54 protein-coding genes, 1 riboswitch and 1 other annotated feature (2 of these 56 only partly in view) are annotated in these 57,671 nt (G+C 39.5%); of the genes, 48 read left to right on the forward strand and 6 right to left on the reverse strand.

The annotated features are described in order from the left end of the window. The 31 genes from pyrH to JYB65_RS02160 all read left to right on the forward strand — a co-directional run. On the forward strand, positions 1-351 hold the 3' end of the coding sequence (gene pyrH / locus JYB65_RS02010; protein WP_206580900.1) for a UMP kinase. The gene continues 354 nt to the left of window position 1, outside the view; 351 of the gene's 705 nt are visible here — the last part of the coding sequence; the start codon falls outside the window, past its left edge; its stop codon occupies positions 349-351. A gap of 23 nt (positions 352-374) precedes the next feature. Beyond that, positions 375-932 (forward strand): ribosome recycling factor, encoded by a 558-nt coding sequence (gene frr / locus JYB65_RS02015; RefSeq protein WP_209010472.1) that lies wholly within the window; start codon positions 375-377, stop codon positions 930-932. A gap of 135 nt (positions 933-1,067) precedes the next feature. After that, entirely contained in the window at positions 1,068-1,790 is a 723-nt protein-coding gene (locus JYB65_RS02020; protein ID WP_206580901.1) for an undecaprenyl pyrophosphate synthase, read from the forward strand. Between the two features lie 3 nt (positions 1,791-1,793). Beyond that, entirely contained in the window at positions 1,794-2,573 is a 780-nt protein-coding gene (locus JYB65_RS02025; RefSeq protein ID WP_206580902.1) for a phosphatidate cytidylyltransferase, read from the forward strand. Positions 2,574-2,582: 9 nt separating this feature from the next. Next, positions 2,583-3,725 (forward strand): 1-deoxy-D-xylulose-5-phosphate reductoisomerase, encoded by a 1,143-nt coding sequence (locus JYB65_RS02030; protein WP_206580903.1) that lies wholly within the window; start codon positions 2,583-2,585, stop codon positions 3,723-3,725. Between the two features lie 71 nt (positions 3,726-3,796). After that, complete coding sequence (gene rseP, locus JYB65_RS02035; RefSeq protein WP_206580904.1) at positions 3,797-4,801, forward strand: RIP metalloprotease RseP; 1,005 nt, start codon at positions 3,797-3,799, stop codon at positions 4,799-4,801. Between the two features lie 15 nt (positions 4,802-4,816). Further along, positions 4,817-5,875 (forward strand): flavodoxin-dependent (E)-4-hydroxy-3-methylbut-2-enyl-diphosphate synthase, encoded by a 1,059-nt coding sequence (ispG, locus tag JYB65_RS02040; protein ID WP_206580905.1) that lies wholly within the window; start codon positions 4,817-4,819, stop codon positions 5,873-5,875. A 7-nt stretch (positions 5,876-5,882) separates the two neighbouring features. Next, on the forward strand, positions 5,883-6,308 hold the full coding sequence (locus JYB65_RS02045; protein ID WP_206580906.1) for an acyl-CoA thioesterase: 426 nt from the start codon (positions 5,883-5,885) through the stop codon (positions 6,306-6,308). 102 nt (positions 6,309-6,410) lie between these two features. Continuing rightward, positions 6,411-10,118: a PolC-type DNA polymerase III gene (locus JYB65_RS02050; protein WP_245156556.1), complete on the forward strand. Its 3,708-nt coding sequence runs from the start codon at positions 6,411-6,413 to the stop codon at positions 10,116-10,118. A 78-nt stretch (positions 10,119-10,196) separates the two neighbouring features. Continuing rightward, positions 10,197-11,507: a phenylacetate--CoA ligase family protein gene (locus tag JYB65_RS02055; protein ID WP_206580908.1), complete on the forward strand. Its 1,311-nt coding sequence runs from the start codon at positions 10,197-10,199 to the stop codon at positions 11,505-11,507. A 4-nt stretch (positions 11,508-11,511) separates the two neighbouring features. Continuing rightward, the gene (locus JYB65_RS02060) at positions 11,512-11,928 is read left to right on the forward strand and encodes an ACT domain-containing protein (protein ID WP_206580909.1); all 417 of its coding nucleotides are present in this window, start codon (positions 11,512-11,514) and stop codon (positions 11,926-11,928) included. A gap of 89 nt (positions 11,929-12,017) precedes the next feature. Next, positions 12,018-12,237: a binding site (T-box leader), on the forward strand. 109 nt (positions 12,238-12,346) lie between these two features. Then, entirely contained in the window at positions 12,347-13,645 is a 1,299-nt protein-coding gene (locus tag JYB65_RS02065; RefSeq protein ID WP_206580910.1) for a phenylacetate--CoA ligase family protein, read from the forward strand. A 23-nt stretch (positions 13,646-13,668) separates the two neighbouring features. Next, entirely contained in the window at positions 13,669-14,052 is a 384-nt protein-coding gene (locus JYB65_RS02070) for an ACT domain-containing protein (protein ID WP_206580911.1), read from the forward strand. A 137-nt stretch (positions 14,053-14,189) separates the two neighbouring features. Further along, positions 14,190-14,669 carry a ribosome maturation factor RimP gene (rimP, locus tag JYB65_RS02075; protein WP_206580912.1) on the forward strand — a complete coding sequence of 160 codons (480 nt, stop codon included), beginning with the start codon at positions 14,190-14,192 and terminating at the stop codon, positions 14,667-14,669. Positions 14,670-14,687: 18 nt separating this feature from the next. Next, the gene (gene nusA / locus JYB65_RS02080) at positions 14,688-15,791 is read left to right on the forward strand and encodes a transcription termination factor NusA (RefSeq protein ID WP_206580913.1); all 1,104 of its coding nucleotides are present in this window, start codon (positions 14,688-14,690) and stop codon (positions 15,789-15,791) included. 8 nt (positions 15,792-15,799) lie between these two features. Next, complete coding sequence (gene rnpM / locus JYB65_RS02085; protein ID WP_425331116.1) at positions 15,800-16,084, forward strand: RNase P modulator RnpM; 285 nt, start codon at positions 15,800-15,802, stop codon at positions 16,082-16,084. After that, the gene (locus tag JYB65_RS02090; RefSeq protein ID WP_206580915.1) at positions 16,068-16,382 is read left to right on the forward strand and encodes a L7Ae/L30e/S12e/Gadd45 family ribosomal protein; all 315 of its coding nucleotides are present in this window, start codon (positions 16,068-16,070) and stop codon (positions 16,380-16,382) included. The genes rnpM and JYB65_RS02090 overlap by 17 nt, the downstream gene beginning before the upstream one ends. A gap of 14 nt (positions 16,383-16,396) precedes the next feature. Next, entirely contained in the window at positions 16,397-19,483 is a 3,087-nt protein-coding gene (infB, locus tag JYB65_RS15055; protein ID WP_206580916.1) for a translation initiation factor IF-2, read from the forward strand. 30 nt (positions 19,484-19,513) lie between these two features. Then, positions 19,514-19,936 (forward strand): 30S ribosome-binding factor RbfA, encoded by a 423-nt coding sequence (gene rbfA, locus JYB65_RS02100; protein WP_206580917.1) that lies wholly within the window; start codon positions 19,514-19,516, stop codon positions 19,934-19,936. After that, complete coding sequence (locus tag JYB65_RS02105; protein WP_206580918.1) at positions 19,893-20,894, forward strand: DHH family phosphoesterase; 1,002 nt, start codon at positions 19,893-19,895, stop codon at positions 20,892-20,894. The genes rbfA and JYB65_RS02105 overlap by 44 nt, the downstream gene beginning before the upstream one ends. Before the next feature lie 3 nt (positions 20,895-20,897). Continuing rightward, positions 20,898-21,941: a tRNA pseudouridine(55) synthase TruB gene (gene truB, locus JYB65_RS02110; protein ID WP_206580919.1), complete on the forward strand. Its 1,044-nt coding sequence runs from the start codon at positions 20,898-20,900 to the stop codon at positions 21,939-21,941. Between the two features lie 3 nt (positions 21,942-21,944). Further along, positions 21,945-22,883: a bifunctional riboflavin kinase/FAD synthetase gene (locus tag JYB65_RS02115; protein ID WP_206580920.1), complete on the forward strand. Its 939-nt coding sequence runs from the start codon at positions 21,945-21,947 to the stop codon at positions 22,881-22,883. Between the two features lie 154 nt (positions 22,884-23,037). After that, the gene (gene rpsO / locus JYB65_RS02120) at positions 23,038-23,304 is read left to right on the forward strand and encodes a 30S ribosomal protein S15 (RefSeq protein ID WP_206580921.1); all 267 of its coding nucleotides are present in this window, start codon (positions 23,038-23,040) and stop codon (positions 23,302-23,304) included. A 123-nt stretch (positions 23,305-23,427) separates the two neighbouring features. Next, a complete protein-coding gene (locus JYB65_RS02125) occupies positions 23,428-25,527 on the forward strand; it encodes a polyribonucleotide nucleotidyltransferase (protein WP_206580922.1) in 2,100 nt (699 codons plus the stop codon). A gap of 523 nt (positions 25,528-26,050) precedes the next feature. Further along, positions 26,051-27,946 (forward strand): histidine kinase, encoded by a 1,896-nt coding sequence (locus JYB65_RS02130; RefSeq protein WP_206580923.1) that lies wholly within the window; start codon positions 26,051-26,053, stop codon positions 27,944-27,946. Beyond that, positions 27,933-28,574, forward strand: coding sequence for a response regulator (locus tag JYB65_RS02135; protein WP_245156557.1), 642 nt, complete (start codon positions 27,933-27,935; stop codon positions 28,572-28,574). Before JYB65_RS02130 ends, JYB65_RS02135 begins: the two co-directional genes overlap by 14 nt. Before the next feature lie 129 nt (positions 28,575-28,703). After that, on the forward strand, positions 28,704-29,918 hold the full coding sequence (locus JYB65_RS02140; protein ID WP_206580924.1) for an ammonium transporter: 1,215 nt from the start codon (positions 28,704-28,706) through the stop codon (positions 29,916-29,918). A 238-nt stretch (positions 29,919-30,156) separates the two neighbouring features. After that, the gene (argC, locus tag JYB65_RS02145; RefSeq protein WP_206580925.1) at positions 30,157-31,098 is read left to right on the forward strand and encodes an N-acetyl-gamma-glutamyl-phosphate reductase; all 942 of its coding nucleotides are present in this window, start codon (positions 30,157-30,159) and stop codon (positions 31,096-31,098) included. Between the two features lie 20 nt (positions 31,099-31,118). Further along, on the forward strand, positions 31,119-31,979 hold the full coding sequence (argB, locus tag JYB65_RS02150) for an acetylglutamate kinase (protein WP_206580926.1): 861 nt from the start codon (positions 31,119-31,121) through the stop codon (positions 31,977-31,979). Positions 31,980-32,000: 21 nt separating this feature from the next. Continuing rightward, complete coding sequence (locus tag JYB65_RS02155; protein ID WP_206580927.1) at positions 32,001-33,173, forward strand: aspartate aminotransferase family protein; 1,173 nt, start codon at positions 32,001-32,003, stop codon at positions 33,171-33,173. A gap of 43 nt (positions 33,174-33,216) precedes the next feature. Continuing rightward, positions 33,217-33,561 carry a Smr/MutS family protein gene (locus tag JYB65_RS02160; RefSeq protein ID WP_206580928.1) on the forward strand — a complete coding sequence of 115 codons (345 nt, stop codon included), beginning with the start codon at positions 33,217-33,219 and terminating at the stop codon, positions 33,559-33,561. A gap of 188 nt (positions 33,562-33,749) precedes the next feature. On the opposite strand, the gene JYB65_RS02165 is transcribed toward JYB65_RS02160, so the two are convergent. Beyond that, on the reverse strand, positions 33,750-34,124 hold the full coding sequence (locus JYB65_RS02165; RefSeq protein ID WP_206580929.1) for a pyridoxamine 5'-phosphate oxidase family protein: 375 nt from the start codon (positions 34,122-34,124) through the stop codon (positions 33,750-33,752). A gap of 210 nt (positions 34,125-34,334) precedes the next feature. Here JYB65_RS02165 and JYB65_RS02170 point away from each other — a divergent pair, with 210 nt between their 5' ends. Continuing rightward, positions 34,335-34,847: an Rrf2 family transcriptional regulator gene (locus tag JYB65_RS02170; RefSeq protein WP_206580931.1), complete on the forward strand. Its 513-nt coding sequence runs from the start codon at positions 34,335-34,337 to the stop codon at positions 34,845-34,847. A 241-nt stretch (positions 34,848-35,088) separates the two neighbouring features. Here the strand turns inward: JYB65_RS02170 and JYB65_RS02175 are convergent, their stop codons facing one another. Further along, on the reverse strand, positions 35,089-36,723 hold the full coding sequence (locus tag JYB65_RS02175; RefSeq protein ID WP_206580933.1) for a glycosyl hydrolase family 18 protein: 1,635 nt from the start codon (positions 36,721-36,723) through the stop codon (positions 35,089-35,091). Positions 36,724-36,938: 215 nt separating this feature from the next. Between JYB65_RS02175 and JYB65_RS02180 the strand changes: the two genes are divergently transcribed. After that, a complete protein-coding gene (locus JYB65_RS02180) occupies positions 36,939-38,990 on the forward strand; it encodes an LTA synthase family protein (protein WP_206580940.1) in 2,052 nt (683 codons plus the stop codon). 104 nt (positions 38,991-39,094) lie between these two features. Here the strand turns inward: JYB65_RS02180 and JYB65_RS02185 are convergent, their stop codons facing one another. Continuing rightward, entirely contained in the window at positions 39,095-39,736 is a 642-nt protein-coding gene (locus tag JYB65_RS02185) for a thiamine diphosphokinase (protein WP_206580954.1), read from the reverse strand. 290 nt (positions 39,737-40,026) lie between these two features. Between JYB65_RS02185 and JYB65_RS02190 the strand changes: the two genes are divergently transcribed. The 14 genes from JYB65_RS02190 to ribH all read left to right on the forward strand — a co-directional run bounded on the left by JYB65_RS02190 (position 40,027) and on the right by ribH (position 53,823). Continuing rightward, positions 40,027-40,305, forward strand: a complete 279-nt coding sequence (locus JYB65_RS02190; RefSeq protein ID WP_206580956.1) for a NifU family protein — start codon at positions 40,027-40,029, stop codon at positions 40,303-40,305. 180 nt (positions 40,306-40,485) lie between these two features. Then, positions 40,486-41,958: a 4-hydroxybutyryl-CoA dehydratase/vinylacetyl-CoA-Delta-isomerase gene (gene abfD, locus JYB65_RS02195; protein WP_155758543.1), complete on the forward strand. Its 1,473-nt coding sequence runs from the start codon at positions 40,486-40,488 to the stop codon at positions 41,956-41,958. A gap of 160 nt (positions 41,959-42,118) precedes the next feature. Further along, positions 42,119-42,382, forward strand: a complete 264-nt coding sequence (locus tag JYB65_RS02200) for a hypothetical protein (RefSeq protein ID WP_206580958.1) — start codon at positions 42,119-42,121, stop codon at positions 42,380-42,382. Positions 42,383-42,412: 30 nt separating this feature from the next. Next, the gene (locus tag JYB65_RS02205) at positions 42,413-43,729 is read left to right on the forward strand and encodes an acetyl-CoA hydrolase/transferase family protein (RefSeq protein WP_206580961.1); all 1,317 of its coding nucleotides are present in this window, start codon (positions 42,413-42,415) and stop codon (positions 43,727-43,729) included. 57 nt (positions 43,730-43,786) lie between these two features. Beyond that, a complete protein-coding gene (locus JYB65_RS02210; RefSeq protein ID WP_206580963.1) occupies positions 43,787-44,905 on the forward strand; it encodes a 4-hydroxybutyrate dehydrogenase in 1,119 nt (372 codons plus the stop codon). Positions 44,906-45,001: 96 nt separating this feature from the next. Then, positions 45,002-45,172 carry a hypothetical protein gene (locus JYB65_RS02215; protein ID WP_206580965.1) on the forward strand — a complete coding sequence of 57 codons (171 nt, stop codon included), beginning with the start codon at positions 45,002-45,004 and terminating at the stop codon, positions 45,170-45,172. A 112-nt stretch (positions 45,173-45,284) separates the two neighbouring features. Next, a complete protein-coding gene (locus JYB65_RS02220; RefSeq protein WP_206580967.1) occupies positions 45,285-46,703 on the forward strand; it encodes an APC family permease in 1,419 nt (472 codons plus the stop codon). A gap of 10 nt (positions 46,704-46,713) precedes the next feature. Continuing rightward, entirely contained in the window at positions 46,714-48,732 is a 2,019-nt protein-coding gene (locus JYB65_RS02225; RefSeq protein ID WP_206580969.1) for an ATP-binding protein, read from the forward strand. Positions 48,733-48,848: 116 nt separating this feature from the next. Then, the gene (locus JYB65_RS02230) at positions 48,849-48,998 is read left to right on the forward strand and encodes a hypothetical protein (RefSeq protein WP_206580971.1); all 150 of its coding nucleotides are present in this window, start codon (positions 48,849-48,851) and stop codon (positions 48,996-48,998) included. 65 nt (positions 48,999-49,063) lie between these two features. Continuing rightward, a complete protein-coding gene (locus JYB65_RS02235; protein WP_206580973.1) occupies positions 49,064-49,891 on the forward strand; it encodes a DUF975 family protein in 828 nt (275 codons plus the stop codon). Between the two features lie 55 nt (positions 49,892-49,946). Then, a riboswitch (FMN riboswitch) is annotated at positions 49,947-50,060 on the forward strand. 279 nt (positions 50,061-50,339) lie between these two features. After that, complete coding sequence (ribD, locus tag JYB65_RS02240) at positions 50,340-51,434, forward strand: bifunctional diaminohydroxyphosphoribosylaminopyrimidine deaminase/5-amino-6-(5-phosphoribosylamino)uracil reductase RibD (protein ID WP_206580981.1); 1,095 nt, start codon at positions 50,340-50,342, stop codon at positions 51,432-51,434. Further along, positions 51,435-52,085, forward strand: a complete 651-nt coding sequence (locus JYB65_RS02245; protein ID WP_206580983.1) for a riboflavin synthase — start codon at positions 51,435-51,437, stop codon at positions 52,083-52,085. 14 nt (positions 52,086-52,099) lie between these two features. Continuing rightward, entirely contained in the window at positions 52,100-53,302 is a 1,203-nt protein-coding gene (locus tag JYB65_RS02250; RefSeq protein WP_206580985.1) for a bifunctional 3,4-dihydroxy-2-butanone-4-phosphate synthase/GTP cyclohydrolase II, read from the forward strand. A 59-nt stretch (positions 53,303-53,361) separates the two neighbouring features. Further along, the gene (gene ribH, locus JYB65_RS02255; RefSeq protein ID WP_206581749.1) at positions 53,362-53,823 is read left to right on the forward strand and encodes a 6,7-dimethyl-8-ribityllumazine synthase; all 462 of its coding nucleotides are present in this window, start codon (positions 53,362-53,364) and stop codon (positions 53,821-53,823) included. 106 nt (positions 53,824-53,929) lie between these two features. Here ribH and JYB65_RS02260 read toward each other — a convergent pair whose 3' ends face one another. The 3 genes from JYB65_RS02260 to JYB65_RS02270 form a co-directional block, all read right to left on the reverse strand. Continuing rightward, positions 53,930-54,490, reverse strand: a complete 561-nt coding sequence (locus JYB65_RS02260; protein ID WP_206580987.1) for a flavin reductase family protein — start codon at positions 54,488-54,490, stop codon at positions 53,930-53,932. Positions 54,491-54,622: 132 nt separating this feature from the next. After that, positions 54,623-55,825: an amidohydrolase gene (locus JYB65_RS02265; protein ID WP_206580989.1), complete on the reverse strand. Its 1,203-nt coding sequence runs from the start codon at positions 55,823-55,825 to the stop codon at positions 54,623-54,625. Between the two features lie 98 nt (positions 55,826-55,923). Then, entirely contained in the window at positions 55,924-56,097 is a 174-nt protein-coding gene (locus JYB65_RS02270) for a hypothetical protein (RefSeq protein ID WP_206580990.1), read from the reverse strand. Between the two features lie 474 nt (positions 56,098-56,571). Between JYB65_RS02270 and JYB65_RS15185 the strand changes: the two genes are divergently transcribed. After that, positions 56,572-57,671, forward strand: the 5' portion of a protein-coding gene (locus JYB65_RS15185) for a YibE/F family protein (protein ID WP_206580999.1). The gene runs 46 nt beyond the window's last position; the window shows 1,100 of its 1,146 coding nt (coding positions 1-1,100); its start codon is at positions 56,572-56,574; the stop codon falls past the right edge of the window.

Consider the following 57,671-nt stretch of genomic DNA (forward strand, 5'->3'; position numbering starts at 1 on the left):
CACTTAGAGGCCGGGAAGGTGGTTATTTTCGGAACAGGAACAGGAAGTCCATTTTTTTCAACAGATACAACTTCTGCACTCCGGGCAGCGGAGATTGATGCAGATGTGATTCTTTTGGCAAAGAAAGTAGACGCAGTATATTCTGCGGATCCTGAAGTGGATCCGAATGCAATCAAGTATGACCAATTAGCCCATAAAGAAGTAATAGAAAAACAGCTTGGTGTGATGGACATAACGGCTGCTACTCTGTGCATGGAAAATAATATTGCCATTCATGTATTTGGAGTTTCTGAAAAGGGAAATATGTTAAAGGCCATTAATGGTGAAAAAATAGGAACGATCGTTCGGTAAAAATTTAGGAGGAGTAAGAATTTATGAGTATTAATGTGCAGGAAGTCCTTGAAACAAAAATGACAAAGACCCTCTCCGTTTTAAAGGAAGAATTAAACACAGTCAGAGCAGGAAGAGCAAATCCAGCCTTATTGGATAAGGTTACGGTGGATTATTATGGAAGCCCAACACCGCTTAAAAACCTATCGAATATTTCTGCTCCGGAACCACGAACTTTATTGATTGCACCTTTTGATCCAAAAATAATATCCGATATTGAGAAGGCTCTCAATATGGCGAATATTGGAATCACTCCTTCCAATGATGGGAAAATGATTCGATTAACCATACCGCCGCTTACAGAGGAAAGAAGAAAAGAAATCACGAAAGCTGTAAAGAAATATGGAGAGGATGCGAAGGTTGCTGTTCGAAATGAAAGAAGAGATGCCAATGATGAGCTTAAAAAGCAGGAAAAGGCCGGAGAAATTACAGAAGATGACCTAAAAAAATCATTGGATCAAATCCAGAAGAAGATTGATAAGACAATTAAAGATATTGATGATATTGTAGCCGCAAAGGAAAAAGAAATATTAGAAGTATAGTGTGAATAGCCTTGCTTGGTTTTTGGAAAGATTGATAGCACATAGACTTTAAATTGAGGTTGGCTTAATAAGGATTCTATTGGCGGATGTGGCTGCAAGCAGTCATATCCGTTTTTAAGAGTGAGGTTTTGTACCATGTTAGACGAGAGAAATATCCCAAAGCATGTGGCTATCATTATGGACGGCAACGGCAGATGGGCACAAAAAAATAATACGACAAGGCTTGCGGGACATAATGCAGGCATGAGAGCCATGAAGGAAATTGTAAAGAGCTCTTCTGCATGGGGTGTGGAACATTTGACCGTATATGCATTTTCGACGGAAAACTGGAAGCGTTCTGTGGAAGAGGTAAGCGGCATATTTAAATTGATTGTTATATATGTTGATAAGGAACTGAAAGAACTTCATAAAAATAACGTAAAAGTTAACATCTTGGGAGATTATTCTAAACTTCCGAAGGAATCTGTTGAACGATTGGAAAAGGCGCTGGGTACCACTAAAAACAATACCGGTCTCCAGTTTAATATAGCATTAAATTACGGCAGCCGCGATGAAATTACAAAAGCGGTCCGCTTAATCAGTGAAAAAGTAAAAAATGGAGAATTTACACCAGAACAGATAACAGAAGAAATGATTGGACAGCATTTATATACCGGCGGTTTATTTCATAATATTCCGGATCCGGATTTGATCATCCGAACAAGCGGCGAAAGAAGATTGTCCAATTATTTGCTCTGGCAGTCTGCGTATAGTGAATTCGCATTCCCGGATGTATTATGGCCGGATTTTTCACCGGCAGAATACATGAAAATAATGGAAGAATATCAAAGCAGAGACAGGCGCTTTGGTGGGAGGTAACCTTTGAAAACAAGAATATTATCTGGACTGATCATGACCCCGCTCTTGATTGTAGTCGTGCTGGGAGGCAAGGTTCTGGCTCTTGCTTGTTTTGCTATCGGAATCATGGGTGTGCGAGAGTTCTATAACGGTTTTAAGTCGTTGAACATGAAACCGTCTTATTCCGTAGCGTATATCAGCACCATCGCACTTTACGCTATCAATCTGTTGATTGGTGGAAGTGATTGGTATATGCTGTGGTTTTTCGGTTCCATACTGCTTAGTCTATTATATCTGTTTAAGATTGAGGAAAGAAATTTGGAAGATGCAATGGCAACGATAACGGGTATCGTTTATGTCGTATTTTTTTCCTTTCATGTTGCCCTCGTGGAGCAGACAGCGGAATACAGTATACTGGTATGGCTGATCTTTTTAACCGCTTTCGGTACCGATGTGATGGCCTATTTTACAGGCTATGCTTTCGGAAAACATAAGCTCTGTCCGACCATCAGCCCTAAAAAAACCATTGAAGGCGCCATCGGAGGTACGCTTGGAAGCGTTATCCTGTGTGGTGTTTTCGGGCACTTCTTTGCCCCGGATGTATTTATTCATTGCATGGTAATTGGTGTTCTGGGCGGCATTGTTTCTCAATTTGGGGATTTGACAGCCTCCATTTTTAAGAGAAAGATGGGCATTAAAGACTATGGTAATTTAATACCGGGACATGGGGGTATTTTAGATCGATTTGACAGCGTGTTATTTACCGCTCCAATCATTTACTACTATATCACCCTCGTATTATAGGAAAATAGAATGAAAAAAATTGCACTCTTAGGCAGTACCGGATCGATCGGTACGCAAGCACTTGATATTATTGAAAACAACCGTGATCGCTTTCAGGTGACGGTGCTTTCTTGTGCAAAGAATACAGAGCTTCTATCGAAGCAAATTAAAAAATTTAATCCGTTGATTGTTGTTGTAGATAAAGAAGAAGATGCACGTGAGCTGGCACAAATACATAAAAGCATTGAAATCTTACATGGTCCGGAAGGGCTTGTGGAAGCTGCAGCCTCCTCGTACGATATCCTGTTGAATTCTCTGGTTGGAATGAGAGGCTTGGTGCCGACTTATCATGCGATTTGTCAAGGAAGAGATATCGCACTGGCGAATAAAGAGACGCTCGTTGCCGGAGGAGAACTCGTGATGACAAAAGTTGCTGAAAAAGGAATTCGGCTGCTTCCGGTTGATAGTGAGCACAGTGCAATATTTCAAGCATTAGAAGGGAATAAAAGGGAACAACTTAAAAAAATTTATTTAACCGCTTCCGGCGGGCCTTTTCGGGGTTATACTTTACAACAGCTGGAACATGTTACGCTGGAACAGGCTTTAAAACATCCGAATTGGAACATGGGAAGCAAAATCACGATTGATTCCGCATCTATGATGAATAAGGGGCTGGAAGTAATCGAGGCGAAATGGTTATTTGACGTACCGGTCGATAAAATTCAAGTCGCTGTTCATCCTCAGAGTGTGGTTCATTCCATGGTAGAATATGTGGATCATTCTATTATAGCGCAGCTTGGCAATCCGGATATGCGTGTCCCAATCAGCTATGCGTTGGGGTATCCGGATCGATTAGAAAATGCTTTTGAACCGTTAGATTTATTTGGAATGGGTGCCCATTTAACATTTGAAAAACCTGATTTAACGGTGTTCAAAACGATTCAATTGGCGTATGAATCAGTAGAGAAGGGCGGTTCTTATCCGGTGATACTCAATGGAGCCAATGAAGCATTAGTTGAACTATTTTTAAATAAAAAGATTAAATTTATAGATATACAGAATAATATAGAAAGAATACTCCATTCCCATGTTCCAAGTTATAATTTAAAATTAGAGGATATCTTGGAAGCCGATCAGCTGGCTAGACGGTTGGTGAAGGAGCTTGTTGGATAAATGATATAAAGTAACTTGTTATAAACAAAATTTAAAAGGGGATTGAGTTACTTCGAAAGGGGCAAAGTTAGATGACGATTATATATGCTTTAATCATGTTTTGCATACTGGTGATGGTACATGAAGGCGGACACTTTATTGCTGCCAAATCGGTTGGTGTAAAGGTAAATGAATTTGCTGTCGGTATGGGACCTATCTTATTGAAAAAAGTGAAAGGAGAAACACGGTATTCCATAAGACTGTTCCCGATAGGCGGTTTTTGTGCCATGGAAGGGGAGGACGACGACTCGGATGATGAACGCTCTTTCGGCCGTAAACCGTTGTGGGCAAAAGCCATTATTATTGTTGCGGGTGCTTTTATGAATCTATTGCTTGCCGTCGTAATCTTGGCGTGCAGCATTTATTACATCGGGATACCGACTACCGTTATCGGCGAATTCAGTGAGATCAGCCCTGCAAGAGAAGCAGGCCTATCGGTCGGAGATAAAATTGTAGCGATTGAACAATATAAAATTAAAGACTGGAACGATATCACTACTGCTATTTCAAGCCAAACAGACGATACGGTATCGATTACTGTTGAGCGAGATAATAAGGCGTTGACCTATACGATGCAGTTGGCAGCGGAAGAAGCGACCGGAAGAAAAATTGTTGGTATTACACCGGATGTTTCACGAAGTGTAGGAAGTGCCATTGTAACCGGAGGAAAGGCTACTTGGCATATGACCGTCAGCATGGTAGACGTAATCGGTCAGCTTGTTACCGGAGAGGTATCTGCAAAAGAATTGACAGGACCTATTGGGATCACGGTGGCGGTAAGCGATTCGGTGAAGTACGGCTTCATCTATGTCGCTAACTTGGCTGCATTGATTAGTTTAAACCTAGCCATTGTGAATATGCTGCCATTCCCGGCTTTAGACGGAGGAAGACTGGTATTTTTAATTATAAGGAAAGTGACCGGAAGAGCTATAACGGATGAAATAGAGGGCCGTATCCATTTCGTGGGAATTATGCTCTTATTCGGCTTGATGATCTATGTAACATGGCAGGATATCGGGCGATTTATTTTAAAATAGTGTTGGAGTGGAATCATGAGCAAAAGTGTTCGATGTGGTAATGTAATAATTGGCGGGGGCGCACCTCTTTCTATACAATCGATGACGAATGTAGACACGAGAAATGTAGAGGGAGTGGTGACTCAGATTAAGCAATTGGAAGAAGCCGGATGTGACATTGTACGTTTAGCTGTTCCGGACATGGAGGCGGCGGAAGCTTTCAGCAAAATAAAAAAACAAGTGGTGGTACCATTGGTTGCCGATATCCATTTTGATCATCGATTGGCGATCGCCGCCATGAAGAATGGGGCGGATAAAGTACGAATTAATCCGGGAAATATCGGGCGCATCGATCGAGTGAAAGCCGTGGTTGAAACGGCAAAGGAACGAGGTATTCCAATCCGGGTCGGCGTTAATTCAGGATCCCTTGAGAAAGATATCGTTCAACAATATGGAGGAGTTACTGCGGCAGGGCTGGCAGAGAGCACGCTTCGAAATGTGAAGCTTTTAGAGGAGCTTGATTTTGAGGATATTGTGATTTCCCTAAAGGCTTCGGATGTAAGGCTGAATTATGAAGCGCATAAACTTGTATTTGAAAATACAAACCATCCATTACATATCGGAATCACCGAAGCAGGAACCGTAAATAGCGGCAAACTGAAATCTGCGGTTGGAATAGGGGCGTTGCTTCTTGCCGGTATTGGTGATACCATGCGGATTTCACTGACAGGGGATCCGGTTCGGGAAGTTCATTTTGCAAAAGAACTTCTAAAAACCATAGGGATAAGACCTTCCGGTGTAAACCTGGTTTCCTGCCCGACCTGCGGACGTACGAGAGTGGATTTGGAGGGAATCGCTTTGCAAATTGAGAAAGCTTTGGAGGACGTGGAGAAGCAGCGGGAGTTGAAAAGTCTTCCTCGAATTACGGTAGCGGTGATGGGATGTGCCGTGAACGGACCTGGAGAAGCGAAAGAAGCGGATTTTGGTGTGGCCTGCGGCGAAGGGAAAGGTGTACTCTTTGCGAAAGGCAAAATTGTGAAAACCGTTTCGGAAAACGAGATTGTGAATGAACTTCTTCAATTAATCAAGGAGTAAATGACATATGAAAACCTACAAGACAACACATATGGTGAAGTTAGAGGATTTAAATCATCACCGGAATTTATATGCCGGCAGAGCAATTGAATGGATGGTAGAAGCTTCTTTTATTTCCGCATCTCTTGAATATGGGGACGGACATGGGCTTTTATATAAAAATACGCATCAATTCAGCTTTGAAAAGTCAGTTGAACCCGGAGAAATCATTAGCTTTTGCGGGACAGTCGTACGGGCAGGAAAGAAGAGCCTTACTGTTCGAGTCGGATTGATTTCAGAGAAGACGGGAGAATTAAAGGCAGAAGGTTATACCACCTTTGTTTCGGTAAAACCGCATACCAATGAGTCGGTTGAACACGGACTTTTATTGGACGAAACAGAAGACTTAAATGAATTAACGTGGAGAGAAAAAGCAAATTTTTTTTTTGAATAAGGAAATTACATAATGATTAATCTAGTTGAAAGTACAATAAATTGGAGTAAATTAGGAAAACACCCAAGAGAGCATTATAAGTTCTCTTTAGGAAGAGCTCAAATGTCAAAAGAGAGTGCAACGCTTTCTTTAGCGATTGAGCTCAATTTTGTTATACCCTTTGATGATATTCAGCGGATGAAGGCAATTATAATCAATCAAATTCAAGGGCTGAAAGAAGTTCAGTTTGATTTTAAATATACAGAAATGGTTCAGACTCCGAAGGAAATCGTACGGCTTTGCGTAGAGCATATGATTGATGAAGTCAATGGTGACTATGCCAGAAGTACCAAAACCATTTTTCCGGAAGAGTCCGTTTTACAAGACAACATCTTAACGATTTATGCGCTGGGTGGTATGGCGGTAAATGATTTGAATGAGCGAGTGGCTAACATTTTTGAACGGATTTTACAAAGAGATTTCAACATAGCGGCCGAAGTTAAATTTGAGAATCATGCGGATGCTTATAAAAAAATTGCGCAGCAAAAAAGAGCTTTTGCAGAGCTGGAAGAAAAGGAAGTCCATGCGACGCAGCAAAAAGCAGCAAGTATGGCTGCGAGCAGACCACAGCCTAATTTTTCCGCTGAAAATGGGGGAGAAAAGAAAAACTTTTCCGGCAACAGCGGAAACGGAGGCAATAAATGGAATCGAAGGCCCAAGGAGGAACCGGTACAGGGAAATCGCATTTTGGGAACAGAAATCAATGGTCGAGCGACGGCTCTTTCCAGTATTACAGCGGACAGCGGCCAGGTAACAATAGAAGGTATTGTCTTTAAAAAAGAAGCACGAACCATAAAAAATGAAAAAAAGCTGGTTAGCTTGCTGATCACAGATAAGAAAACCTCTCTTTGTATCAAAGCGTTTACTTCAGAAAATAAATGGAATGAGATCGATGAACATATCGGAAACGGGACGTTCGTGAAAATAAGAGGAAACGCAGAATGGGATACTTATGAAAATGTTGTCGTGGTGATGGCCCGTGATATTCAAAAAGGTGAAATTAAGAAACGGAAAGATACGTGTGAGAGAAAGCGTGTCGAACTGCATGCCCATTCCAAAATGAGTGCAATGGATGGCCTGAATGAAATCAAGGATATGGTTAAAACACATGGGGGCTGGGGCCATAAGGCAATGGCTATCACAGACCATGGTGTGGTTCAAGGGTTTCCGGAAGCTTCCCATGCCGTGGATAAATTCCCGAATATGAAAATCATCTATGGAATGGAAGGGTATGTTTTCGAGGATAAAGATTGTATCAATCCGGACGGGAGCATTGAATATAAAAAGAAACCGACCAATCATATTATCCTATTGGCACGAACACAAGAAGGCTTGAAGAATCTTTATAAGCTGGTTTCGATTTCTCATCTGAACTATTTCTATAAACGGCCTAGAATTCCGAAATCAGTATTAACTACCTATCGGGAAGGCTTGATCATCGGTTCGGCCTGTGAGGCAGGAGAAGTATTTCGAGCTGTTTTACAAAAAAAGAGTGAAAAAGAAATTGAAGAACTGGTTCAGTACTATGATTATTTGGAGATCCAACCCATCGTGAACAATCAGTTCCTAATTGATAAAGGCGTTGTTGCGGATAAAGAAGGTTTACGGGATTTAAACCGGACGATCGTGGCGTTAGGTGAAAAGTATGGAAAACCGGTTGTAGCAACAACAGATGCTCACTACGGGGAACCGGAGGAAGCTTTGTATCGAAATATCCTCATGGCAGGTCAAGGGTATAAGGACGAAGGAAACGAAGGACTGTACTTAAGAACGACAGCGGAAATGCTGGAGGAATTTGCTTATTTAGGCAAAGACATGGCGGAGAGAGTGGTTATCGATGCGACAAACCTCATTGCGGATATGATTGAAGAGGTAAGACCGGTACCGAAGGAGAAGTATCCGCCTAAAATTGAACATGCAGAGGAATTGCTTAGAAGTAAGTGCATGGAACGGGCATGGAGTATTTACGGAAATCCGTTGCCTAAAGAAATACAGGAACGGCTGGATGCCGAACTGGTACCGATTATCCGTGAAGGCTATGCGGTCATGTATATTGCAGCGGAGATGTTGGTGCAGAAATCCTTAAGCGACGGCTATCTGGTAGGTTCCAGAGGCTCGGTAGGATCTTCCTTTGCGGCCACCATGGCCGGTATTACAGAAGTAAATCCTCTGCCGCCGCATTACATATGTCCGAAGTGTAAGTACTTGGAATGGGGAGATGAAAACGAATACGACTGCGGCGTGGACATGCCTGACAAGGATTGTCCAACATGCGGTACGAAATTAAAGCAAGACGGCTTTACGATACCATTCCAGACCTTCTTGGGGTTTGAAGCGGATAAAGAACCCGATATCGATTTGAACTTTGCCGGAGAATATCAGCCCTATGCACACAAGTACGTGGATGAGATTTTCGGCAGCAAAAATGTATTTAAGGCAGGAACCATCGGCACGGTTGCTACAAAAACCGCCTATGGATTTGTGATGAAATATTTTGAGGAGCGGCAGATTCCAATCAATAAATTTGAAGTAGAACGACTTGCGGAATGCTGCACGGGTGTAAGAAGAACGACCGGACAGCATCCGGGAGGTATTATTATTGTTCCGGATGATCATGAAATTTATGAATTTTGTCCGGTTCAGCATCCGGCCAATGATACGACAAGCGACATCATTACGACTCATTTTGATTACCATTCCATCGACCAAAACCTGTTGAAGCTTGACATACTCGGTCACGACGTGCCGTCCATGATTCGTCACCTTCAGGACATGACGGGTCTGGACCCATTGACACAAGTGCCTTTAAAAGATGAACGGGTAAACAGCATTTTTAATGGAATCGAAGGCTTGGATATCAAAGATCCGGATTATCGTTTTGTACACGGCAGTTATGGCATACCGGAATTCGGGACGAAATTCACCAGACAGATGCTCGATGATACCAAACCGAGCCGATTTGCCGACTATGTTCGAATTTCCGGGTTCTCGCACGGAACCGACGTGTGGATTAATAATGCGCAGGAATTTATCCGAAGCGGAGAAGCGACTATAAAGGATGCGATTTCTACCAGAGATGACATTATGAATTATTTGATCCTAAAAGGCTTACCGAAAAAGAAAGCGTTTAATATCATGGAAAAGGTTCGAAAAGGAAAAGGGGTTACGGAGGAAGATGCGGAATTAATGCAGCAAAACAATGTGCCGGAATGGTATATTGAATCCTGCCGAAGAATCAAATACATGTTCCCCCGGGCCCATGCGGTGGCATATGTGATGATGTCCTACCGAATCGCGTACTTTAAAGTCTATTATCCGGTGGAATTCTATGCGACGTATTTCACCACCAAGGTAAGCGAATTTGATGCGGAGACTATTACAAAGGGTCCGAAAGCTGTACTAGATAAGATGGATGCCATTATTGCAAAGGGAAAGAATGCGACAAAGAAGGAAGAAGATGAGGTCATTGTTCTGGAAGTGGCGTATGAAATGTATGCCAGAGGGTATGAATTTGCTGCAGTGGAACTCGGAAAATCGCATGCAACAAAATTCTATGCAAAGGACAGCAAAGTGCTGCTTCCTCTGGTGGCATTGGGCGGCGTCGGAGAAAGTGCAGCCAGAATGATCGCTGAAGAATACGAGAAGAGACCGTTTGAGACCATTGAGGAAATTCGAGAAAGAGCGAGGGCCAATAAAACGGCGATAGAGGCGTTAAGGGAGCATGGCGTTTTATCGGGTTTGCCGGAGTCCGATCAATTAAGTTTATTTTAGACTGGAAAAATCGTATTGGATTCGATACAATGAAAAGTATACAGTAGTTTAGTAGGAAACGTAGGAGGAATTGTCAGAATGGCGCAGGATAGAATTTGGAGCAAAGAAGAAAGTTTTAATCGGGAGCAGTTTCAGACTGTTCAATTAGAAAGACTGAAAAAAACAGCAGAAAGAGTATATAATAATGTCCCTCATTATAAGAAAAAATTTGATGAAATCGGTGTATTGCCGGAAGATATAAAAAGCTTAGAGGATTTGAGTAAGCTGCCCTTCACAGTAAAAGCAGATTTTAGAGATACCTATCCGTGCGGATTGTTTTCCGTACCCAGAAAAGAATTGGTTCGGTTCCATGCGTCCTCCGGGACAACAGGAAAGCCGACAGTAGTCGGCTATACAAAACATGACATGGCTATGTGGCGCGAGATGATTGCCCGATTGGTAACGATGGCAGGTGTGACAGAAGAAGATACAGCGCAGATTTCTTTTGGCTACGGTTTATTTACGGGAGCTTTTGGATTGCATCAGGGTCTGGAAGAAGTAGGAGCTGCTGTTATTCCGATGTCCAGCGGAAATACAAAAAAGCAAATTATGATGATGCAGGATATGGAGACGACGGCTTTGATCAGTACTCCTTCTTACGCATTACATATGGCGGAAGTTGCGAAAGAAATGGGTGTTGATCCGGCAAAGGATTTGCATTTAAAATACGGACTTTTCGGGGGAGAAGGATCCACTGAGGCTATGAGAAACGAGCTCAACGAAGTATGGGGGATTTTTTCAACGGAAAACTATGGGATGAGTGAATTAATCGGACCCGGTGTTGCCGGAGAATGTCAGGCACTTCGAGGAATGCATATCAATGAAGATCATTTCCTGCCGGAAATCATCAATCCGGAGACAGGTGCGGTGCTTGGAGAAGGAGAAATCGGCGAATTGGTTATTACGACGATCAGCAAAGAAGGGCTGCCGATTATCCGATACAGAACAAAGGATATTACGTCTTTACACTATGATCAGTGTGACTGCGGAAGAACTACGGTTCGAATGTCAAAAATACAGGGACGGTCGGATGATATGCTGATTCTAGGCGGCGTCAATGTATTTCCGTCTCAGATTGAAGAGGTACTGATCAGTACACAAGGCATTGGGCCTCATTATCAAATTAAGGTATTTAAAAAAGGTTACTTGGATAAAATTGAAGTGGATGTGGAATTAGCGGATGCAGACTTCTTGGAATCCTTTGGCAAACTGGAAAGCTTAAATGCCGCTATTAAATCCAAGTTAAAAACGGTTTTAGGCATTGATGCGAAGGTAAACCTTGTTCAGCCTAGAACATTGGAGCGGTTTGAAGGTAAAGCAAAGAGAGTAATTGATATGAGGGAGGTTTAATAAAATGGCGATTAAACAATTATCTATTTTGATTCCAAATCAAAAAGGTGCGCTGGCAGAATTGACTGAAACTTTTTGTGAAGCGGATATTGATATCAGAGCTATTTCCGTATCGGATACGACTGAATATGGAATCTTGAGAACAGTAGTGGATGATTCGGCAAAGGCTATAAAATGTTTGGCTGATAAAGGCATTATTGCGAAAGAGAGCGAAATTTTAGCGATCAATCCGGAAGATAAAAGAGGAAGCTTAACGGCCATCTTTAAGCTGCTCGGTGAAAATGATATTAATATCGATTACATCTATTCTTTTGTTGTTAGAAAAAAGGAAGATCAGTATTTTGTGCTAAAGGTGGATGACATTCCAAAAGCGGAAAAGCTGTTGGAGGAGAATGATGTTGAGGTTATCAGAAGCTTATAAAAGGAAGCTGAAAACCTTATTTTAGCAGAGAAATGTAGTTGACATTCTTTGTTAAAAATAGTATTATGTAATTTAATAATATATAATGAATAAAGGCTATGACAGGGTAAAGTAAATGAATGTAGTCGCATACAGAGAGCTGGAGTTGCTGAGAGCCAGTTGCGAATCGTTGATTGAAGTTCCCCCTTGAGCCGGCATGCCGAACCAAGCAGTAAGTGTGCACGGGATCTCCCGTTATAGAGATAAGGATGTATGTCCTGAGTGGCCTTTGGGCAATAAGAGTGGTACCGCGGACTTTCCGTCTCTTAGGAGACGAAAAGTCCTTTTTTGATTTACGGGAAATATCGTTTCCTATAAATCGGTTAAAAATGGAAATATAGCAAATGCTTAAAATAAAATAAAAAAGGAGAAATATAAGATGATTTGGAATGAAACAGCAGAATGTATGGATTTGGAACAACGACGTGAACTGCAAGGATACAGGCTCAGAGATACGGTCGCTAGGGTCTATCAGAATGTAGAATTCTATAGAAAAAAGATGCAGGAATTGGGTATTGAACCCGGCGACATCAAAACGATAGATGATATTGTAAAACTTCCGTTTACAACAAAGAAAGACCTGAGAGACAACTACCCGTTCGGACTTTGTGCAGCACCGGAAAGCGAATTTGTTCGAATTCATGCGTCTTCCGGTACGACCGGCAAACCGACGGCCGTTCCTCATACCCGAAAAGATTTGGATATGTTTGCTGAAAATGTTGCCAGATCAATTTGCTGCACCGGAGGTACGTCAAAGGATGTGGTACAGGTGGCTTACGGGTATGGATTATTTACAGGAGGGCTCGGTCTTCATGACGGGGCAACCAGACTGGGAGCAGCTGTTATTCCTATTTCAGGAGGAAATACCAGAAACCAGCTGACGCTTATGAAGGATTTTAAATCCAGTATTTTAGCCTGTACTCCTTCTTATGCGATGTTCCTTGCGGAAGCATTGAAGGAAGCAGGTATTTCTCCAGAGGAGTTACATTTACGTATCGGTATCTTCGGGGCAGAGCCTTGGAGCGACGAAATGAGAAAGAAAATTGAAGAAGGACTAGGTTTAACGGCATATGATATCTATGGATTAAGTGAAATCATGGGGCCTGGTGTAGCGTGCAGCTGTCAATACCAGAATGGTTTACATATTGCAGAAGACCATTTCTTCCCTGAAATATTGGATCCGGATACGCTTCAGCCGGTTGCGGACGGCATGGTCGGTGAGATGACTTTCACTCATTTGACAAAAGAAGCGATGCCTCTGCTTCGTTACAGAACGCGAGATCTGTGCACATTAAACCACGAGCCTTGTGAATGTGGAAGAACGAATGTAAGAATGGGTAGAATTTTAGGCCGAAGCGATGATATGCTGATTATTCGTGGGGTAAACGTATTCCCATCTCAAATTGAGAGTGTTTTGTTAGAAGTTCCGGAAGTGTCCGCAAATTATGTCATCATCGTTGATCGTCAAGGCACATTAGATACTCTTGAAGTTCAGGTAGAGCTAGATGAAAAATATATTACGGATGAAATGGTTGAGCTGGATAAAATCGCCAAGAAAATTAAGCAAAAGCTTGACAGCGTACTACGTATCGGTGTTAAAATTACATTAGCAGAACATAAGACTATTCAGAGAAGCGAAGGGAAAGCTAAGAGAGTCATTGACAAAAGAAAGATATAGTGGTTCGAAAGGAGCTGAACGACATGATGATAAAGCAATTGACCGTATTTTTACAAAACGAGGCCGGAAGATTGGAAGAACTGACATCCATATTGGGCAAAAATGATATTAATATTTCAGCTATCAGCATCGCTGAATCAGCGGAATTTGGAATAGTGAGAATGATTGTAAACGATTGCGATAAAGCGGTTAAAGTTCTGAAGGAGAATGAATTCTCCGTAAAGACGGTGGACGTGATTGGGATAGAGACACCGGACACACCGGGATCTTTATGTGACACATTAAAGAAATTTGCTTCTGCGGGGATTAACGTTTCCTATATGTATGGATATTCAACCGGTGGGGTAGCTCATATCATCATGAAGGTGAGCGATCCGGATAAAGCATTATCGATTCTTAGCATGTAATGTTGAATTCTTTAACTGATAAAAGGCTTGCATTTGCAGGCCTTTTATGGTAGAATAAATTCATTGTTAAATTTAGACTTTTTTTGAGAAGAGTGGGCGATGCCCACTCTTCAACTTTTGTAGATGAAAGGAAAGAGATGGCGAAGGGTAAAATAAAGGATATAGTGGAGGAAATTTTAAGCCAATTTTTAGATGAAAATGGATTGGAACTTTACAATATTGAATATGTAAAAGAAGCAAAAGATTGGTTTTTGAGAGTATACATTGATAAACTTGAAGGATCTGAGGAAGAATATGTTTCGACAGATGATTGTGAACTAGTAAGCCGATTTTTAAGTGAAAAATTGGATGCACTCGATCCTATTGAGCAAAACTATTATCTTGAAATTTCATCACCCGGTATGGACCGGACATTACTCAAAGAAAAGGACTATGTTCGGTATGCCGGAAAACAAGTAGACGTAAATTTATATCAGGCAATAGATGGAAAGAAAGCTTTATCAGGAGAGCTTGTAGGCATTATCAATGACAATCTTGTAATAAAGGATGAAAAAGCAAATCAAATAGAGATACCGATGAATAAAGTGGCGAAGACAAAATTGACGGTAGTTTTTTAAAGGAGGTTATAGCAGAAAATGAACAGAGAATTTATTAAGGCGATTGAAGAGCTGGAAAAAGAAAAAGAAATATCGAAAGATATTTTAATTGAAGCGATTGAATCGGCTCTAGTATCGGCATATAAGAAAAATTACGGGACATCTCAGAATGTACGGGTAAACATTGATCGCGAAGAAGGTGATATCGATGTCTTTATGAGAAAAGACGTGGTGGAAGAAGTATGGGACGATTTAGTAGAAATATCTCTTGAAGATGCCCGTGAAATCGACCCAAGATATAACCTAGGGGATGCTATTGAATATCAGGTCACTCCCAAAGATTTCGGCAGAATCGCTGCACAAACAGCAAAGCAGGTTGTTGTACAGAGAATAAGAGAAGCGGAAAGAGGAATGATTTTTGATGATTACATCAATAGACAGGGTGAAATTATCAATGGTCAAATTCACAGAATCAGTAATGATACGATTTTTATCAATATGGGCAAGACGGAAGGGATTTTGGCTGTAACAGAACAGGTTTCCGGAGAAAACTATAGAATAAATGATCGTATTAAAGTTTATATCATGGATGTAAAAAAAACAACCAAAGGTCCCCAAGTGTATCTTTCAAGATCTCATCCGGGCCTCGTGAAAAGACTGTTTGAATTGGAAGTTCCTGAAATACAGGATGGTGTAGTTGAAATTAAGAGCATTTCAAGAGAAGCAGGTTCCAGAACAAAGATGGCTGTTTGTGCATTGGATGACAATGTGGACCCGGTAGGAGCTTGTGTAGGACCTAGGGGCACAAGAGTTCAGGTGATTGTAGATGAACTGTTCGGTGAAAAGATTGATATCATCAATTGGAGCGATGAACCGGAGAAACTGATCAGCAGTGCTCTAAGTCCAGCCAAAGTGGAAAAAGTCATTGTCAATGAAGAAGATAAAACAGCGATAGCCATCGTTCCTGATTATCAATTATCTCTTGCAATTGGTAAAGAAGGTCAGAACGTAAGACTGGCAGCAAAATTATGTGGATGGAAGATTGATATTAAGAGCCATTCCCAGTATTTTGCAGATGACAGCGAGTTTGTGGAATATGATTTGCAAGACGAAGCTGGGGAAGAATACGCTGACGAAGAATAAAGATGGGAGTGTATGCCTTGAAAACTAAGAAAATACCTATGAGACGGTGTGTCGGATGTATGGAATCAAAACCTAAAAACGAAATGATACGAATTGCTGGATATGAAGGTGAGGTTTCGATCGATTTAACGGGGAAAGCAAAAGGAAGGGGCATTTATTTATGCCCGGATAAAGAATGCTTTCAAAAGGCACAAAAGCGAAGAGCGATAGGAAGAAGCTTGGAGATGGATATTGCTCCTGAACAGTTAGAAAAATTGTTCGAGGAATTAAAAAAATATGAGAAGCAAAATTGATAGTTATTTAGGATTTGCTAAACGTTCTAGGAACTTGGTAATGGGATATAACACCTGTATTTTAACCATGAACAAAGGGAAGCTTAAGCTTCTGATTCTGGCAAGTGATGTTTCAGAAAATACGATGAAGAAACTCACCAGTATAGCCAATGAACGGAAAGTTGTGTATCGTATATATGGAACCTGTGATGAATTGTCCAAGGCTGCAGGGACTGTAGGAAGGGGAGTTTTTGGAATAACGGACGAAAATTTCGCAAATGTAATTTTAAAAGAGATTGACGAGGATCAATCTGTATAGAAGGAGGTGTTCTAATGACATTAAAGATTCATGAGTTAGCCAAAGAATTGAATATGAACAGCAAGGAGTTGCTTGAAAAAATCAATAATATGGGAATTGAAGCGAAAAGTCATATGAGCGTACTATCTGATATTGATGCAATTTCAGTGAGAAATAACATAAATAGAAGTAATGCAAGTAAGGAAACAAAAATTGTAAAGGCAGCGCATAAGAAGGTTGAGAAAGAAGAACAGCAGGAGGAGCCTAGAGTTGTCGTAAAGGCAGCTGCGAAATTGACGGTAAGTCCTGAAACGAAACCTGCGAAAGCGCATACACAGAAAAATACGGAGAAGCAAATGACCCAGAAACCACCTGTTGGGAAGCCGGTTGTGCCAAAAGATATGGATGCATCCAGATCAAAACCGCCTGTTGGCAAACCTGTTATTCCGAAAGAGTTTGAAGACAAAGAAACAGCAGCTTCGGCAGAACAGTCAAAAGCTGCAGAAGCAAAGACAGCAGAAGTAAAACTGGCGGCAAAAGCGGAACCGATTACGGCCGTTCAACCGGAATCAGGTCCTCAGAGACTCAAAATTATTAAAAAATATGATCCAGAGCAAGAACGAATTGAAAAAGAAAAAGCTGAGGCAAAGAAGTTAGAAGAACGAAAAGCAGCAGCAGAGAAACGTGCCGAAGGCCAAAGAAGAGAATATTCGAATAATCGAAATGAAGGAAACAATCATTCTTCCAACAGAAATGATTATCAAAGAAGAGATTACAGATCGGATAATCAGGGTGGCCAAGGTGCCCAAGGTGGTCAGAATGGTCAGAGAAATGACAATAGAGGGGACTATCAGAGAAATAACGATAACAGGACTGGTGACAGACCGGCAAGACCAAATGATAGAAACGACAGACCCTTCAGACCAAACGATAGAAATGATAGGCCGGCAAGACCAAATGACGGAAATAACAGGCCAGCAAGACCAAATGACGGAAATAACAGACCGGCAAGACCAAACGATAGAAATGACAGGCCAGCAAGACCAAACGATAGAAATGACAGACCGCCGTACAACAAAGACAGGGATTCGAGAGACAATCGCAGCGGAGAGAAAAGGCCTTATCAGGGTGGTCAGAGAGACGGCAGAAGTAATGATAAACCTGAGATCGCTCCTATTATCAACAAGCCTCAAATAAAAAGAGACGAGAAGGAAAAGGAGAAGGAAAGAGATAAGTTTGCGAAACTGGAAAAGGGAAAGCCAAAGACTGCAGTAAAGCAAAGATCACTGGAAAAACAGCCTAAACCGAAGAAACAGCAGAAAGTTAAAGTAGTTGAGGAACCGAAAATTAATATGGAAGAACTTCCTGTAGGAACAAAAATAGTAAATGTACCGATTACTGTAGCGGGTTTTTGTGAACAGTTAGAAATTAGTACCTCGATTGTGATCATGAAATTGATGAAGCTTGGTATTATGGCAAATATCAATCAAAACGTTGATGAAGATACAGTATTGGTATTAGCGGAAGAGTTAGGTGTAAATGTTGTTATTGGTAAGGTAGAAGAAGAGGCTGTTGAAGAAGGCTTGGAATTATTTGATGATAAGGAAGAGGATCTGAAGCCGAGACCTCCAATTGTGACCGTTATGGGGCATGTAGACCATGGTAAGACTTCCCTTCTTGATGCGATCAGAAAAACGAACGTTACAGCTTCCGAATCCGGCGGTATTACTCAGCATATTGGTGCTTCAGAGGTAACGATTAACGGACAGAAGATTGTTTTCCTTGATACTCCTGGACATGAAGCGTTTACAGCGATGAGAGCCAGAGGAGCACATGGTGCAGATATTGCTATTTTAGTAGTTGCCGCTGATGACAGTGTAAAACCGCAGACGATTGAATCCATCAGTCATGCAAAAGCTGCCGGAGTGCCGATCATCGTTGCGATTAATAAGATTGATAAGCCAGGTGCGAACCCGGATCGAGTAATGCAGGATCTAACTGAACATGGGATTCTGGTTGAAGCGTGGGGCGGAGAAACCATTGCTGTTCCTGTATCTGCTAAATCAGGAGAAGGTATTGTAAATCTTCTGGAAATGATCTTGCTCCAGTCAGAAATGATGGAACTCAGAGCAAATCCGAGTCGATTGGCTTTAGGTACTGTCATTGAGGCTAGACTGGATAAGTCAAAGGGACCTGTTGCCACCTTATTGGTAACAAATGGTACGCTTCAATCCGGTATGAGTGTGGTGGCTGGTACTTGTGCAGGCAGAATCCGACTGATGACGAACTACAAAGGCGATACGATTCGAAAAGCAGGTCCATCAACCGCTGTTGAAATTCTAGGTTTACCGGAAGTTCCGGAGGCGGGCGATGTATTCAATGCTGTTCGTGACGATAAGCTAGCTAGAGAAATCGCTGAAACAAGAAGAATAAAACTGAGAGAAGAAGTTCTTGCAAGAAATTCAAGTACGACGCTTGAGAAGTTGTTCAGTAGTATTCAGGAAGGTGAAATCAAAGAATTGAACCTCATTATCAAGGGAGATGTTCAGGGATCTGTTGGTGCACTTGAATCTTCTCTTGAAAAGTTAAAGAATGAAAATGTTCGAGTAAAGATCCTCCATTCCGGTGTTGGTACAGTAACGGAATCTGATGTTATGCTAGCAGGCACTTCAGGTGCGGTAATTATTGGATTTAATGTAAGACCAAGCACTGCTGTATCTGCCATGGCGGAACGAGAAGGAATTGAAATTAGAACGTATAGGGTCATTTACAATGTAATTGATGATGTGGAAGCCGCTATGAAGGGTATGCTTGACCCTGAATTTAAAGAAGAAGTTTTGGGTAAAGTAGAAATCAGAACAACCTTCAAAGTTCCGGGTGTTGGTACCATTGGTGGTGCTTATGTTCTGGAAGGTAAAGTGGTACGAAATGCGGAAGTGCGTGTCGTACGTGACGGTATCGTTTGCCATGAAGGCAAGATTTCATCTTTAAAGCGATTTAAGGACGACGCAAAGGAAGTAATGCATGGATTTGAGTGCGGTATCGGCATTGAAAATTACAATGATATCAAAGAAGGCGATATCATCGAATGCTTCCATATGGTTGAAGTTGAAAGAAAATAAAATGATGAACGTAAAGAAAAGGATGTAAACATGGGAAAAGGTTATAGACAGGGACGGCTTGGCGAAGAAATCAAAAAAGTAATAGGTGAGCTGCTTCTTAGAGAAATAAAAGACCCCAGGTTATCAGGATTAGTGAGCATATCTGCTGTTGAGGTGACCCCTGACGGCAGTTATGCGACTGCTTATGTGACCTCCCTTGGAACCACATTGGACGACGAAAAAGCAGAAAAGGAAAAAGAAGATGTCTTGGCTGCTTTACGAAGTGCAAAGGGGCTTATTAAAAGGGAAATTGGAAGAAGTATTAAATTAAGACATATTCCTGAACTGATTTTTAAAATGGATACTTCCTTGGAATATGGAAGACACATGTCTAAAATTATCAGTGAACTAGGGATCGAGAAGTATAGTGATGATGATGAAGAATCGGGCGATGACGATGAGCAAGAGAAATAACAGTTTAAAAGAAATCGCAGATGTTTTATGGAATGCAGAAAGTGTACTATTGTACCCGCATGTAAATATGGATGGAGATTGCCTTGGCTCAGCGGTTGCTCTGTGCGCCGCTTTGCGTAAAATAGGGAAAGAAGCCTATGTCTTAATAGAAGATGAAATTGCTGCTTTTTTAAGATTCATGGAAAAAGATTATTGCACAGAGGAACTTCAGATTATAAAAGAGCCGGATGTTTGTATCTGTATTGACTGCGGAGAACCGGAACGATTTAAGTACCGGAAAGACAAATTCTTTCAAGGAAAGACAACGATATGTATCGACCACCATTTGACGACAGAGCCTTTTGCCGATTTGAATTATATTGATCCAAAGGCGGCAGCTACTGGAGAGATTATTTATGAATTGCTGAATGGGATGCGAATCGTAATTGATAAAGAAATCGGAGAAGCTCTTTATGCGGCTATTGCTACAGATACCGGCAATTTTCAATATTCAAATACAACGAAGAATACGCATGAAATCGTAGCAGGCTTGTTCGACTGTGGAATCGATCACAATAAAGTGAGCATACAGCTGTATCAAAATATTCGGGCAGAAAAAATATTACTGCAAAATAGAACGCTGCAGACTTTAAAACTCTTTGCACAGGGACAGGCCGCCATTTGTTGCACCACAAAAGCAATGTTGGAGGAAACCGGTGGAAAGATGGAAGAAACCGAAGGGTTTATTGAAGTCCTTCGCAGTATCAGCGGCGTGGAAGTTGCTGTCTTTGTGAAGGAAGTGACTGATACGACTTCAAAAATCAGTATGCGTTCTAAAGAAAAAGTAAATGTTGCAGAAATATCAAAAGAGTTTCATGGAGGCGGACATATGAGAGCGGCAGGGTGTACCTTAAACATGGGCACCTCGGAAGCTATGGAGACGATGATCGATACCATAGAAAGGTTCCTGAAAGGATAGCAGATGATTAAAGAAGGTATTATTAATATTAATAAGCCAGCCGGTTATACGTCGCATGATTGCGTCAATGTTATCAGAAGCCTTACCGGAATCAAACGTATTGGACATACCGGAACCCTGGACCCGATGGCATCTGGGGTGTTGCCGGTTTGCATTGGAAGCGCTGCAAGAATTACGGAATATTTAGATTTAGACTTTAAAAAATATAGATGTGAATTACTTCTGGGGCTTGAGACGGACACGCTCGATATTTGGGGACAAGTGTTATTTGACAAGACGGAACTGGCGAAATCATTGATTTCATCAGGGAAAATCTCAGAAGAAACCGTCCGAAGTGCATTGACTCAATTTGTGGGAAACATTATGCAGATTCCCCCTAAGTATTCAGCGCTCAAAGTAAACGGTAAAAAACTTTATGAATATGCCCGTGCCGGTCAAGAGATTGAAATTAAATCAAGACGGGTATATATAAAAGATATCCAGCTACTTTCTTTAAATTTATCAGAGTGTAAATTTTTTTTTGAAGTGACTTGTTCAAAGGGAACATATATCCGCTCACTATGCAGGGATATCGGTGAAATCTTTGGTTGCGGGGCAGCAATGAGTGCTCTTGAAAGAACAGCCAGCGGCGTTTTCAGCGTGGAAGATGCGGTGGACCTGGAAGCCTTAAAAAAATTGAAACAGGGAGAAAATAAACGAGATCCTGAAACGGGTAAAATTATTGAATATGCCAGGGCAATCCCTGATGAGATGAATGCGTTTGTTGTAGATGTCGATGTTCCGCTGACCCATTTTGGTAAGGCTGTTTTATTTGACAATCGGGTAAAATGGTTTTGCGACGGCGGACCGGTTCATGAGCAGCAGGTTAAGATATTAAAAAATCCGGAATATAAGGAAAAAAACGCGCTTATTGAAATTCGAGAAGAATTTAAAAATGCGTATAATATATACAGAGAAAAAAATGGCCAGGAACTGTTTCTTGGAGTTGCATTCCATAACGAAGAGACGATGGAATTTAAAGCAGATAAAGTTTTTGGCAGAGGTTAGATCATGATTATATTTAATACATTAGATGAAATAGCAAATATAAAAAGTACAGTGGTTGCTTTAGGTAATTTTGACGGAGTGCATAAAGGTCATCAAGAATTGATTAAAAGGACAGTAAAGACGGCAGAGGCGGCGAGTCTAAAGAGTGCAATATTTACGTTTTCCAATCATCCGAAGAATGTAAATTCAGGAGAATTGGTGGTTAAAAATATTTTATATTTTGATGAAAAAGCTAGAATTATTGAGTCATTAGGCGTGGACTATATGTTCAATATTCCTTTTGATGAGCACATAAGATCCATGGAAGCCATCGATTTTATTGATCAAGTACTTATTGGGAAATTTAAAATGAAGCAGGCTTACTGTGGGTTCAATTATCGTTTTGGACACATGGCGAAAGGAACGCCCGAAGTGCTGATGCATGAAGGGATTGAACGTGGATTTGGTATTCATGTGTTGGAACCTTTTCAGATTGACGGCAATTTGGTCAGCAGCACCTTTATTCGAAATTTAATCGCAGAAGGTAAGGTAGACCAGTGCCCAAAATACATGGGAAGAAACTATGCGATAGGCGGTGAAGTCGTTGTAGGGAATAAAATCGGAAGGACGATCGGCTTTCCGACTTCAAATCTGATCATTGATGAGTCGATGGTCACTCCGCCAAATGGTGTCTACGTAACACAGTGCATCTATAATGGTATAAAGTATCCAAGTGTTACCAATGTAGGGGTAAAACCAACCATCGGTGATTATAAAAAGAATGTGGAAACTCACATATTTAATTTTAATAAAGAGTTATACGGGAAAACCATTCGAGTAGAATTTCTCGAAAAAACCAGAGACGAAAGAAAATTTGACAGTGTTGAGGAACTATCTAAACAAATTACAAAAGATTGCATTATGGCGAAAGCATATCACAGAAATAAAGGCACTGCCATATAATTCAATAATTTTGCTAAATTTATAATAGAAAATAATAGACAAGGATTCCTTCGTATGTTATCATGAATTGTTAAATAATTTGTACCTTTGCTCAGTTTCTCGATTCTCCAACGGAGACTCAGCAAAAGGTGAATAAAAAAAAGGAGAAATGGAAATGATTGATCAGACTAAAAAATTAGAAATTATCACAGAATATCAGACAAAAGAGGGTGACACAGGTTCCCCTGAAGTACAGGTAGCTATTCTTACTTACAGAATCAATGATTTAAATGAACACTTAAAGATTCACAAGAAAGACCACCATTCAAGAAGAGGTCTTTTGAAGATGGTAGGACAGAGAAGAAACCTTCTTAATTACTTAAAGAATAAGGATGTTGAAAGATACAGAAGTCTTATTGCACGTTTAGGATTAAGAAAGTAATTGTGAAATACAAGCGGGGCATCTTTACCCCGCTTTTATTTATATATCGCACAAGCTGTGCAAATAGGCAATAAGCGCACAGGTGAAATTGCGCACTGAATTAACAGGAGGTAGTTGTTAATAATGAGATTTGAAGATTATAGAACATTTAAAACCGCAATAGGTGGAAGATTGTTGCAAGTAGAAATCGGTAAGGTTTGTGAACAAGCAAATGGACAGGCTATGTTAAAGTATGGAGACACCGTAGTAAACATTGCTGTTACGGCTTCACAAGCACCGCGTGAGGATATTGACTTTTTCCCACTTAGTGTGGATTATGAGGAAAAAATGTATGCGGCGGGAAAGATTCCTGGCGGATTTATTAAAAGAGAAGGAAGACCAAGTGAAAAGGCAATCTTAAGCTCAAGACTTATAGATAGACCAATTAGACCACTTTTTCCAAAGGGATATTATAATGATGTAGTAGTTATTGCTACCGTTATGTGTGTTGATCCGGATTGTTCACCTGAAATTGTAGGTATGCTAGGCTCATCCATAGCACTTTCTGTTTCAGACATTCCTTGGGAAGGTCCTACAGCATCTGTTTTAATTGGTATGATTGATGGTGACTTTATTGTAAATCCTACGCTTGAACAGCGAGAAAAATCAGAAATGCACTTAGTTGTTTCTGGTACGAAGGATGCAATAATGATGGTTGAGGCTGGAGCAAAAGAAGTTCCAGAAGAGACGATGTTAGATGCGATCATGTTTGCTCATGAAGAAATCAAAAAATTAGTTGAATTTATTGAGGAAATCATAGCAGAAGTAGGTAAGCCGAAGAAGCAAGTAGAACTTTATAAGGTTTCAGAAGAAATTGATCAGGCTGTACGAGCATTTGCAGTAGATAAAATGAAAGTTGCAATAAAGACTGCAGATAAGCTTGAAAGACTTGAAAATATGGATGCGGTTGAAGTGGAAACGAAAGAGCATTTTGCAGAGATTTATCCTGAAAATGGTAAAGATATTTCAGCTGTTCTTTATAGCATTACAAAGGAAACCGTACGTTCAATGATTTTAGATGAAGGTATCCGGCCAGATAATAGAAAGACTACGGAAATCAGACCTATTTGGTGCGAAACTGGAATTTTACCACGTACACATGGTACAGGTTTATTCAAGAGAGGACAAACTCAGGTATTGTCAGTAGCTACTCTTGGAGCAATGGGAGACGCACAGACTATTGATGGTATCGGCGAAGAAGTTGAAAAGAGATATATGCATCACTATAACTTCCCATCCTATTCAGTGGGAGAAGCAAGAACTTCAAGAGGTCCGGGAAGAAGAGAAATTGGACATGGCGCTTTAGCAGAAAGAGCATTAATTCCGGTACTTCCAAGCATAGAAGAATTCCCTTATGCTATTCGAGTAGTATCAGAAGTATTATCTTCAAATGGTTCTACTTCTATGGGATCAACTTGTGGTTCATGCCTTGCTTTGATGGATGCAGGTGTTCCTATTAAGAGACCGGTTTCAGGTATTGCAATGGGACTTATTGAGCGAGTTGAACCAGATGGAAGCAGCAAGATTGCTATTCTTTCTGACATTCAAGGTATGGAAGACTTCCTTGGAGACATGGACTTTAAGGTGACAGGTACTGAAGTGGGCGTTACTGCTATTCAGATGGATATTAAGGTTCACGGACTTTCAAGACAAATTTTAGAGGATGCATTAAAGCAGGCTCATGAAGGAAGAATGCACATCATGAAGGAAATGCTTGATGAAATTGCTGAACCAAGAGCTGAGCTTTCACCATATGCACCAAGAATTATTTCGATGCAGATTGATCCGGATAAGATTAGAACTGTTATCGGACCTGGAGGAAAGACTATCAACAAGATTATCGCTGAAACCGGCGTTAAGATTGATATTGATGATACCGGCCTTATCTATATTGCAGCTCCTGACATGGATAGCGCAAATGCAGGTATCAAGCAGATCGAGCTTCTGACCAAAGAAGTAGAAGTCGGTGAAATATACGAAGGTAAGGTTGCCAGAATCATGAACTTCGGTGCGTTTATCGAAATACTTCCTGGAAAAGAAGGATTGCTTCATATCTCCAAGATGGCAAAAGAAAGAGTTGAAAAAGTAGAAGATGTGATGAACATCGGCGATACAGTGACGGTAAAGGTTACTGAAATCGACAACCAGAACAGAATCAACCTATCAAGAAAAGAATTATTATAAGAAAATATGGATTAAAAGCGGCTGGAGAAATCTAGCCGCTTTTTCAAGTGACGATTCCCGCACGGATACAAAACCTCTTGCATTTTATCTCTAGATATGGATATAATAAAGAAAAGGATTACCGCTTTCTACAATGGCGGTTAGTCCTAATATGTGAATTAAGCTAACCGTCTAAATTGTGAGTTTAGGCGGTTTTGCATTATTTACGCTTGTGGAGGCACAAGGTAACAATAGCAATAATCAGTAATCCGAACTGAAAAAGCTCCGAATATGTGATCATAAAACATCACCTCCTCTAAAGGAAGTGACCAACCGCCAAACGGTAATCCATACTTATAACATAACACCAAATGTAAAATAATTCAATATTTTAAATAAATAGTAAGATGATTTTTTTGACAATAATTAATAAACAGTTTATAATGTTTGGCAATTCCTTGTTTTATTTAGATAAGGATATAAATTATTTTTAATAAACTTAATTTCATTTAGATATCAAAACCATAGAGAGGAAATGTAACCGATGCAGCTTAGTCTGGACATTATTTGGGTGACGATATGCGCTTGCTTTGTGTTTTTCATGCAGGCTGGTTTTACGTGCCTCGAAGTGGGTTTTATCCAAAGTAAAAATGTGATTTTTGTTGCCATAGAAAATCTTCTTACTTTCATGATTACTACCATTTGTTTTTCCATGATTGGATTTCCGCTGATGTTTGGAAAAAGTTTTCATGAACTGATCGGAACCAGCCTTTGGGATTTGAAAAATGTGGATATCATCAATCCGCTTGGGTTTGCATTTGTTTTTCTGCAAATTATGTTCGCTGCGGTGGCTGTTACGATTTTTGCCGGCGCCATGTCGGAGCGTACGAAAATTATTCCGCTGCAGATTGCTGCTATTGTAAGCAGTATATTGATTTATCCTGTGTTTGGACATTGGGTCTGGGGAGGTAATTTTCTTGATCAGACCACTTGGCTTCAGAAATTAGGTTTTATCGATTGTGCCGGTGCGTCAGTGGTGCATATGACTTCGGGTTTTATTGCTCTTGCAGGTATAAAAGTTGTCGGAAAACGAAAAAAAACAATAGCCGGCAGATATAATATTCCCTTTGCTACGCTTGGTGTATTTATCTTGTGGTTTGGTTGGATGGGCTTTAATGGAGCCAGCTTTTTCGCCTTCTCCGATAAAGTCGGGTTGGCGATCTTAAATACCAATTTATCGGCTTCCGCAGGGATGGCAGGGGCATTGGCCCTGAACTTCTTTGTGAAAAGAAAAGGAGGCTATCTAATATCTCTGTTTAACGGTGTACTTGGAGGGTTGGTGGCCATAACGGCTTGTTCTTATTATTGTACGCCGATTTCCGCCATTGCCTTGGGTTTTGTTTCCGGTGTTATCGTAGATGCTTCCAGTGATTTGCTGGACAAATGGCAATTGGATGATGCAGTAAACGCTGTCCCGGTTCATCTTTTTGGAGGAATCGCCGGATGCTTGCTGCTTCCATTTTTCATTCAGCCGCAATATTTAAATGCAGATAGTCGGATGGAGCAGTTTGGAATACAGTTCGTAGGCATTCTAGCGAATTTTGGTTGGGTATTTGGGATATCCTATCTGATGTTTATCCTTCTCAATAAAATGATGGGCTTACGAGTGACACCGGAGGAAGAGAGAAAGGGATTAAATATAGTAGAGTTTGACGATTACTATTCATGGGAAAAATACGTTGAAATATCCGGGTTTGAAGCTGAGATAAAAGAAAAAAATGATTTGCTGCGAAAACAGGCCAGACTGCTTGTAACTACGGAAGAACAGGAAAAGAAAAAACTGGCGAGAGATTTACATGATGGGGTAGGGCAGAGTCTAGCCGCCCTAAAATTGATTTTAGGACTTACAAAACGTCAGATGGAAGTGCAAGGAGAAGAAAAACTGGTAAAAAATACGGAAAAAGCCTCTCAATTAGCGGAAGATTCCATTCGGGAAATGCGCGGGATTTTAAACAATTTGAAGCCGAAAGCACTGGAAGAAAATGATTTATTGGGAGCAATTCAGGAACTTACGGAAAGTATCAATTCTTTAGAAAAAATTCATTGTAAACTGAACGTAGAGGACCCTTTGCCTCACTTTGATGAAACGGTAGCTTTAAACATCTATCGAGTGTTACAGGAAGCCGTGACCAATGTAATAAAGCATTCGAAAGCAAACCGATTAATCCTCACTGCTTTTTTAAATAAAGAAAGTGATTTCTATATCTTTAAGGTAGAAGATGATGGAATCGGCTTTCCTATCAATGAAAAGGAATTTGGTGTAGGAATGATGTCGATGGGCGATCGGGTGAAGATGCTAGGCGGTTATTTTCATGTGCTGAGCGAAATCGGCAAGGGAACAACAGTTGTAATGGAGGTGCCTGTGGATGATGGAGAATAAAATTAAGATTTTTTTAGCGGACGACCATAAGATATTAAGAGAATCTCTTGAAATGCTCTTATCGCAGGAAGAAGATATTCAAGTGGTAGGACAGGCGGAAGACGGCCTGGAGACCGAAAAGCTTTTCCCGCAATTTGCGGCGGATATTTTACTGCTTGATATTTCCATGCCGAAAAAAAGCGGTTTGGATGTAGCGAAAAATTTGATTTATACGTATCCCGATTTAAAAGTGATTTTTTTGACAATGCATAAAAATGAGGAAATGCTGGCAGAGGCTTTTCATACCGGAGCGAGAGGCTATGTCTTGAAAGAGAATGCCTTCGAAGAATTAATTACGGCGATTCGCAATGTGATGGACGGAAAAATCTATGTTTCTTCTGTATTAGCGCCTGTCATGCTCAATGGATTTTTGCAAAATGAAAAAACAAATAAGGACTTGTCCGGAAGAGAAAGAGAAGTATTGAAACTTTTAGCAGAAGGATTTAGTAATAAAGAAATTGCAGATTGCTTAATGATATCGATTAAGACCGTAGAAACACATCGGGCTAATATTATGCGCAAACATAATTTTAAGAATATTACAGAACTGGTTTTATATGCTGCCAGAAATCACATTATCGAAATATAAGATTCAAAATATAAGGTTTTTTCCTGTCAATTATAGGGGTTTTATGGTATTTCCATAAGAGCCTTATTTTTTTATACTTATACATGACTTAATAAGTAAATCTCCTAAGACTGAAAGGAAGTGTAAAAGATGATTAATTCAGGAGATACCGCATTTATAATAATTTGTGCAGCATTAGTTTGTTTGATGACACCAGGATTAGCGTTCTTCTACGGAGGATTGGTATCAAGAAAAAATGTACTTACTATCATGATGCAGAGCTTTGTATCCATGGGAGTAGTAACGGTTATATGGTTTGTTTTTGGATTCTCTCTGGCGTTTGGACCGGATATTCACGGTTTAATCGGAGGAACCAAGTATTTATTTCTAGAGGGTGTAGGGATGACGCCAAATCCAAGCTACGGTCCGACCATTCCGTTTATAACCTTTTTCAGTTATCAGCAAATGTTTGCGATTATCACACCGGCTCTTATTACAGGAGCTTTTGCTGACCGCGTTAGCTTTAAGAGCTATTTAGTATTTTTAGTAGCTTGGAGCATTTTAATTTACATACCATTGGCCCATTGGGTTTGGGGCGGCGGATTTTTACAGCAGATGGGTGTTATAGACTTTGCTGGAGGTATCGTAGTTCATGCAAGTGCAGGTTTAGCTGCTTTAGCATCTGTTTTCTTTGTAGGAAAGAGAAAGGTTATCGACCAAGTAGATTTGGAACCGCATAATATCACTTACGTTGCTTTGGGAACTGCGTTGCTATGGTTCGGTTGGTTCGGATTTAACGCAGGCGGCGGATTAGCAGCAAACGGATTAGCCTCCACTTCCTTTATTAATACAGATATCAGTGCATCCGTTGCTATGGTTACCTGGTTAATTATTTCTTGGGTACGAGAAAAGAAACCGAGTTTCGTTGGCGTACTTACAGGAGCGGTCGCAGGACTGGCTACGATAACTCCGGCCGCAGGATTTGTAAAGCCTTGGGCGGCTGTACTTATCGGATTGGCATCCAGTATTGTATGCTATGGTGCAGTACAATTCAGAAAGAAAGTGGATTGGGATGATGCACTTGATGTTTGGGGCGTTCACGGTGTCGGCGGAATTTTAGGAAGTATTTTAGTCGGTGTATTTGCGGAGAAATCTATAAATGGAATAGATGGTCTCATTTATGGAGACGTTCACCAGTTCGGTGTACAGGTATTGGCAACTTTAATTGCGTCTGTTTATGCATTTGTTGTTACCTATTTGATTTTGAAAGTAATCAATAGATTCTTACCGGTTCGTGTAAGCGAAGAGGTAGAGATAATCGGGTTAGATGCGGCAATTCATAAAGAAGAAGCTTATCACATTTGACGCAAAACATTAATATAGCGTGCAAGGGTTACTCTTTTAAAAGGCGGTTTTGAAATCATGTATTTCAGACCGCCTTTTTGCATAGGAATAAAAAATTAATAAATATGCGGGAATAAGTAATAAAATGCAGATAATATACAAAAATATGTATATTTCATTGACAAAATGAATAAAAGTTGTATAATTATTGGATATACTAAAAAGTTTGCCTAAGAAAATGAAGCAGGAGGACGTAAATATGAGCTATAAAGTATTTATAGATGGACACGAAGGGACTACAGGACTGAGGATTGTAGATCGATTAAGCGCAAGGAAGGACATCGAAATAATCAACATAAATGAAGAAAACAGAAAAAACATCGAAGCAAGGGCAGAAAAAATCAATCAGGCTGATATCTCTTTTTTATGTCTGCCGGATGCGGCTTCTATTGAAATTGTTTCAGTAATTCCCAAAACCGCAAAAATATTAGATACATCAACAGCTCATAGAACCAATCCGGAGTGGGTATACGGGTTACCGGAATTATCTCCGGAACAAAAAAGTAACATTCAACATTCCAATCGAGTAGCGGTTCCGGGATGTCATGCGACCGGGTTTATCGTGCTGACAAAGCCCATGGTAGCGTCAGGACTATGTGCTGCGGATTATCCGTTTTTCTGTGAATCCATAACCGGTTACAGCGGCGGCGGTAAAAAAACGATTGCGGCATATCATGAGGAGGGAAGATCGGAAGAATTATCTAGCCCTAGGCAGTATGGTCTAACTCAGCAGCATAAACACTTAAAAGAAATGAAAGCGATGACCGGAATTGAATTTAATCCTATTTTCACACCTGTCATCAATGATTTTTATAATGGCATGTTGGTGACGGTTCCGATTCATACAAGATTTTTAAAAACAAAGGCTTCTGCGGCAGATATTCATAAGCTCTTTAAAAACTATTATAAAGGCAGTAAATTAGTTAAAGTGGCAGATTTCGGCTTCGAATTGGAGCTTGGCTTCCTAACAGCCAATACGCTGGCCGATAAGGACAATCTTCAACTGTTTATATACGGAAATGAAGAACAGGTGCTGCTGACAGCACGCTATGACAACTTAGGAAAAGGGGCTTCTGGTGCTGCGATTCAGTGCATGAATATTATGCTTGGACTGCCGGAAGAAGAAGGCCTTGTGATATAAAAGAAGTGGGAGGATAGGACATGAAAATAGATACACTCGAGAATGCACAGCTGTTAACCGATGCGCTGCCTTATATTCAGAAGTATTGTCATAAAACCATTGTCGTAAAATATGGCGGAAACGCGATGATCAATGAAACGCTAAAGAAATCGGTCATGAAGGATATGGCGACTCTTTCTTTACTGGGAATCAAGGTGGTATTGGTTCATGGTGGAGGGCCTGAAATTAACTATATGCTCGATAAAGTCGGTAAGGAATCCAAGTTTATCCATGGACTTCGATATACGGATTCTGAGACGATGGATGTGGTGCAAATGGTCTTAGCAGGAAAGGTAAATAAACAATTGGTTGCACTGATTCATCAACTGAAAGGAAAGGCAATCGGTTTATGCGGAATCGACGGAAATATGATCCAGGTGGAAAAGAAGGCAGGAGATGTTGATTTAGGATTTGTTGGTGAGATTACGAACATTCAGACAGAGGCGATTCAGATGGCTCTTGACAATGGCTTCATCCCCGTCATTGCGACAGTCGGTGCCGATGAAACAGGGCAGGTTTACAATATCAATGCCGATACGGCAGCCGCAGCAATTGCAAGTGCTCTAAAGGCAGAAAGGCTGATCTCCATGACCGATATCAGAGGTTTGCTAATGGATAAAAATGATGAAGAAACATTGATTTCTGATATTGGTATTGAAGAAGTACCGGAGTTAATCGAAAAAGGCATTATCAACGGCGGGATGATTCCTAAGATTGCAAGCTGTGTCGATGCCATCCATAATGGCCTGAATGAGGCGGCTATCATTGACGGCAGAAAAGAACATTCTATTTTACTGGAGCTATTTTCCGATCAAAGCATAGGAACCTTATTTCATAAGTAAGAGAGATTAAAGGAGAAAAGGATGAACAGTTTAGAAATGAAGAAAAAAGAAAAAGAGTATATTTTGCAAACATATAATAGAAATGACCTATGCTTGACCAGTGGCAAAGGAGCGATTTGCTATACACCGGAAGGAAAGGAACTGATTGATTTCTCTTCGGGAATCGGCGTGAATTCGTTAGGATTTTGTGATACGGGATGGGTTGAGGCGATCTCAAAGCAAGCAGCAATGCTTCAGCACGTGTCAAATTTATTCTATACGGAACCTTGTGTTAACGTAGCGGAGATGCTTGTCGAGAGATCTGGTATGAAGCGGGTATTTTTTGCAAATTCCGGTGCGGAAGCAAACGAAGGGGCGATTAAGACGGCTAGGAAATACGGCAATACCAAGTACGGCAACGGCAGAAATGAAATCATTACGCTCGACAACTCTTTCCATGGCAGAACGATGGCCACCATTACAGCGACAGGGCAAAAACATTATCATAAATTCTTTGATCCGTTTGTGCAAGGATTTACTTATATTGAGGCGAATGATCTATCTCAATTGCAGGATAGTATAAACGATAAAACCTGTGCTATAATAATAGAAACGGTTCAAGGAGAAGGAGGCGTTCTTCCTTTGGATAAGAACTATGTAAAACAAGTGGAGCAGCTATGCAAGGATAAAGATATTTTATTTATTATAGATGAGGTGCAGACCGGTATCGGCAGAACGGGCACACTGTTTTCCTATGAGCAGTTTGATGTAACACCGGACATTGTCACCGTTGCGAAAGGGCTCGGCGCGGGACTCCCGATCGGTGCGGTTTTATTTGGTGAGAAATGTGAGAATGTATTGGTATACGGAGATCATGGAACGACCTTTGGTGCCAACCCTGTCACTTGTGCAGGTGCAGAATATGTCTTGCATAAAATCGATGCAGATTTTCTTCAAGAAGTGAGTAAAAAAGGAGAATACATAAAATCAGCTATTGGCGCAATGCCAGGCGTAAAAGAAGTCTCTGGATTGGGAATGATGCTGGGTGTCAGTCTGGAGGGTAAAACAGCAGGCGAAGTGGTTACAAACTGCATTCAAGAAGGGCTCCTATTGCTGACTGCAAAGGATCGAGTGAGATTACTTCCGCCGCTTACGATTACCTATGAAGAAATGGATAAAGGACTGGAAATCTTGAAAAAAGTATTGAGTGCATAAAGAGAAAGTCACATGCTCCCAATGCAGACAGAAAGGATAGAACGTGGGTGCAGTAAAAGTCAAGGAAGTGAATTTAGAGAGAGGAAACCCTACAGTAGATGTAGCGATGAGAAAATTGGTTGACGAACTTACGACGGCAAAACGAACCGGCTATCGTGCCGTTATCGTGATACACGGATATGGTTCTTCCGGCGTAGGAGGGGCTATCAAAGTAGCTTTAAAAAGTAAACTTCGAGAAGGAAGTTTGAGAGGCGTTGTGCGTGAATCTGTTGGCGGGGAAGAATGGCTGAATCGAAAACGTCAATTCGTTGAAATTTGCACTCAGCTTAGAGACTTCAGTACGTATATAGACGGAAACCGCGGATTAACCGTAGTTCTATTAAAATAGTAAAAAAGTCCTCTTCGAGGAACTTTTAGCTCCCATTCGGTCGCATTTTATCCGTAGACTTTTTGATATTCCATCAATATCGCAAGCAATATTTTCCTACATAATAAAAAAGGGTCGAGTAATTCAGTTCAATGCTGAGTTGCCCGACCTTCTTTTTCCTTGTAACGACTAAGAGCAGCAACTATTATTTAAAGCATTTGTTTTGCAGATGTAGCAGTTATTTCTAACACTCTTGTTAAAAATGCAAATTTTTCTTTCATTTGATCGAAATCCGAACCGGAATCAATAAATTTTGCCGTTCCTTCAATGACGAAGCCTGTCCCTTGATAATCATTGTATCCTACAACTTCTTTACTGCCTAAAGCCATCTTGATTAGGTTATTCTGATTTACATTTTTTTCTGTCTTTCGCATCCCTGCTGCCGGAATTAAAATTCTTTCATCAGGGGTTACAACGATATATGAATTCCAAGTGTTAACCACATGTGGTTCCGTTACTCCCCATGATATAATGGACACGATACCTTCATTTTTCAATACATCATAAAATTTTTCTGGTAGCATTATACAATTCCTCCTAATTAAATAAACATATTAGATATATTATAGACAACTGTTATCTACAATTATTATAAAATCAAATTTCTACATTGTCAACAATAAATATATATTAAAGATAAGTATTGTCTTTAATTTAAAGGTTATAGGTTGACTAATAAAAAATATTAAAGTAATATGGGAAAGACGACATTGTCATATAGGAGGGTGGTTTTAGTGCAATTTTCTATCGGAGTAGAATATGCATTGCATTGTATGCTATATATGGTAGATATTCCATCAGGTACATCTGTTGGGATTAAAGACTTAGCGACATATCAAGGGGTATCGGAGACGTATTTATCAAAAGTATATACCAAACTAAGAAAAGCAGGAATAATCAAGTCCATACCAGGTGTTAATGGAGGATATGAATTAGCCCGTGCGCCTGAAAATATAACATTTTGGGATATAGTTGAAGCAATAGAAGGGTCTTCCCCGTTATTTCAGTGTGCGGAGATTAGACAAAATGAGATCTTATTAGATAAAAACAACTTACCTGATACGCATACAAAATGCCCCTGTCTGATAAAAGTTGTGATGTTAGATGCAGAAGAGCAGATGAGACAATATTTGAGAAATAAGACGTTAGCGTGGCTGCATGACCAAGTAAAGAATAAAATTCCGGAAGAACATAGTAAAGCAACAATGGAATGGTTTAATAATACGAGAGCAAAGAAGACATTATAAATAGAATACAATATAGAGGCTTAAGTGATTAAAAAGAACCTATAAGAATAGATTTTTAGTGTCTATTCTATAGGTTCTGTCTACTGATTCCTAAGTTTTTTATAACGTAGGAGATATCGCTTGCGATATGACGGAGTTTTATAAAAAGCTACCGCTGAAATGCGACCGAATGGGAGCTAAAAGCGCCTCACAGGGGCTTTTTTTATAACGTAGGAAAATAAGTTCGTCGAAGACGATTTTTTTATTTGTAATTATTGAATATAGCCCATATTTCCGGTGCTCCTTGGCTGTATTGCCAGCATGCCCCTCCGGCAAGATTATAACGTTGGACAAGTTTTAATCGGTTTGAGATGGAGGTGCTATCCTCTATCCAAATTTTTGCAGTGGTGTTTCCGTCTGCATATTCAATATAGTTTTGACCGACATCACTTAAATAAGTAGGCGTGCGGCCTGATGTGGACAGCATATTGTTTACCCATGTCATGGTCGCTGATTTGTTCGAGGCAAGGCTGCCGTCGCTGTTCATGCACCAAACTCTTGTATAGAGCGGCATACCCATGAGGATTTTATTAGCCGGTACCCCTTCTGCGATCGTATTTTTGATTGCTTTTTCAGCCCATGGCAGGGAAGCAACAGAACCCGGGGTTTTACTTCCGGAATAATGTTCATCATAACTCATGATAGCTATATAATCCACATATTTCGCCAGAGCATCCCGATCATATTCAATCGTCCAGCTTGCCGGTATGGAGGTGTCGATAGAAAGAGTTAATCCTTGACGGTCTGTAAAGGCTCTTAACGTTTTTGTAAAGTGAACAAGATTAGCTGCATCGGCATCTACCACATCTTCATAGTCAATATTGATTCCGTCTACATCATATAAACATGCATAGAACAAATATTGAGCAATGGATTTATAAAGCATGTTTTGATCGTTAAAAACTTGCGTAGTAAAAGCAGTAGAGCCTTTGGTAGACATATTATTTGTAATAGTGGACCAAACCATATATCCGTTCTTATGGCAAGTATCTGTATATCCTTTATCTCCGTTGTTTTCTACATTTCCGCTGCCATTGACAATCAGGTCAAACCAAGTCGGAGCAAGTATATCCAATCCGGCGTACTTTTGCGGAGCTTCCGGTGTAAAAGAGCTGACATATTGCCAAGCTAAATTGATTTTTTGTGAGCCTTGCTTAAATTTGTCCTTTTTAGGAGCATAAAAATCATAGGAAGCAAGGTCTATCTGAGATATGGTTATGTTGTTTTTGTATGTATACGCTTCATCCACATCATTGGTGGCGATTTTATAAAAGTTGCCGGTTTCTCCGAGAATCATTACCGTTTCATCATAATCCAATTGAACTTTTTCTCCTGAACCATTTAATAAAGAGGTAACGGCATCTGCACTGGACGTATTTACTTTGGCCACTTTATCGGTACCCGAATATTCTTTCAGTTTAATTTTACTGCCTGAGATGCTGTAACTTAGTTTAAAAAACTGCTCAGTGGTGTTCAGAGGAAAATACAGACTGCCCTCAATGTCACGTAAAGGGATGTAAACCGTTCCGGCATTGGATTTAACAAAGTTTGTAATCTGATCATCCCCTAACAGTATCTTTTCGCTGCTCAGGTTAATATTTAACTTTTTATTGGCAGAGTCTACTGAAATACCGCTATTTTTTGCATAATTTCCGATCATAGCAATAGGTAAATAAGGGGTGTTGTTGATGATGTAACCGGTGTAGCCGGTGGATTTGCTGTTATAATAGATGGAATACGGGTCGTATTCACTTGCCCAAGCCCTTAATGAAAATGCGGCTACGGAGGTAAATAACAAGCATATAAGTGTAATAACGACGACGGTGTGCTTTTTCATAACTTCCTCTTTTCTCTAATTCTTTTGTATGGTCCCCCTCTGACCCTTGTTTATAAAATTATTATACATCAAGAAACTAAGTTTTTCCAATGACAGATATTTTACATTTTGTAGACAGAATTGTGAAGCTTTAATGAAGAAAGTATTCAGTTATTGAAGGCTAACTTAAAACATGATATGATAAAAAGGTTATTTTGTTAAATGGAGATGCGAAAATGAATAAGTACACGGATAAAATAAAAGATATTTTTTTAGAGTATAAGGGAGTATATGGGCTACTAGGATGTGTGACGATTGGATTTGTACTTGCTAAATTTATTGTTTTTTACAATTTAATGTCTATCCACGACAATTTTATAATGGTATGTTTGATCTCAATGGTGATAACCTATTTTCTTTTTGCTTCGTTTAAAAATAAGCTGATTCCGGCTGTTTTATATGCGATTTTTTCCGTGTTAATGTTTGCGGATGTTACGTATTGCAGCTTTTTCAATAAATACCTGTCGGTGGCGCTGGCAGGTTCTGCAGGCATGTTAGGGGATATTACTGCAAGTATTAAACAGGTGATGAGGCCGATTAATTTCTTTATGTTCGCCGACTCCGTGCTGATCTTTGCTACCATTATTACAGCTAGTACAAGGATAAAAGACAGATCGGCTGAGGCGAAAGCGGACGTTGTGTTAACTGATGATGACTTTATTATCCCTCAAGAAAATAAATATACTGTTATTGAAAAAAATGTGGAAATTGTTTCCCGACAAGAATATCAAACCAGCACTTCTGTGATGAATAGGAGAGAGCGATTAAAAGCTAGAAGAAAGAGAGAATCACTCCAATGGGTACAAGTCCATCGGAATCAGGTTTTGCCTTTGGCCTTGATTTTTATATTAATTGCCAGCAGCTCTGTCGTTCCGTTTGTGAAATCTGTTACGAATCAGGAGTTCTATACATATCATATGAAAGACCTGATTACAGGAGGAGCAAACCAGAAGCATGTGATAGCGTTTACCGACCACTATCAAGATGAAAAAGAGGGGCCGCTATTTGGCGTAGGGGAAGGAAAGAATTTGGTTGTAGTCCAAATGGAATCTTTTCAAAACTTTTTACTCGGATTAGAATATAACGGACAAGAAGTGACGCCTGTGTTGAATAGTTTGGTGAAAGATCATTCGATTTATTTTGATCATTATTATCAGCAAGTCGGAACCGGAAACACCTCTGATGCAGAATATGCTACCAATAATTCGATGATGGGATCTATTCAGGCGTTTACCTATCAACTATATGAAAATAACTATTTTAGAGGCTTGCCGGTATTGCTGAAGGAAAAAGGATACGAGACAGCCGTACTTCACGCCCATGAAAATAGAGACTTTTGGAATAGAGATGATATCTATGGAAACATGGGATTCGACCATTATTATGGGGGATTGAAAGGGAACAAAGACGGATGCTTCGAAATGACTGAATGGATGGGCTGGGGGTTAACCGACTCAGAATTTTATCCGCAGGCCGTTGACTATATTAAAGAATTGCAGGAGCCTTTCTATAGTTTTGTCATAACACTTTCCAACCACCATCCTTATGAAATGCTCGATAAGTATAAATTTATCGACTTGCTGCCGGAAGATGAAGGAACGTTAGTTGGCAACTACTTGACCAGCGCGGCCTATACGGATTATGCATTAGGCAAGTTAATCGATGAAATGAAGAAGGCCGGATTATATGAAAATACGGTATTTGCCTTCTATGGAGATCATATGGGCTTACCAAAGGCGGAGGAAACCGATAAGATCATGACGAGAATTTTAGGTCATGATTATGATTGGGATGACCGTATGAATATTCCGTTGATTATACACATACCGGATTCAGATGACAGTATTACCCAGGTGTGCCATAACGCGGGCGGACAGATCGATTTCTTACCGACTATCGCCTATTTAATGGGATTTGACAAGTTGGATACCATCTATTTAGGGCATAATTTGATCAATTATAGGGACGGTTTGATTGCTGAACATGCTTACCTGGTGTATGGCTCGTTCTTTTCCAATCAAATCGGCTTTGAAATGTCTCGTGACGGCGTTTTCGAAAATAGCAGAGCGTGGGATTTAAAAACAAGAAAAAGCGTTGAAGTAAACGATTATTATGACGACTACGTTCGATCCATGGAGATTTCGGATACTTCGGTCTACATCTTGCAAAATGATATTTTAAGAAAGGTATACCAAGACGGGATGGATATCGATAAAGCATTTAATTAAAAAAATAATCAAAAAGTGGCTGCTTCAACATCAAAGCGATTAATGAAGCAGCCTTTTTAGTTAAAAAATAGTCTTTTGTTGAAAAAGTGCCTATGAAAAAGGCATCAATCCTTCGATAAAACAATCAACAGTTTCCCCTCTTCGACAGAAACAGCAGCAGCGGTATCCGTGAACTCGTTGCTGATGCCGACCGGAAAACTGTTCGTAAGAGTGGCATCTGATAATGGCCATTTTAATCCTTGTGTAAAAATACCGCTGCATTTTTCCGAATAACTGATTAAAGAAATTTTATCTCCTATATTGCCTTCTAATAAAATGGAGTTGTTTTGAAGAATAATAACCTGGTTTTTTGCATCACGCATGCTAATTTTGTGTTTATCGTTTTGTGATGTCCAATAATCTGCAGTCCAGGACATACTTTGCAGATTGGACAGTGTATGGTCGATTCGTCCGCCCATCCCCCCGATTAAAACGATTTCGTCAAAATTGTGTTGGACGGCATGTTTAATGCATAACATGGTGTCGGTATCATCTTTTTCTACAGGATGCTTTATAATTTGAATTTCATCAGGCAATTTTTCAGTAAAAGAATCAAGGTCCCCGATTAGTAAATGGGGCGTTATTTTTTCTTTTTTTGCATACCGATATCCTCCGTCGGCACAAATAATAAAGTCATTTTTTTGAATTTCTATGCTGTCTTTAATGCGACCTTCGAGGTACGCAGTTATGATAATACATCTGCTCATTGATCTTCTCCGGTAATTTTCTAAAAACTTTGAAAACAGGGCAAAAGCGGGCATCTAAAACGCTCTGAAGTTTTTTGACAATTGCCACTCTTTTTCATGAAAATAAGTATAACATATTGTATTATAACTAGAAACTATTATTTGTTTGCTATGTGTTTTTTTGGAGGGAAAAAAAGTATTGGTTTCCCAGTTTATATAGAATATTACTCTTGAAAATTATAAGTTTAAAGACTATACTTAAAAGTGTTCAGAGATGAACTTAAATCGCATCATGTGAGGTTTGGAATAATATGGAAGAAAAAATCAAAGAAGTACTTGAGACAAAAGTGAACCCGGTGCTCGCTGAGCATTATGGTGGTGCCATACTCTCAAAGTTAGAAGATAATGTAGCTTGGGTTAAATTGACGGGGGCCTGTTGTTCCTGTCCATCGGCGCAGATTACAATAGAAGATGTAGTAAAGCAGATTGTTATGGAAGAATGTAAGGGGCTAGACGACGTAAGGTTAGACAACTCTGTGAGCGAGGACATTTTGGACATGGCAAGAAAAATTTTAAATAAAGAAGCATAAGCAAGACGGCAAGAATAACAGTGTAAGCAAAAAATAAGCAAAGAAATTATATAAATTTACACAATAACTACACATAAGTTGCTTATTATTTAGTTATTAAGGTTGGTGTCGAAAGTTAAGGCGGCACCTGACCTTGATTATATCATTTATATCATTATTTTAAGAAGGAGTGATTATATTATGTTAATGACAGCAGAACAGTACATTGAGAGTCTAAGAAAGCTAAACACAAGAGTTTATATGTTTGGTGAAAAAATCGAGAATTGGGTGGATCATCCAATGATCAGACCTTCCATCAACTGCGTAGCAATGACTTATGAATTAGCTCAGGATCCTCAGTACGCTGACTTAATGACTACAAAGTCAAACTTAATAGGTAAAACTATCAACAGATTTGCAAATCTACACCAGAGCACAGATGACCTTAGAAAAAAGGTTAAGATGCAGAGACTTCTTGGACAGAAGACCGCATCATGCTTCCAGAGATGTGTAGGTATGGACGCTTTCAATGCAGTTTTCTCAACTACATATGAAATCGACCAGAAATATGGAACAAACTATCACAAGAACTTTACTGAATACTTAAAGTATATACAGGAAAATGACCTTATTGTTGACGGTGCAATGACTGACCCTAAGGGTGACAGAGGACTTGCTCCATCCGCACAGAAGGATCCAGATCTTTTCTTGAGAATCGTTGAAAAAAGAGAAGATGGTATCGTTGTAAGAGGAGCTAAGGCTCACCAGACTGGTTCCATCAACTCCCACGAACACATCATCATGCCTACAATCGCTATGACAGAAGCTGATAAGGATTATGCAGTATCATTTGCTTGTCCTTCCGATGCTGATGGTCTATTCATGATCTACGGCAGACAGTCATGTGACACAAGAAAGATGGAAGAAGGCGCTGACATTGACCTTGGTAACAAGCAGTTCGGCGGACAGGAAGCTTTAGTCGTATTCGATAACGTATTTATTCCAAATGACAGAATCTTCCTTTGCCAAGAATATGATTTCGCTGGCATGATGGTAGAAAGATTTGCTGGATACCACAGACAGTCATACGGCGGATGTAAGGTTGGAGTAGGCGACGTTGTAATCGGTGCTGCTGCTTTAGCTGCTGACTACAATGGAGCTCAGAAGGCTTCTCACGTTAAAGATAAGCTTATCGAAATGACTCACTTAAATGAAACTTTATATTGCTGCGGTATTGCTTGTTCAGCAGAAGGTTATCCAACTGCTGCTGGTAACTATCAGATTGACCTTCTTCTTGCAAATGTATGTAAGCAGAACATCACTAGATTCCCTTACGAAATCGTAAGACTAGCTGAAGATATCGCTGGTGGATTAATGGTTACTATGCCTTCAGAAGCTGACTTTAAGTCAGAAACAGTTGTTGGTAGAGATGGCGAAACTATTGGAGATTTCTGCAATAAGTTCTTCGCTGCTGCTCCTACTTGCACAACAGAAGAAAGAATGAGAGTTCTTAGATTCTTAGAAAACATCTGCTTAGGTGCATCCGCTGTAGGTTACAGAACTGAATCCATGCATGGTGCAGGTTCCCCTCAGGCTCAGAGAATCATGATCGCTCGTCAGGGCAACATCAACGCTAAGAAAGAATTAGCTAAGGCAATCGCTGGAATTAAATAAAAAGTTGCTAAAATTTCTAAGTCTGCCGATTGTATAGCTCGGTAGGTTTGATGTGCAATTTAATAATAGGCCGCCCAGCCTTATTGCTGAGCGGCTTATTTTAGAAAAATAGAACTTCTCTGCATGACGGCGCAGGGAGTGATTCATAGGAGGAATGAACATGAAGTGCGGCGTGAGATTTTGTGGCGGTTGCAATCCGAGATTTGATCGAGGTGCTGTCTACGAACGCATTAAAAACAAGCTTGCAGGTAAAGTTGAATTTTTCATAGCAGAGGAAGGAGTCCCATATGATGTGATTCTTGTCATTGGGGGATGCACAAATTGCTGCGCATCCTATTTGCAATTTGAAGCTGACGGGGTGATCAAGATATGGGATGAGGAACATGAAGATGATATGGTTGAGTTTTTATTAAACAAATGCTAATATTATCTATTCTATTTATGGAGGAGCAAAATGGATTGGAAAAAAATTTATGAAGACAGAACATGCACTGCAGATGAAGCAGTAAAGAGCATTAAGTCAGGTGACAGAGTGCTATTTGCGCACTGTGTTGCTGAACCGCCAGTTCTTGTAGAAGCAATGGTTGCGAATGCAGCTGCATACAAGAATGTAACGGTTTCACACATGGTTACCCTTGGAAAGGGTGAATACTCAAAACCAGAATATAAGGAAAACTTTACTTTTGAAGGTTGGTTTACAAGCCCTTCAACAAGAGGATCCATTGCAGAAGGACACGGACAGTTTGTCCCTGTATTCTTCCACGAGGTACCATCTTTAATCAGAAAAGACATTTTCCATGTTGATGTATTCATGGTAATGGTATCCCCTCCAGATCATAACGGATTCTGCTGTGTGGGTGTATCTTCTGACTATACGATGCAGGCTATCAAATCAGCAAAAATTGTACTTGCTGAAGTAAATGATCAGGTACCTGTAGTTTATGGAGATACATTTGTTCACGTTAGTGAAATCGACAAGTTCGTAGAAACTTCACATCCACTTCCAGAAATCGGACTTCCTAAGATCGGTGAAGTAGAAGCTGCTATTGGTAAGCACTGCGCTTCCCTAATCGAAGATGGTTCCACATTACAGCTTGGTATCGGAGCTATTCCGGATGCTGTACTTTCACAGCTTAAGGACAAGAAACACCTTGGTATCCACTCTGAAATGATTTCCGACGGTGTTGTAGATCTTTACGAAGCAGGCGTTATAGACTGCAGCCAAAAGTCTATCGACAAAGGCAAAATGGCAATAACATTCTTAATGGGAACGAAGAGACTTTATGATTTCGCTGCAAACAATCCAAAGGTTGAATTAAAGCCGGTTGACTACATAAATCATCCATCTGTAGTTGCACAGTGCTCCAAAATGGTTTGCATCAATGCTTGCTTGCAAGTTGATTTTATGGGTCAGATTGTATCCGATAGTATTGGGACAAAGCAGTTCTCAGGAGTAGGCGGTCAGGTTGACTTCGTAAGAGGTGCATCCATGTCTATTGACGGAAAAGGTAAAGCGATCATCGCGATGCCTTCCGTTGCAAAGAAGAAGGATGGAAGTATGATTTCGAAGATCGTTCCATTCATCGATCACGGTGCAGCTGTAACTACATCCAGAAACGATGCGGACTATGTCGTAACGGAATATGGTATTGCTGAAATGAAGGGTAAGTCTTTACAGGACAGAGCAAGAGCGTTAATCAATATTGCACACCCTGATTTCAAAGATGAATTAAAGGCTGAATTTGAAAAGAGATTCAACGCGGCATTCTAATTGGAACCAGATCAATTAGTATCAGTTATAATTTGATTATATAATGGAGGTAAAATTATGCAAGCTTTAAGAGTAGTACCTAAGGTGTTTTATTTTGACACTTTCAAGGAATTTAATGACGAATTCAAAGTTGGAAAGAAAGACTTACTTGTAACAAACGAATGGATGTATACTCCATACGTTGCTCCACTAGGAGTTGAAACAAATGTAATTTTACAGGAAAAGTTTGGTACCGGCGAACCATCAGATGAAATGATCGATGCTATGGCAGCTGAAATGAAGAAGTATGACTTCGACAGAATTATCGCTTTTGGTGGCGGTACAATTGTTGATATCTGCAAAGTTCTAGCTCTTGACGTTCCTGAAAAGTCAGTTGATCTTTTCACTGGCGCAGTTGCTCCTAAGAAGATTAAGGAATTAGTAGTAGTTCCTACAACTTGTGGTACTGGTTCAGAAGTAACTAACGTTGCTATCGCTGAATTAAAGTCATTACACGTAAAGAAGGGTATCGCTGTAGACGAAACATATGCTGATATCGCTGTTCTTGTTCCTGAAACTGTTAAGGGGCTTCCTTATAAGTTCTTCGTAACAAGTTCCGTTGATGCTCTAATTCATGCTATTGAATCATTCCTATCACCTAAGGCATCTCCTTTCACAGAAATGTATTCCTTAAAGGCTATCGAAATGATCATGGCTGGATACAAGGAAATCATTGCAAAGGGTCAAGACGAAAGATTAAACAACCTTAAGAACTTCTGTCTTGCTTCTTGCTATGCTGGTATTGCTTTCGGTAACGCTGGATGTGCGGCAGTACATGCATTGTCCTACTCCATCGGCGGAGCTTTCCACGTACCTCATGGTGAAGCGAACTACCAGTTCTTCACAGAAGTATTCAAGATGTACATGAGAAAGGACCCTAACGGAAAGATTCAGCAAGCTAACCAGATCTTTGCTGATATCTTAGGCGTTCCAAATGATGAAAAGCTTTATGATGCTCTAGAAGACTTCTTGAACAAGCTAATCGCTAAGAAGCCTTTAAGAGAGTATGGAATGGTTGAAGCTCAGATCGATGAGTTTACTCAGAGCACTGTTGCTAACCAGCAGAGACTTCTTGGAAACAACTATGTATTCCTAACTGACGAAGAAATCAGAGAAATCTTCGCTAACTTATACTAATACGACTTCAGTATAGACAGAACAACCTAGATGAAAATCTAGGTTGTTTTTTTACTGTTTCAGATCGTATTTTTTCATAGGAAGCTTTGTGGTATAATGAACGCAACGATTGAATACAGCGTTGTATTTTTGCACCAAGCTTGCTTGGCTAGGCAAAACGGACAGCAGAGAGCAGAGCGAATCGGAGCAGCAGGCGTTGCTGCAAGGAAGTGTTCATTGAATCAACCTGTGACGCGGCTTGTATGGTATAATGAATGCAACTATTGATTCGGCGTTGCCGTAAGGAAGCATTCATTGAATCATACGGCGACACGGCTTGTATGATATAATAAAAGTGTAAATAATAAAGTTGACATGTATTAAATGTGGAGATGACTGAATGACTACAGAAAATAAAAAAAGTTTTGCGAAGGCACTAGGAAGAACAGATGTAATAGCCTTGGGATTCGGAACGATGGTTGGTTGGAGCTGGGTTATGCTTGCTGTCAGCTGGTTAAATCATGCCGGTTTCTACGGCACTTTGTTAGCATTTGTTATTGGTGCAGCAGTTATCGGTACGGTTGGACTTGCCTATGGAGAATTAGCGTCTGCGCTTCCTCTCGCCGGAGGGGAAATCGTTTACGTCTACAGAGCTTTAGGAGTAATTCCTGCTTGGATCGTTGGCTGGACGATGACATTTGCTTACATCGGCGTGGCAGCATGGGAAAGTATTGCCATCGCTACCGCATTAGATTATCTATTTCCTATTCCGCAGGTATTTCTTTTATGGGATATTGCCGGATATTCCGTCTATTTATCATGGACGGCGATAGGCTGCTTCGCTTCTATCATCATGCTTCTTTTGAATCTTTTCGGAACACATCCGGCCATTATCGTGCAAGTAATGGCTACGGCAGGGATGTTTATTATTGGATTTATTATGTTTTTCGGAGGAATTTCATTTGGAAGTATAGAAAATATCGGAGAGCCTTTCATCGATATCAAAGGTTTTTCCTATGTATTTCTGATGGTTCCGTCCATGCTTATCGGATTTGATGTTATTCCGCACTCCTCAGAGGAAATGAATCTGCACCCAAAGAATATCGGCAAAACGATTATGGTATGCATTGTATTGGCTTTTTTTTGGTATTTCACATTGATTATCGGGACGGCTTTTGCGGCTCCTGCTGAAATCAGAATGTCCGCTACCATGCCTACTGCAGATGTGATGGCTTATGCGTTTGGTGACGAAATCTTTGGGAAAGTGGTGATCTTGAGTGGCATCTTAGGCATATTAACGTCTTGGAATGGTTTTTTTATGGGAGCATCCCGATTGATTTTTTCTCTCGGAAGGGCAAAGATGCTGCCTCCTGTTTTCGGCCAATTGCACAGCAAGTATAGAACGCCCTGGCTGGCAACTCTTTTAGTAGGATCTATTTGCACCGCCGCACCTTTTCTGGGCAAGAATGCGTTGGTTTGGCTTGTCAATGCAAATTCCTTTTGCACTCTTTTTTCGTATTTATGTGTAGCGTTGGCATTTTTACTGCTGCGCAAAAAAGAACCGAATCTATATCGGCCTTTTAAGGTAAAAGGAGGAGAATTTGTAGGGATGGTCGCCGTAACTATTTCAGCCTTGTATTTCATTGTGTATATCCCTACCATTCTAGCTACTGACACAAGGATTTCAATGATATTTGTCGCCGTATGGATGCTGTTCGGGTTTACCATGTTGATCTATATGAAACTGAAATATGAAAAAACAGATCCCCAAGAACGTGAAATTTTAGTTTTTGGTGAAAAATACGCAAGGAAGTATTGAGGTCTATTGTATGAAAAAGGAAAATATGATTGTAATAATGATTTGTGTAGCTCTCTTCATTTTAGGAACCCTTGTTTATACAGATAATCCTTTCGATATTGATGACCGCTCCAAACAATTTGCCGTAAATCAAGAAGGAACGCATGGGTTTAATGAAAAGAGAGAACTTATTGTGGGCATCCCCGAAAATTTACTTTATTTAGCCTATCAATCAGAAGAAAAAGGGTTTTTAATCGATTACTTAAATGCTATTTTTGAACCTGCCAACATTCAACCTACGTATATACCTATAAAAAATCAGCAGGAAATGATAGCGGATTTGACCGAAGGCCGTATGGACTGCGCGGTTGTGACGGTAAATGAATTCATTCGTCGTCATTTGAAATCATTAAGCATTACGAAACCTTTGATGGAAATCAGAAACTCTATTTTTCTGTCTTCAAATTTATATGAATCGGCGAATGAGAGCAAAGCGCAATCCTTTTCAGGGGTTATAGTGAACCAATCCGATACGATACCACAAGGAGAGACGATTTCCTATAATGATGTCCCATTTAAGTTGTCGGAAGCAAGTACGGTTGAGGAGGCCATAAACTTAGCTTTACAAATGAAAGCAGATGGTATTATAGGGGATGAACAAGCGATAAGCATCTATTTAAGAAATCATGATTTACTGGATCAGTATACAGACTTAAATATAGATTTAGGCGGGCAAAATGTTTGCCTTATTGTAAATAGCCATGAGACAACGCTTTATGATACCATAAATCAAGAAGTTCAAGAAATAAAATCCAGTCCTCTTGTTGGACAATTGCAAAGCAAATGGTTTGGCTTTTCCTATTCGTTGCAGGAAGAAAATAGATTTGAGGATTTTTCCATATTGTTGCTCGTCGTATTTCTTGCTGTGTTAAGCACCTTTTTCTTATATTATTTGTTCAACAAAAACTTATATAAAGAATTGACGGAGAGAATGGAACAGCTTACGGCAAGTAAAAGAGAAATGAGCACCACGTTTAACGGTGTTTCCTACTATATGGCTGAACTTGATCCAAAAGGTATTGTAATCGATGTCAATAAAGCTTTTTTAATGTTTATTAAGCAAATGAATAACAATCAACCGATTGGCTTTCCTATTTGGAATACGTTAAAATTGCCGGAAGAATCTATTACAAAACTGCAGGCAGAAATTGAAAAAACAACTGAAAAAAATAAAGGACAATATATTGAACTGTCCTACGGAAAAACGATTTTGGATATTAACACCTTTCCAATTGAAAACAGCAAAGGTAAGATTGAGAAAATTTTATTTATGGCCAGTGATGTAACCGGTATACGTATGGCTGAACGTCAGATGCTTCAAAACAATAAAATGATTGCTGTCGGACAGTTAGCGGCCGGTGTAGCGCATGAAATAAGAAATCCACTTGGACTGATTAGAAATTATTGTTATGTTTTAAAAAATATGAATCCGGAGGATGAGGCTCAAAAAAGACAGGCCATACAAATTATTGAAAAATCTGTGGAGACTGCGAGTAAAATCATTACGAATTTACTGAATTTTTCCCGGATGAATACGATGGAGAAGGAACGTATTTATGTGCGAAACCATATTGATTCCGTTGTATCATTAAATTATGGAAAGCTCAAAAAAAAGCAGATAAAAATCTATGTAAATTGCATAGAGGATTTTATAGCGAATATCTGTGTGGAAGCCTTGGATATGGTTTTAATTAATTTATTGTCTAATGCAATGGATGCGATCCAAGAAAGTGGAAAGATAACCATAGATATTTATAAATATGAAGATGATTTCGGTATTATTGTAACCGATACAGGGGAAGGTATGGAAGAAGAAATTTTGAAAAATATCTATAATCCGTTTTTTACGACAAAGAAACATGGTCAAGGAAATGGTCTCGGATTATACATTGTATATAATGAAGTGCATAAAATGAACGGAACGATTGACGTGTTCAGTACACCTAATATAGGTACCAGCTTCAAAATAATACTACCGCTGAACAATTAAAGAGCGGAACCATATCTGAAAAATTTAGTATTATAGTATGTTAATTCCTTATGGAACCCTTAAACTTAGATTATAAAAATGGGATTTTGTTGAAAAATAGGGGTTTTTGTAATATAATGAACGCAGTGATCGGATCGGCGTTGCCTTTTTGCCCCAAGCTTGCTTGGCCCGGCAAAACGGACAGCAGGGAGCGTGAGCGAGTCGGAGGCGGAGCCGTTGCCGCAGGGAGGCGTTCATTGGATCATACGGCGACGCAGCTTGTATGATATGATACTTTCATGTTTAATTGCTTGTAAAAGCAAAAATCTAAAAAGGGAAGGGAAAGAGAAAAATGAATCACATTATCGTAACTGAGGCCAGTAAAAATATGCGGGCAATGGCCAGGGAGGCGTTAGCAGGTAAATGGCAAATAGCAGCCGTTGCCACTCTCGTATATTTAGTAGCAATCATGCTTCCAACAACTATATTAAATATTTTCTTTGGCGGTGAATTAGGATATTCAGGATTATCTTCACTATATACATTACTGGTAACCGGACCATTTACGGTTGGTTATAGTATGTTTTGCTTAAATTTATTTAGAAACCAAGAAATAGAAGTCGCTCAAGTGTTTTATGGATTTGAACGTTTCGGTAAAGCTTTTGGATTATGCTTTATGATGGGTCTGTTCGTTTTCCTATGGTCGTTACTTCTGGTTATACCTGGAATCATCGCCGCCTATCGTTACAGCCAGGCTTTTTTAATTATGATCGACCATCCGGAATATGGAATCATGCAGTGCCTAGCGGAAAGTAAACGCCTGATGACAGGAAATAAAATGAAATATTTTTGCATGGAATTAAGCTTTATCGGCTGGGTTCTTCTTGCTATTATTCCTACCATGATTTTGAACGGAATCGTTAGCGTAGTGTACCCTTACGCAATGGCGGGTGTGACGGGTGAAATCGTATCCTATATTGGCATGATTGGTTTCATTTGGCTGCAACCGTATATGAGTGTTGCAGGTGTAGCTTTTTATGAACTCGCAAACGGTAATTTAAGACCTGGGATTATTGAAGGAAATGCAACGATTGTAGAGGATAATAGACAATATACAGCAGAAACATTTATAGAAGAAAATAAAGAAAACCTTGATTCAGGGAATAATGACCAACTGTAATTAGGGTGTTGACACAATAGAACAGCTATGCTAGTATAAACACATACAATTTAATAAAGATCTTCAGGGCAGGGTGTGATTCCCTACCGGTGGTATAGCCCACGAGCCGCAAGGTTGATTCGGTGAGATTCCGAGGCCGACAGTATAGTCTGGATGGAAGAAGATAACAATTACAATTTATTTGTGATACGATTAGTTATATTGCTCTGAAATGTTTTCATTTCAGAGCTTTTTTAATCTTTTGCTTATTCTGATAAGCGATGGTTTTTAATGAAACTAATTTTTGATTAAGTCATTAACAAATATAAATCCGATAAAAGCCCTGAAATTTCTTTCAGGGCTTTTATCGTGGAGGAAATCCTTTGTATGATAAAGATTATTTTTTATTTTTTAGAATTAGGAAATCCTAATAGGTAAAAGCACTTTAAAGGACAAGGAGATGAATGGTTTGCTTGAAGAAAAATATATGGAATTAGCCTTAAAGCTTGCTCAAAAAGGCAATGGATGGACGAATCCCAATCCGATGGTAGGAGCAGTAATCGTCAAAAATGGAAGAATCATCGGTCAAGGATACCATGAAAAATACGGACAGCTGCATGCAGAAAGAAATGCTTTATCATCCTGCAGTGAATCGGCAGAAGGCGCAACGATGTATGTGACCCTTGAACCTTGCTGCCATTATGGGAAGACGCCACCTTGTACGGAGGCTATTATCGAGAACAAGATAAAAAAAGTAGTCATTGGTTCAACCGATCCAAATGAGTTGGTTGCAGGCAAAGGTATCAAACAGTTGGAAGAGGCTGGCATTGAAGTTGTAGTAGGAATGATGAAAGAGCAGTGTGATGCGCTGAATCATATATTTTTCAACTATATAAAAGAAAAAAAGCCCTTCGTTGCAATGAAATACGCGATGACTTTGGACGGTAAAATAGCGACCTATTCAGGAAAATCAAAATGGATTACGAGTGAGGAAGCCAGGGAACATGTTCATGGACTACGGCATCAATATATGGGAATTATGGTTGGAATAGGAACGGTCCTAAAGGATAATCCCATGTTGGACTGCCGGCTGCCGAATACCAAAAATCCAATACGAATCATCTGTGATACAACATTGCAAATCCCAATGGAGTCTCAGCTTGTACAAACTGCGAAAGAAATAGTCACGTATGTGGCGACTGCTTCGTCAGATACAGAAAAAATAAAGCAGTTGGAAGAAGCAAATTGCAAAGTCCTGAATGTTCATATCAAGGATGGACATATTAATTTACAAAACCTGATCGAAAGGTTAGGGGCAGAAAAAATTGACAGCATTTTATTGGAAGGCGGAGGGATGCTCAATTACGCTGCGTTAGAAAGCGGGCTGGTGGATCATGTTTACTGCTATATTGCACCGAAATTATTTGGAGGTGCACAAGCGGTTTCTCCGGTAGAAGGCCTTGGAGTAGAAAATCCGGATCAAGCATTTCTGTTAGAAAACCAAAAAATAACCTCGCTGGGGCAGGATGTTTTATTGGAGTTTGATGTCAAAAGAGGTGAATAAATGTTTACTGGAATCATTGAAGAAAAAGGAAGAATTAAAAGTATAGGCGTTGGACGAAATTCGTCTAGGCTCACGATCGAAGGCGATAAGATTTTTGACCAGATTCAAATCGGCGATAGTGTGGCAGTAAATGGAGTTTGCTTAACGGTATGCACCCTTTCGGGGAAAACGTTTGAAGCAGATGTAATGGGTGAAACAATAAGCAGAAGTTCACTGGGCGGTTTAAAACCCGGCAGCTGTGTAAATTTGGAACGAGCCATGGCAGCGAATGGGCGGTTCGGAGGACATATTGTGTCAGGCCATATTGACGGAACCGGAAGGATTGTAAGTCTTACACCTGATGAAATTGCGACATGGGTGAAAATTTCGGCACCGCCTAGTTTGATGAGGTATATCGTTGAAAAGGGATCGATTGCAATTGACGGAATCAGTTTAACAGTGGCAAAGGTGGAGCCAGACAGCTTCCAAGTTTCGTTGATACCGCATACCGGAAGTGAAACGACCCTCCTCGACAAGAGGCCGGGAGATATTGTGAATCTTGAAAATGATATCATAGGCAAATACATTGAAAAACTGATGGGACTTGAACATAGAAAAGAAAAAAATAAAAGCAGCATAACGATGGACTTTCTTGCAAAAAACGGATTTTAAAAAGGAGAAAAAGGATGTTTAAATACAATACAATTGAAGAAGCGTTAGACGCATTAAGACAAGGGAAAATGATTCTTGTAACAGACGATGAAGGCAGAGAGAATGAAGGGGATTTGATTTGTGCTGCAGAGTTTGCAACGACAGAAAATGTGAACTTTATGGCTACTTATGCAAAAGGCTTGATTTGTATGCCGATGAGCAAGACAATCGCCGATCAGCTTGGTCTTCATCAGATGGTTAGTAAAAATACAGATAATCATGAAACAGCATTTACGGTTTCCATTGACCATGTAAATACCACTACAGGCATTTCTGCTGCGGAACGTTCACTGACTGCATTGAAATGTGTGGAAGAAGGTGCAAAAGCATGTGATTTCAGAAGGCCCGGACATATGTTTCCCTTATTGTCGAAGCCTTACGGGGTGCTTGAAAGAGAAGGACATACGGAGGCGACGGTTGATCTGGTAAAACTTGCCGGGTTGAAAGAATGCGGACTGTGCTGTGAAATCATGAGAGAAGACGGGCATATGATGAGGACAGAAGAATTGATTGAATTCGCACAGGAACATGAGCTTGTTTTTATCACGATTGATGAATTGAAAAAATACAGAAAGCGTACGGAAGTACTTGTTGAACAGGTAGTTGGAACAAAGCTGCCGACTAAATATGGAGAATTTACAGTGTATGGTTATATCAATAAAATAAACGGAGAACATCATGTGGCCTTAGTGAAAGGGAACATAGATGTACACAAACCGACACTTTGCCGAATCCATTCCGAGTGCTTAACCGGAGATGCATTAGGTTCAATCAAATGTGACTGCGGAGATCAATACGCTGCAGCTATGGAACAAATCGCTCGCGAAGGAAATGGCGTGCTGCTTTATATGCGCCAAGAAGGAAGAGGCATCGGTCTGATTAATAAGTTAAAAGCCTATGCTCTTCAAGATAAAGGGATGGATACGGTTGAGGCTAATCTTGCCTTAGGGTTTGATGAAGACTTAAGAGATTATTCGATAGCGGCGCAAATGCTTAAAGATCTGGGTATTCATCAAATTCGATTGATGACCAATAACCCGGATAAGGTGAACCAGATTACGCAAAATGGAATCGAAGTAACAGAGAGAGTTCCGATTGAAATGGAAGCAAATCCATTTGATCGGTTTTATCTGAAGACAAAACAGGATAAGATGGGGCATATTTTAAATCTTCAATAGAAATATAGGATAGTTTAATAGGATATTATTTTAAAACGATAAGGAGAAATAAAATGAAAATGAAGGTATTTGAAGGAAATTTAGTAGCAAATAATATTAAGATCGGAATTGTTGCGGCACGATTCAATGAATTTATCGTATCCAAACTGTTAAGCGGTGCACTGGATGGCTTGACAAGACACAATGTGGAAGAATCAAACATTGAACTTGCTTGGGTGCCGGGAGCTTTTGAAATTCCTCTTATTGCGGGGAAGATGGCGAATTCAGGGAAATACGATGCAGTTATTTGTCTTGGTGCAGTAATCAGAGGCACGACCACTCATTATGATTATGTATGCAGTGAAGTATCAAAAGGTGTAGCACATGTTGCTCTTGAGTCGGGTATTCCTGTTATGTTTGGCGTTTTAACAACAGAAAATATTGAACAGGCTATTGAACGCGCAGGTACAAAAGCAGGCAACAAAGGATATGATTGTGCGGTAAGTGCTATTGAAATGGTAAATTTAATCAATCAGATTTAGGATTTTAAGAATTTCTGATTGAGCTTGTTCATCCTTAAAATGTACACCCTAAATAATAGACAAAAAATCTAAGATTTAGAGGTGTACTTTACTTGAGGATGGTTACTTATTTTGTAGTAGTTTGATACCCGTCTCCGGCTTTAAATGCAGATCCTATTTTTTCATTTAAATCAAAATATTCGGCGTTCATCATCACGATTGGCTTAATATTCAGCGCATTTGGTCTTTCGTTCTCTAAGCAGTCCTCATTTGCATATACTGCAACAATCTCGCCAAGAAACATTGTAAAATCAAATATGGGAATAGTTTGTATGACTTTACAAAGATAATTAATAGGGCATTCTTTAATCATTGGAGCTTTTCCGGCCTCATCATAAAATGACTCAAATACCTTTGATTTATCCGCTTTATTACCGGAAACTATTCCACAATAATCAGTCTCATTAATCAACTCGGAGGAGGGTATATTGACACTGAAAAAACCATTCTTCACCACTCCTGCCGTTGTATAGTGGGAATTCTTTAAGGAAATATAAAGTACGGGTTTTTGGCTTACAACGCCATATGCTCCGACGGTGGCATAATTCGGTTTTCCGTCGATGGTGGAACCTGCTAAAACAGTAATATATGGACCAAATGGAATATTCGCTATCTTTTTCTTACTCATAATTCATCTCTTTTCTAACTAAATTTTTGTTGCAACAAGGAAGATTATAAATTAGAAAATAAGAAAAATATAGACTTTTTATTCTCTATAGATTATCATATAGATAAAGTGCGCCCCTTAAATAAGAGGAGCTTAATGAGCTATACAATCATTTGTGACTTTATTTTTACTTTTAAATTTATCATAAATAATTTGACCGTCTATAATTGTGTAAATCGTATTTGTAAACACTTCCATAGGATTCCCATCAAATATTGCTATATCTGCATCTTTTCCGACTTCTATACTTCCAACTCGGTCTGAAACATTACAGATTTCAGCAGCATTAATCGTAATTGCTTTAAAACCTTCTTCCATCGGAAGGCCTTCTTTTACTGCAAATCCTGCGCAAATCGGTAAATATTGAATCCTAGTCACAGGATGGTCTGTTGTTAAAGCAATCTTAATTCCTTTTTTATATAATATTCCCGCGTTTTTAAAATCCATATTCTGTACTTCGATTTTTCTTCTGGAAGTAAGGCACGGCCCTAAGATAACTGGGAAAGTTGATTCTTTAATGATTTCTCCGATTAAATAGCCTTCCGTACAATGATCTAAAGTTAAATTAACATCAAATTCTCTTGCAATTCTTATAGCCGTCAGAATATCATCCGCCCTATGTGCATGGGCTTTCAATGGTATTTTTTTATTCAAAACTGGGAGCCAGCATTCACGCCTGAAATTTAATTCAAAAGGTTTTCCGGCTTTTTCGCTATCTTCTTTTTCTTTCAGGTATTGTTTTGCTTTAAATAATTCTTCTCTTAATAAAGCAGCAATCGTCATTCTGCTTGTTGGTATTTTTTCTAAATCATTATAATTGGATTTTGGATTTTCACCAAAGGCTATTTTCATTGCCGCAGGTTCAAGCACCAGCATGTTATCGATGGATCGACCGTTTGTTTTAATAAATGCAAATTGACCTCCCACTACATTTGAACTTCCCGGACCCGTCATAACGGATGTGATGCCAGAACAAATTGCATTATGAAATGCAGAGTCCATTGGGTTAATTGCATCAACACCTCTAATATATGGCGTTATTGGGTCTCTCATTTCATTGCAATCATCCCCCTCAAAATCTTTTTTTTCTTCCGTTATGCCTACGTGACAATGAGCTTCTATCAGACCCGGCAATACCCAGAGTCCTTCTGCATCGATCGTTTCAGTTATTTCGCCTGGATTAATATTGATATCTTTACCAACTTCAGCTATCTTCTTATCTTTAATTAATATGGAACCGGATTCTAAGGTTAAACCCGCCATAGTAAGTATTTTACCGTTTTTAATGAGTAACATATTTTACACCTTTTAAAAAGAGTAGCTATTAATAGCTACTCTTATGCTCCAATTTGTAATAGTATATAGTTACAGTTCTAGCATTGTTTAAATTGTCATTATCTAGTACAATTCTGAGCATTATTTGTTGTAGTATTGCTCTTATTGTCCATTTTGTTTTCCATCTTGTTGTTCATCTTATTTTCCATTTTGTTGTTCATCTTGTTGTTCATATTGTTCTCCATCTTGTTGTTCATCTTATTTTCCATTCTGTTATTCATTTTGTTTTCCATTTTAATCACCTCCGTCTATTATTATGTCTTCAAATTTAAAAATTATGAAAGAGATAATTAGGTGATAGGAGCTTAAAATTCAACATTTCTGGATTATTTAATATTTTTTCAAATTTTATGGAATTTGTATCAAATAAAAGCTTTAGGGAACTATCTTGGGCAGCAATCTGTAGGACCCTGAGTGTTCTTTGATTCACTCTTTGTCGTGTGAACCGGAGTATTGTTGAATCCAACCTTTGTGGCGTTAGTCATGCTTTGAGCTCCAGTTTCATTCTTAGCATCGCTAGTTGCTGTCTGAGTGTTGTTATTTGTTTTATTATCCATTTTAATCACCTCTACATTTTTTTATATTAAAAGTATTCTCTTATACTAAGACTTTTATCCTACGAAAAATTAATGTAAAATGAACGGAGTGACAAGGATGAGCGTAGAATCAAAAGACAGTCAAGATATACCTTGAAAGGAAGTAAAATCGTGGTAATAGAACAAAATCAAATAGGCATTCTATTTAAAAAAATAAAAACGTTAAAGAAAAAGGAGATAATACTGTATTTAATCGTGAGCATTATTCTAATAACAGGAGTTGTACCAATCTTTCATAATTATAATTGGTACGATACCACTATCGTCAAAATTAAAACCGTAGAAAATTCATTAAGCGAAGAATCAAAGGAGAGCAGTGCGAAGGAAAAATATTTTAATCAAGTTGTTATTGGGGTTATCATGAACGGAGACTATCTGGGACAGAACGTATTCTTGCAAAATAAATACTCTTCGTCAGGTGTATTGGATGAAAAATATAAAGCTAGAGAGGAAGTATTTATTAAAATCGACTCCGTTGACAATGGGAAAATAACCGGATCCATTATCGGCTTTAAAAGAGATAAATATATGGCTGTTCTATTAGCCTTATTTATTTTGTTTCTTTTTATGATAACAAAAAAGAAAGCTTTCTTTACTTTTATTTCTCTTACGGCAAATATTGCGGTTTTATGTTATGCGTTGAATTTAAATCATAAAGGGCATAACATATGGGTAATCAGTATATGTCTTGCACTTTTCTTTACTTTTTTTTCCTTGATTCTTATCAGCGGATTAAAAAAGAAAACTTTTGCTGCGATACTCTCAACCTTGATTTCATTATCTTTTACGATGATACTTTTCAAAATTTTCATGGTGTTTACGCAAGGCGTTGATTATACTTATATGGGGTATATTGCAGGTCAAAATTATTTGTCGGATCTTTTTCTATCGCAAATATTAATTGGGGGGCTAGGAGCCATCATGGATATTGCGATCACTGAGGCATCGGCAATCAACGAATTAGTTGATATAAATAGCAAAATATCCATAAAGGATTTAATAAGTTCGGGTCGTGAAGTGGGACATGACATCATGGGAACGATGATTAATATTATGCTGTTTACCTATATTTGCGGAATCATTCCTCTGATTATCTTAAAAATGAAAAATAACATTGAATTACATACCATTATAATATGGCAGGTACCAATGGAGCTATATGGATTTATGATTGGAAGTATTGGGATACTCCTAACAATACCCATTTCTTT

This window comes from Clostridium aminobutyricum, assembly GCF_017255415.1.
GTDB classification, from domain to species: Bacteria; Bacillota; Clostridia; order Peptostreptococcales; family Anaerovoracaceae; genus Aminipila; species Aminipila aminobutyrica.

Bases quoted from the DNA above. Each gene is read 5' to 3' on its own strand.
- frr (WP_209010472.1), top strand. From the start codon at position 375: ATGAGTATTAATGTGCAGGAAGTCCTTGAAACAAAAATGACAAAGACC.
- JYB65_RS02020 (WP_206580901.1), top strand. From the start codon at position 1,068: ATGTTAGACGAGAGAAATATCCCAAAGCATGTGGCTATCATTATGGAC.
- JYB65_RS02030 (WP_206580903.1), top strand. From the start codon at position 2,583: ATGAAAAAAATTGCACTCTTAGGCAGTACCGGATCGATCGGTACGCAA.
- rseP (WP_206580904.1), top strand. From the start codon at position 3,797: ATGACGATTATATATGCTTTAATCATGTTTTGCATACTGGTGATGGTA.
- ispG (WP_206580905.1), top strand. From the start codon at position 4,817: ATGAGCAAAAGTGTTCGATGTGGTAATGTAATAATTGGCGGGGGCGCA.
- JYB65_RS02045 (WP_206580906.1), top strand. From the start codon at position 5,883: ATGAAAACCTACAAGACAACACATATGGTGAAGTTAGAGGATTTAAAT.
- JYB65_RS02050 (WP_245156556.1), top strand. From the start codon at position 6,411: ATGTCAAAAGAGAGTGCAACGCTTTCTTTAGCGATTGAGCTCAATTTT.
- JYB65_RS02055 (WP_206580908.1), top strand. From the start codon at position 10,197: ATGGCGCAGGATAGAATTTGGAGCAAAGAAGAAAGTTTTAATCGGGAG.
- JYB65_RS02060 (WP_206580909.1), top strand. From the start codon at position 11,512: ATGGCGATTAAACAATTATCTATTTTGATTCCAAATCAAAAAGGTGCG.
- JYB65_RS02065 (WP_206580910.1), top strand. From the start codon at position 12,347: ATGATTTGGAATGAAACAGCAGAATGTATGGATTTGGAACAACGACGT.
- JYB65_RS02070 (WP_206580911.1), top strand. From the start codon at position 13,669: ATGATGATAAAGCAATTGACCGTATTTTTACAAAACGAGGCCGGAAGA.
- rimP (WP_206580912.1), top strand. From the start codon at position 14,190: ATGGCGAAGGGTAAAATAAAGGATATAGTGGAGGAAATTTTAAGCCAA.
- nusA (WP_206580913.1), top strand. From the start codon at position 14,688: ATGAACAGAGAATTTATTAAGGCGATTGAAGAGCTGGAAAAAGAAAAA.
- JYB65_RS02090 (WP_206580915.1), top strand. From the start codon at position 16,068: ATGAGAAGCAAAATTGATAGTTATTTAGGATTTGCTAAACGTTCTAGG.
- infB (WP_206580916.1), top strand. From the start codon at position 16,397: ATGACATTAAAGATTCATGAGTTAGCCAAAGAATTGAATATGAACAGC.
- rbfA (WP_206580917.1), top strand. From the start codon at position 19,514: ATGGGAAAAGGTTATAGACAGGGACGGCTTGGCGAAGAAATCAAAAAA.
- JYB65_RS02105 (WP_206580918.1), top strand. From the start codon at position 19,893: ATGATGATGAAGAATCGGGCGATGACGATGAGCAAGAGAAATAACAGT.
- truB (WP_206580919.1), top strand. From the start codon at position 20,898: ATGATTAAAGAAGGTATTATTAATATTAATAAGCCAGCCGGTTATACG.
- JYB65_RS02115 (WP_206580920.1), top strand. From the start codon at position 21,945: ATGATTATATTTAATACATTAGATGAAATAGCAAATATAAAAAGTACA.
- rpsO (WP_206580921.1), top strand. From the start codon at position 23,038: ATGATTGATCAGACTAAAAAATTAGAAATTATCACAGAATATCAGACA.
- JYB65_RS02125 (WP_206580922.1), top strand. From the start codon at position 23,428: ATGAGATTTGAAGATTATAGAACATTTAAAACCGCAATAGGTGGAAGA.
- JYB65_RS02130 (WP_206580923.1), top strand. From the start codon at position 26,051: ATGCAGCTTAGTCTGGACATTATTTGGGTGACGATATGCGCTTGCTTT.
- JYB65_RS02135 (WP_245156557.1), top strand. From the start codon at position 27,933: ATGATGGAGAATAAAATTAAGATTTTTTTAGCGGACGACCATAAGATA.
- JYB65_RS02140 (WP_206580924.1), top strand. From the start codon at position 28,704: ATGATTAATTCAGGAGATACCGCATTTATAATAATTTGTGCAGCATTA.
- argC (WP_206580925.1), top strand. From the start codon at position 30,157: ATGAGCTATAAAGTATTTATAGATGGACACGAAGGGACTACAGGACTG.
- argB (WP_206580926.1), top strand. From the start codon at position 31,119: ATGAAAATAGATACACTCGAGAATGCACAGCTGTTAACCGATGCGCTG.
- JYB65_RS02155 (WP_206580927.1), top strand. From the start codon at position 32,001: ATGAACAGTTTAGAAATGAAGAAAAAAGAAAAAGAGTATATTTTGCAA.
- JYB65_RS02165 (WP_206580929.1), bottom strand. From the start codon at position 34,124: ATGCTACCAGAAAAATTTTATGATGTATTGAAAAATGAAGGTATCGTG.
- JYB65_RS02175 (WP_206580933.1), bottom strand. From the start codon at position 36,723: ATGAAAAAGCACACCGTCGTCGTTATTACACTTATATGCTTGTTATTT.
- JYB65_RS02180 (WP_206580940.1), top strand. From the start codon at position 36,939: ATGAATAAGTACACGGATAAAATAAAAGATATTTTTTTAGAGTATAAG.
- JYB65_RS02185 (WP_206580954.1), bottom strand. From the start codon at position 39,736: ATGAGCAGATGTATTATCATAACTGCGTACCTCGAAGGTCGCATTAAA.
- JYB65_RS02190 (WP_206580956.1), top strand. From the start codon at position 40,027: ATGGAAGAAAAAATCAAAGAAGTACTTGAGACAAAAGTGAACCCGGTG.
- abfD (WP_155758543.1), top strand. From the start codon at position 40,486: ATGTTAATGACAGCAGAACAGTACATTGAGAGTCTAAGAAAGCTAAAC.
- JYB65_RS02200 (WP_206580958.1), top strand. From the start codon at position 42,119: ATGAAGTGCGGCGTGAGATTTTGTGGCGGTTGCAATCCGAGATTTGAT.
- JYB65_RS02205 (WP_206580961.1), top strand. From the start codon at position 42,413: ATGGATTGGAAAAAAATTTATGAAGACAGAACATGCACTGCAGATGAA.
- JYB65_RS02210 (WP_206580963.1), top strand. From the start codon at position 43,787: ATGCAAGCTTTAAGAGTAGTACCTAAGGTGTTTTATTTTGACACTTTC.
- JYB65_RS02215 (WP_206580965.1), top strand. From the start codon at position 45,002: ATGAACGCAACGATTGAATACAGCGTTGTATTTTTGCACCAAGCTTGC.
- JYB65_RS02220 (WP_206580967.1), top strand. From the start codon at position 45,285: ATGACTACAGAAAATAAAAAAAGTTTTGCGAAGGCACTAGGAAGAACA.
- JYB65_RS02225 (WP_206580969.1), top strand. From the start codon at position 46,714: ATGAAAAAGGAAAATATGATTGTAATAATGATTTGTGTAGCTCTCTTC.
- JYB65_RS02230 (WP_206580971.1), top strand. From the start codon at position 48,849: ATGAACGCAGTGATCGGATCGGCGTTGCCTTTTTGCCCCAAGCTTGCT.
- JYB65_RS02235 (WP_206580973.1), top strand. From the start codon at position 49,064: ATGAATCACATTATCGTAACTGAGGCCAGTAAAAATATGCGGGCAATG.
- JYB65_RS02245 (WP_206580983.1), top strand. From the start codon at position 51,435: ATGTTTACTGGAATCATTGAAGAAAAAGGAAGAATTAAAAGTATAGGC.
- JYB65_RS02250 (WP_206580985.1), top strand. From the start codon at position 52,100: ATGTTTAAATACAATACAATTGAAGAAGCGTTAGACGCATTAAGACAA.
- ribH (WP_206581749.1), top strand. From the start codon at position 53,362: ATGAAGGTATTTGAAGGAAATTTAGTAGCAAATAATATTAAGATCGGA.
- JYB65_RS02260 (WP_206580987.1), bottom strand. From the start codon at position 54,490: ATGAGTAAGAAAAAGATAGCGAATATTCCATTTGGTCCATATATTACT.
- JYB65_RS02265 (WP_206580989.1), bottom strand. From the start codon at position 55,825: ATGTTACTCATTAAAAACGGTAAAATACTTACTATGGCGGGTTTAACC.
- JYB65_RS02270 (WP_206580990.1), bottom strand. From the start codon at position 56,097: ATGGAAAACAAAATGAATAACAGAATGGAAAATAAGATGAACAACAAG.